The sequence below is a fragment of the Kitasatospora sp. NPDC058965 genome (assembly GCF_042741245.1).
Lineage (GTDB): Bacteria > Actinomycetota > Actinomycetes > Streptomycetales > Streptomycetaceae > Kitasatospora.
Map to the genome: position 1 here is coordinate 1 of NZ_JBHYKG010000023.1, position 47607 is coordinate 47607.

A 47607-nucleotide genomic window follows, 5' to 3' on the forward strand; every position below is an offset into this window, starting at 1 on the left:
GCGCCCGCGCCGGGCTGGCCCGCGCGGCTCACCGCCAGCCGGGCGGCACCGCCTCGCCGTACTCAACGGCCGTCGCCCCGACGAAGGCCGCCAGATCCGCGAGCTCGCCGGTGACCGCGCGGCGCAGCGCGGCCGTCGCCCGGACGTCCGGCTCCAGCCAGAGGCCCGCCACGGCGAGCACCCGGCGGCGGCGGTCGACCCGGGGTTCCACCCGGCCGACCAGGCGGTCGCCGTGCAGGATCGGCAGCAGGTAGTAGCCGTAGGTCCGCCTCGCCTTCGGGACGTACATCTCGTTGCGGAAGTCGAACCCCCACAGCCGTTCGGTGAGCCTGCGGTCGTTGATCATGTTGTCGAAGGGCGACAGCAGCGCCGTGCGGCCCGCCCAGTCGTCGGCCCGGATCGCGTCCAGCTCGGCCAGCGCGTCGGCGTGCACGTACCAGGTCTCGCCCGCCCGGCCGCCCTCGACCCGCACGGGCTGGATGCGGTCCCGGGCGACCAGCGCGTCCAGCACACCCGGCAGGTCGGCGTACTGTCCCGGCACGAAGTACTGCCTGATGTCCAGCGCCCGCGCGATCCCGCGGGCGCGCAGCGTGTGCTCGATGGCCGTGGTCACCACGGCGCGCGGCGGCAGCGGTTCGCGGACGACGTCGGCCGGCAGGCACGCGGTCGGCAGGCCCCAGAGCCGCCGGCCGCCGCTCCGCCCCGCGATCATCACCTCGCCCCGGCGCCAGAGCAGCCCGAGCATCCGCTCCACGTTGCGGCCGTTGGTCCACCCGCTCGACGCCCAGTCGACCACCGAGCGGTCCTCGAACGCGTCCGTGGGCAGCGGTTCACCCTGCGCGAGCCGTTCCAGCACGTGGCGCCGGAGCTCGTCGTTCGCCGTGATCCAGCCCTCGATCCGCTCCCGGCCCCGGTCCGGGTACGCGTCCATCACCGCCCGGTGCAGCGGGTAGTCCTCCGCCAGCACGGTCGCCGCCGCGTGCGTCCAGTACTCGAACAGCCACCGGTCCCGCCAGCACGCCTGCTCGAACTCGCCCACCCCCTGCGCCCCGAGCCGGCTCCACAGCACGAGCTCGTGGCTGCGGGCCAGCACGTTGACGGGGTCCAGCTGCAGGAACCGGAGCGCCCGGCAGACCGTGCGGAGCCCGTCCGCGTCGGCGGACGGACGGGCGGCGGCGAGGTGCTGCCGGGAGACGGCCAGGCGGCGGGCCTGGGATTGGGTGAGGGTCAGGGGGCGCGCCGGCATCCTGGCAGGGGCTCCTTGGTCGTGACTGAGCAATTCGGTTGGCGAGTTCACTGAGGCGAAGGAATTCGAGCGCCCGGCGCTGCGGCTTGATCGGCCACGCCATCGATGTTCTCGGTGACCGCGATCGTCCGACGCAGTAGGCGACGGGCGGCGTCCAGGTCGGCAGCGCGCTGGTCGAGGATGTCCAACTGGTCGCGCAGACTGGCGAGGATGCCGGGGCAGGGGCGCAGCGTCGCCGCGTCGTGGGTGCAGGGCAGGACCTGGCGGATGATGCGGGTGGGCAGGCCAGCGGCGAGCAGGGCGCGGACGCGGCGCACCGTCTCCACCGTCTGGTCGTCGTATTCGCGGTAGCCGTTGGCGCGGCGGTCTGCGCGGATCAGGTTCGTCCGCTCGTAGTAGCGCAGTAGCCGCTCGCTGACTCCGGTCCGGCGTGACAGCTCCCCGATCAGCACTGATCGGCCCCCCTCGAGTTGACCTTCCAATGGTGTCAGGGAGCAACAGTGTCCTGACCGGCCGAATTCCGGACCGGCTGAGACGGAGGGAACGAATCAGTGATCATCGATGCGCACAGCCATGTCCACACCCGGTCGAGGCGCACGTGGGGCTGCTGGACGAAGCCGGGGTGGACCGCGCCGTCCTGTTCGCCACCCGGCCGCACCCGGAGCGGGCTGGCGACCTGGCCGCACTGCACCGGGAGATGGCCGTCCTGGAGAAGGTGCTCGGAGGCCGGGCCGGCAGCGTCGAGGCGTACCGGGGGGCGTGGCGGGAGCTGGATGCCGCACTTGCCGCGCGGCCGGAGCGGTTCATCGGCTTCTTGTCGGTGCCGCTGGGCCTGGGGTCGCGGGAGACCGCTGAGATCGTGGAGCGGGAGGTGGTCGGGCGCGGACTGCGCGGGATCGGCGAGCTGACACCGCCGCCGGGAGAGGCGGGGCTGATCGAACCGGTGCTCCGGGCGGCGAGCGACCAGGGGCAGCTGCCCGTGGTCGTGCACGGATCCGCGCCGACCACCGCGGAGGACCTGGCCACGCTGGCCGCGCTGGCCGGCCGGTACTGCGACGTTCCGCTGGTGGTCAGCCAGTTGGGAGGGCAGCACTGGATCCAGGCCATTGAACTGGTGCGGGACACCCCGAACATGTATCTGGAGCTGTCCACGGCCAACGTCGTCTTCGCGGTCCGGCTGGCCATCAAGGAGATCCCGGACCGGACGCTGTTCGGCTCGGACGCCCCGTACGGCGACCCGGTCCTCGCCCGGGCCCTGGTGGAGCGGGTCACCAGCCCGGGCGAGGTACGCGACCGGGTCCTCGGCGGGACGATCGCCGAACTGGTGGGGCTCGGCTGACACAGAACCGACCTGCCAGACCCGCACACTCGGCTTGCCAACTCAGCCGTTCACCCGCTGACCGAGGCATTCAGTCGGATTGGTGCGCGCAGAAGTGACGGGGAGATCCTGGATCAGGATTTCTCCAGAGGTGTTCTGACGATGTGCCAGTCCTCGGCGGCCCGTCGACGGAGCCGCGACGCCGGGTCCGGTCAGTGCGGCGTGCGGGAGCCGTCGTCCCGGTGGGGCGGGCCGGACGGGCCGGGGGAGTGGCGGTAGGCCGCGGTCGCGGTCTCGACGAAGGAGCGGATCAGCGGGTTGGTGTCGCCTTCGTTCCACACCGCCACCACCCGGCTCGGCGCCATGTCGGTCAGCGGCACCACGGCCAGTTCCGCCGGCAGATCGTGCCCGAGCGGGGCCAGGCCGACGGTGCCGTTCCACAGCACGGCCTGCAGGCACTCCTGGACCGCGCGCACCACCGGGCCCTCGCGCGGCACGCCGCCGTTCCAGTACGCCTGCCAGCGGGGGTCGGTGCCCGGCGGGAACTGGAACCAGCGGCGGTCGCCCAGCTCGGCCAGGCACAGCCGCTCGCGGCGGGCCAGCGGATCGTCGGCGCGCAGCACCACGCCCACCGGGTCCGCCCGCAGCACACGGACCGTCAGGGCGGTCTCGTCGAAAGGCGCCCGGGTCAGCGCGACGTCGACCAGCCCGGCGCGCAGGCCGCAGGTGGGGTCGGTCAGGTCGGTGTCCCGGACGCGGACGTCGATACCGGGGTGGCTGCGGCGGTAGCCGGCCGCCAGCCTCGCCACCCCCGGGTCGGTGCCGTCGCCCAGGATGCCGACGGTCAGGGTCGCGGAGCCGGCCGCCGCGCGCACCCGGACCGCCAGGCGGTCGGCCTGGTCGAGCAGCGCCCGGGCCTCGTCCAGCAGGACCGCGCCCACCGGAGTGAGCGCCACACCACTGGGGGAGCGGCTGAACAGGCGGGCGCCGACCTCGTCCTCCAGCCGCTTGATCGCCCGGCTCAGCGGCGGCTGGCTCATGTGCAGGCGGGTGGCGGCGCGGCCGAAGTGGAGTTCCTCGGCGACCGCCACGAAGTACCGCAAGGTCCGTAGCTCCACGCAGCCACGATACCCAGCAGGTATCGGCAGCGCGGAACAGGTCTTGGACAGCGGCGGGGCGCCGGCGGTGGACTCGTGGGCATGACCGAAGAAGCCAGGAACGAAGAAGCCGAGGCCGACAGCGCGCAGGCCACCGCCGCCGCCGTCTCGGTGGTGGCCCCCGGCGAGGGCGAGACGATCGTGCTGGGCACCACCCGGATGCGCGTCCTGGAGGACGGCAGCCACACCGGGCACCGCCTCGCGATCGCCGAGTCCGTCCTCGCCCCGCACACCGACGGCCCGCCGCAGCACCGCCACGGGCGGCACGACGAGGGGTTCTACATCCTCTCCGGCACCGTGCGGTTCACCGTCGGGGCGGCGGAGTACGACGCCGGCGCGGGGACGCTGGTGATGGTGCCGCCCGGGACCCCGCACACCTTCGCCAACCGGACCGACCAACCCGCCGTCATGCTCAGCACGTTCACCCCCGACCTGTACCTGCAGTACTTCCGGGACCTGCAGCAGGTGCTCGCCGCCGAGCGGCCGCCGACCCCGCAGGCCACCGTCGAGGTGATGCGCCGCTACGCGACGGAGCCGGCCACCGACCTCGCCTGACCCCACCACCGGCACGGCCGGGCCCCGGGAAGCCGTGGCCCAGGAACAGGAATCATGAACACCGCCTACTGGATCGTCGCGGGACTGCTCGCGCTCTTCTACCTCTACGCGGGCACCCTGAAGGTGATCCGCACCCGCGACCGGCTCCGCCCGATGATGGCCTGGGTCGACCGCGTACCGCTGCCCGCCGTCCGGGCCCTGGGGGCCGTCGAACTCCTCGGCGCGGTCGCCCTGGTCCTGCCCCGGCTGACCGGCATCGCCCCCGTGCTGGCGGTGGTTGCGGCGGTCGGCTTCGTCCTCCTGCAGGCGGGTGCGATCGCGGTCCACCTGACCGGCGAGGACCGGCAGATCGGCCTCAACGTCGGCCTGGTGGCCGCAGCGGGTGCGACCGTCTGGCTGGCCAGCGGGTGGTGACCGGGTGCCGTCGTGAGCCGGGGCCGCCACCCGGGCCTGGACCGCGCCCGATCGCGACCGGTGACCGGCGGCCGACAGCGTCAGGACGGCACGCGCACGCCTGGTACGAGCGGTAGGATCGCGGTCCGCGGCAACGGAGGGGACGACTGCCATGGACGAACTCGCCCGCATGGAGGCGCTGATGAGGAGCGGATTCCATGGAGCGCGTTGACATGCCGTCGACCGCCGACTCGGCCGGCGACGTGCACCTCCGGCTCGTCTGGCCCCAGTGGCAGGGTGCCGGTACCTCCAGCGTCACGGCATGTGCCGCCGAGTTCCCGCTCGACGTCGCCCGCCGCGGCTACGCCGTGGGCGCCGCCGTGCTGGAGGCGGTCCTGCCCGAGCACGACGGTCCGACCGTCCGGGTGCCGGTCGCCATGTTCGACGAAGGGCTGGCGGAGCAGGACGGTGTGGAGGCCAAGCAGGCCGTCGTCGAGCAGTTGGCGGACGCGCTGGACGCCATCCGTCGGCATGCGCCCGCCCGCGTCACCACTCTCGGCGGCGACTGTTCGGTGAGTGTGGCCCCCTTCGCGGAACTCGCCCTCCGCTACGGCGACGACCTGGCCGTGATCTGGATCGACTCGCACCCCGATGTCGGCACTCCCGCCAGCAAGTACCCCGGCTACCACGCGATGGCGGTCGCCGCGCTCACCGGCCACGGCGACCCTGACGTCCTCGGGCTCCTGCCGGCCACGGTCTCCCCGGACAGGGTCGCCCTGGTGGGCTTGCACTCGTGGTTCGACGACGACTTCCCCAACGCGGCCGCGTGGGGCCTCCAGACGTTCGCGCCCGACGAACTCCGCACGTCCACGCGGCCGCTGCTCGACTGGCTCGCGGCCACCGGCTGCTCGCGCGTGGCCGTCCACTTCGACGTCGACACCGTGGACGCGAACGAGGTCCTGCTCGGCCTCGTGCCGGAACCGGGCGGCCTCACCAGTGGCGAGGTGCGGCGGATCGTCGGCGACATCGATGCCGCCGCGGACGTCGTCGCGCTGACGATCGCGGAGTTCATCCCCCGACAGGTCATGCAGCTGGGGCAGGTCCTGAACGGATTCCCGCTGCTGTCCCGCACCACGTCCCGCTGACCCGACCCCCGCACCGGGCGACAGAGCGGTGGTCCTCCGGCCGGCCTTCCTGCCGCGATCCGGGCGTGACCACGTTGTTCCTGATGGTCTGCCTGCCGGTGGACGACGAGACCCAACGCGCCCGTATCGCCCATCGTTGGGCGACCACCCCCGGGGAAACGCTGCCCATGTCCGAGGCCGACATCCGGCACGGGCGAGCGCACTTCCAGGAGCCCGACGCGGCGGAGCTGGAGGGCCTCGGGGCGGCCGACCCGCCGCCCGGTTGCGCGGACTGGCGGGAGTGGGCCGCCGACCGGTGGCCGTCGTTCGCGTGACCGGTGCGGCCGACGACCACGCGGCGGTACCGGGTGTGCCCGCGCCGGCCCGGAACGGTCCGCCGGACATGCCCTAGCCTCGGCGGCATGGTGACTGGTCCTGATGTGGCGGTGGCCCTGCAGGGTGGGGCGTGGGGGCCCGGGCGGGCCCGGGAGTTCGTGCGGTGGTTCGCCGCGGAGTGGGCGGGGCGGCCGCTGCGGGAGGGGGACGGGTACGGGGAGGCGGAGTTGGCCGCGGAGGAGGCCCGGCTGGGCTTCGCGCTGCCGGCCGCACTGCGCGAGGGGTACGCGCTGTTCGGGCGCCGGGACGACCTGGTCCGGCGGCAGGACCCGCTGCGCCCGCTGCCCGGTCTCTGGTTCGACGAGGTCTACGGCGGCCTGTTGGGCTTCCGCGACGAGAACCAGGGCTGTACGGGCTGGGCGGTCGCCCTCGGCCACGGGGAGCCGGACGATCCGCCGGTCTGGGTGGACTCGCACGAGGGGTGGGTCCCGTTCCTGCCCCGGGTCTCCCAGGCCTGGGTGGAACTGGTGCTGAGCGAGACCCTGTTCGCGGACCGCGGTGCGTACGACGCCTGCGAGCTGCCGACCGCCGAGGCCGCCGGCCTGGCCGGGTACACCCGGATCGACCTGCCCGACCACCCGATGTGGACGAGCGCCGAGGAGTCCCCCGTCCGCTGGTACGCGGCGCCGGGCCGGCTGCTGCGGCGCGACGGGCAACAGGACCTCTGCTGGATGCACGCGCGCGGACGGACGGGGGCCGACCTGGACCGGATCCGGGCCGACTTCCCCGTCCGCTGGGTGAACTGAGCGTCAGAACAGGCTGCCGGGCACCCGCTCAGCTGTCCGGCACCAGCCCGCAGGCCACCCGCTCAGCTGTCCCGCACCAGCCCGCCGAGCACCCGCTCAGGTGTCCATCGCGTCGATCCAGGTCTTGGTGGCGTAGGCCTCGCCGCCGAGCCCGCCGCCCGCGCCCGGTCCGGCCTTCGGACGGGTCAGCAGCCCGCTGTCCCGGACGAAGGCGGCCAACTGCCCGCGCAGCACGGGTTCGCCGAACAGCGCGACGCCGAGCAGCAGCCGGTCCGGCTGCTGCTCGGTGGCGTGCCGGGTGTCGGCGTTCTCGCGGCGCAGTGCGTCCAGTACGCCGCGGCCGCGCCGGGTCGACCGGGGGAGTACCCACAGGAGGACCGCCAGTGCGTCGGCGGCCAGCGCCAGGGCCAGCGCCGCCGGTGTCTCGTGGCCGCCGATCGCGCCTGCGGGGGCGGCGGTGAACACCGGCAGCAGCAGCACCCGCACCGCCGCCAGCCGTCCGCCGGACAGCCTCAGGCGCTCCCGTTCCAGCGATCCGGTCACCTCCCGGGTGGCCGCCTGCACCTTCTCCTTGCCCTGCAGCAGGCGCGGGTGCGCCTTGGCGTGGAGCACGGTGTACTGGGCCCGGGCCAGTGCGGAGGCGCCGCGCGGCACGGAGTTGACGGCGCGTCGGACGGTGCCGGACCCGGAGGCGGCCACCGCCCCCAGCAAGTGCAGTTCGACCAGGGCCACTTGGGCGGCCCCGCGGTCCCCGTCCCGCAGTGCGCCGATCTCGACCGGGGACAGTGGGCGGTAGGACCGCCCGCGCACCCGCTGCCGCCCCGGCCACAGCCGCAGGCCCGCACCGACGAGCAGCAGCAACCAGGCTGCCCCGGTGGACACTTCCACGATCATCCGACGACCAGCTCCCCCTGAACCCAGCCCGCCGGCCGCTGCCCACGCTACTCGCAGGACCGCGCGGCTACCAGGGTCGCGGGGTACCGGACTGCTCCGGTGCGGGTGAGCTCGGGTGCGGCAGGGGGAACCGGCGAGCCGACGGCGCGCTGATGGTCCGGGCGCCTACGGCTGCGCGTCGTCGACGGCCACCTCGTCCGGGGTGGGCGGGCTGATGATCCACAGCACCTCGGTGCGCTCCGAGGCGGAGTTGACCAGCCGGTGCGGGACGGAGGTGGCGTACTCGATGCTGTCGCCGGTGCGCAGCGTGTGCCGCTCGTCGTCCAGCTCCAGGGTGACCTCGCCGCTGATGACCAGCAGGATCTCCTGCGCGTCGCCGTGCGTGTAGGCGCCGTCCCCGGTCGAGGCCCCGGGCTCGAACTCGGCGCTGTAGACCTCCAGGTGGCGCAGCGGCGGCTGGGCGATCATGTACTTGCGGGAGCCCGCCTGGACGCCCACCTGCGGGCGGTCCTCGCGGCGCAGGACCTGGTGGCGGGCGGGCGTGCCGCTGTCGAACAGGTCGGCGATGGTGAGGCCGAGGGCGACCGAGATCCGGCGCAGCGAGCCGACGCTCGCCTCGGTGCGACCGTTCTCCAGTTGGCTGAGGAAGCTGTGGCTGACACCGGCGGCCTCGCCCAGGGCGCGCAGGGTCATCCGCCGCATCCGCCGGTACTCGCGCACCCGCGCGCCGACGTGCGACTGGCCGTTCTCCCCCGTGGGACCCGTCATTGCCACCATCTCTTTCGCCTGCCCCGGTGTCTCGGTCGAGAGTCTAGTGCCGGACTCTCGGAATCTTGCCCACGCTGAACACCGATGATAGCTTCACTGAACAGCTTGGTCAGTGGAAGCGAACAGATCGAAAGGACGTGCGCCGATGCGAATCCTCCTGGTAGGCGCTGGAGGCGTGGGGTCGGCGGTCACCGCCATCGCGGCCCGCAGGGACTTCTTCGAGCACATGGTGGTCGCCGACTACGACCTCGGGCGGGCCGAGCGGGCCGCCGCCCGCACCGCCGACGCCCGGTTCTCGGCCGCCCGGGTCGACGCCTCCGACCAGGCGGCGGTCCAGGCGCTGCTGGTCGAGCACCGCTGCGACGTGCTGCTGAACGCGACCGACCCGCGCTTCGTCATGCCGCTCTTCGAGGCGGCGCTGGCCGGCGGCGCGCACTATCTCGACATGGCGATGTCGCTCTCCCGCCCGCACCCGGAGCGCCCGTACCAGGACACCGGCGTCAAGCTCGGCGACGCCCAGTTCGCCCGCGCCGACGCCTGGGCGGCGGCCGACCGGCTGGCCCTGGTCGGCATCGGCGTCGAGCCCGGGCTCTCGGACGTGTTCGCCCGCTACGCGGCGGACGAGCTGTTCGACGAGATCGAGGAGATCGGCGTGCGGGACGGCGCCAACCTGACCGTCGACGGCTACGACTTCGCCCCCTCGTTCTCCATCTGGACCACCATCGAGGAGTGTCTGAACCCGCCGGTGGTCTTTGAGAAGGACCGCGGCTGGTACACCACCGAGCCCTTCACCGAGGCCGAGGTCTTCGACTTCCCCGAGGGCATCGGGCCGGTCGAGTGCGTCAACGTCGAGCACGAGGAGGTGCTTCTCGTCCCGCGCTGGGTCGACGCGCAGCGGGTGACCTTCAAGTACGGCCTCGGCGACGAGTTCATCGGCGTGCTCAAGACGCTGCACAAGCTCGGCCTGGACAGCACCGAGCCGGTGACCGTGCCGAGCGAGCACGGACCGGTGAAGGTCTCGCCGCGCGACGTCGTCGCCGCCTGCCTGCCCGACCCCGCGACGCTGGGGGAGCGGATGCACGGCAAGACCTGCGCCGGCACCTGGGTGAAGGGCAGCAAGGACGGCCGCCCGCGCGAGGTGTACCTCTACCACGTCGCCGACAACCAGTGGACGATGCAGGAGTACGGCGCCCAGGCCGTCGTCTGGCAGACTGCCATCAACCCGGTCGTGGCGCTGGAGCTGATGGCCTCCGGCCAGTGGACCGGCAGCGGGGTGCTCGGCCCGGAGGCCCTGCCCCCCAAGCCGTTCCTGGACCTGCTCACCGCGTACGGGTCCCCCTGGGGCATCCGCGAGCAGTCCGCGACCGGCACGGACTGACACGGTCCGCACCCCGCGGGCGCGGCCCGGCGGCCCGCCCCCACCAGTTCCCCCAGTTCCCCGCCCCCACCAGTTCCCCACTGCACCGGTTCCCCGGCGGACCGGTCATCGTTCAGCACCTCGGAAGCAGGTTCACGTGGACGGCCAGCCGACCGCCAACGGCGGTGTCTCCTTCTGGTACTCCCCGATCGGGATCCCCGAGCCGCGCCCGCGGCTCGACGGCTCGACCGACGCCGACGTCTGCGTGGTCGGCGGCGGGTACACCGGCCTGTGGACCGCCTACTACCTGAAGAAGGCCGATCCCGGCCTGCGGGTGACCGTCCTCGAGCAGCGGTTCTGCGGCTACGGGGCGTCGGGGCGCAACGGCGGCTGGCTGTACGGCGGCTTCGCCGGGCGCTCGGTGTTCGCGCGGCAGTACGGCAAGGCCGGCGCGGTGCGGATGCAGCGGGCGATGAACGACTCGGTGGACGAGGTCATCGGCGCGGCGGCCGCGGAGGGAATCGAGGCCGAGGTCGCCAAGGGCGGTGTGCTGGAGGTCGCCCGCACCCCTGCCCAGCTGGCGCGGCTGGAGGCCTTCGTGGCGTCGGAGCGGGACTTCGGCGAGGACGACCGGGAGCTGCTCTCCGCCCGGCAGACCGCGGCGCGGATCGGGATCGACGGCGCGCTGGGCGGCACCTGGAGCCCGCACGGAGCCCGGATCCAGCCCGCGCGGCTGGCCCGGGGGCTGGCCGGGGCGGTCGAGGCGCTCGGCGTGCGGGTCTTCGAGTCGACCCCGGTCACCGAGATCCTGCCCGCTCGCCCGGGCGCCGCCGCGCAGGCGGTGACGCCGTACGGCACGGTGTCGGCCCGGTTCGTGCTCCGCTGCACCGAGGGGTTCACCGCCGCCCTGCGCGGCGAGAAGCGCTCCTGGCTGCCGATGAACTCCTCGATGATCGTCACCGAGCCGCTGCCGACGTCCTTCTGGGACGCGGTGGGCTGGTCGGGCCAGGACCTGCTCGGCGACTTCGCGCACGCCTACATGTACGCGCAGCGCACCGCCGACGACCGGATCGCCCTGGGCGGCCGCGGCGTCCCCTACCGCTTCGGCTCCCGGACCGACCACGACGGCGGCACCCCGCAGCGGACCGTCGACCAGCTGCGGCAGATCCTGGTGACCTTCTTCCCCGGTGCGGCGCAGGCGCGGATCAGCCATGCCTGGTCCGGCGTCCTGGGCGTCCCGCGGGACTGGTGCTCCACCGTCGAACTCGACCCGCACACCGGCCTCGGCTGGGCCGGCGGCTACGTCGGCAGCGGCGTCGCGACCACCAACCTCGCCGCCCGCACCCTGCGCGACCTGGTGCTGCGGGAGAGCGCCGCGGCGGGCGACACCGAGTTGACCGGCCTGCCCTGGGTCGGCCACACGGTGCGCCGCTGGGAGCCGGAGCCGCTGCGCTGGCTCGGGGTGCACGGCCTCTACGCCGCGTACCACGCCGCCGACCGCCAGGAGCGGTCCGGGCGCGCGGCGACCTCCCCCATCGCGCAGGTCGCCGACCTGGTGTCCGGCCGCCACTGACGTCCGGGCCTCGTCCCGCGGCGGGTCGCGCCGGCGGGTTCGTCCGTCGGCAGGTGCTGCCGCCGGGGCCCGTTCCCCGACGGTTCGGCCGCCGGGGCCCGTACCGGTACGGGCCCGTACCGCGGCGGGTCCCGGCGCGGGCTCCGCTCCCGAGCGGCCCGCTCCCTTGTCGGCCCCTAGTGCCGGTGATAACTTCATCGAACAAATCGTTCAGTGGCTCTGAACTCCCCTGGGCTTGCCACTGACCACCGGATCCGAACCCGTTCGCCGCGAGACGGCGGTCGGATCCGGCTGCGCCGACGAAGCCGGCCCCCGCCGGCCAGCTCCCCCTTCCCTGCGTCCCCCACAGGCCCGGAGACTGCCATGTCAACCACAACCCACACGTCCGACGCCTCGCCCGCACGCAGCTCCCATGCCGGCGAGAAGGGCCTCAAGTCCGGATCGCTCGGCCTGGTCTCCAGCGTCGCCATCGGCCTCGCCTCGACCGCCCCCGCCTACAGCCTCGCGGCCACCCTCGGCCTGGTGATCGCCGGCGTCGGGCTCCAGTCGCCGATCGTCATGATCCTGGCCTTCGTGCCGATGCTGCTCATCGCGTACGCCTACCGCGAGCTCAACGCGGTCGACCCGGACTGCGGCACCACCTTCACCTGGGCGTCGCGGGCGTTCGGGCCGCGCACCGGGTGGATGGCGGGCTGGGGCATCATCGTCGCCGACGTGATCGTGCTGGCCAACCTCGCCCAGATCGCCGGGCAGTACGGCTTCGAACTGATCGGTGCGGACGGCCTCGCGGGCAGCACCCTGTGGACCACGGTGGCCGGGGCGGTGTGGATCGTCCTGATGACCTGGCTCTGCTACCTCGGCATCGAGATCTCCGCCGCGCTCCAGAAGATCCTGCTCGGGATCGAGGTGGTGCTGCTGGCGGCCCTGGCGCTCACCGCCCTCGTCCGGGTCTACACCGGCCACGGCGTGGCGGGCTCCAGCCACATCGCGCTCTCCTGGTTCAACCCCCTCGCGATCGACTCGCCCGGCGCGTTCACCAAGGGGATCCTCGCCGCGATCTTCATCTACTGGGGCTGGGACACGGCGGTCTCGGTCAACGAGGAGACCGAGGACGCCAACCGCACCCCGGGCCGGGCCGCGGTCATCTCCACCCTGCTGCTGCTGGCGATCTACGCCGCCGTCACCACCTCGGCCCAGGCCTTCGCCGGCGCCGGGACCACCGGCAGCGGCCTGGCCAACCCCGACCACTCGGGCGACGTGCTCTCCGGTCTCGGCAGCGAGGTCTTCGGCAGCCACGGCATCGGCTGGTTCATGACCAAGCTGCTGATCTTCATGGTGCTCACCTCCTCCGCGGCCTCCACCCAGACCTCGATCCTGCCGACCGCCCGCACCACCCTGTCCATGGCCGCGCACAAGGCGCTGCCCGCGCGCTTCGCCCGGATCCACGCCAAGTACCTGACGCCCACCTGGTCGACCGTGGGCATGGGCGTCGCGTCGCTCGCCTTCTACCTGGTCCTCACCATGGTCAGCACGAACGTGCTCACCGACTCCATCGGGTCGATCGGCCTCGCCATCGCGTTCTACTACGGCCTGACCGGGCTCGCCTGCGTCTGGTACTTCCGCAAGGTCCTCACCCGCAGCGCCCACGACCTCTGGTTCAAGGGCATCCTCCCCGGGATCGGCGCGCTGGTGCTGTTCGGCCTCTTCGTCTACGCGGCCTTCTTCGTCTACGCCGACCCGAGCTACGGCACCGGCAGCATCTCGCTGCCGCTCGTCGGCAGCGTCGGCCGGGTGTCCGTGCTCGGCATCGGGTCGCTGCTGGTCGGCCTGGTGGTGATGGTCGTGTACGCGATCCGCCGCCCGGCCTTCTTCGCCAAGGAGGTCATCCCGGTTTCCGCCGCCGAGGTGGCGACCGCGGAGTAGCCACTCGGCTCCACCTCCGTACGACGGCCTGCCAGGCGACTGGCGGGCCGTCGGCGTTTGGGGCCGGTGTGTGCGTGGACGCGGGCGCTACGCGCGTGCCCGGGCGCGGGCGAGGAGGAGCGCGCCCGGCGAGCTCCCCTCCGGGTCGAGCAGCGTCTCGGTCTCGACCGCGAACCCGGCCTCGCGCAGCCAGGCGCTCATCCGGGCCGGGCGGCGCCGGTGGACGTAGACCTTCATCGGGTGGCCGCCGTAGCCCTCCTCCTTGAGCCGTGACCCGTCGCCCGCGTGGAAACCGACCAGCAGCGGCGCGCCGGGACGCAGGACCCGCCCGAGGCCGGCCAGGATGCCCGGGACGGCGTCGTCGGGCACGTGCACCAGCGACCAGAACGAGAGCGCGCCGGCGAGCGAGGCGTCGGCGAGGTCGAGCGCCGTCATCGAGCCGACCTCGAACCGCACGCCGGGGTGTTCGCGCCGGGCCACCTCGACCATCCCGGGCGAGAGGTCGATGCCGAACGCGTCGACGCCCAGACCGCGCAGGTACGCGGTGACGTGCCCGGGCCCGCACCCCACGTCCGCCACTTGCCCACCGCCCGCAGCCCGCACCGTGTCCGCGAACCCGGCCAGCCCGGTCAGGAGGGCGGGCGCGTTGCCCAGGGCTTCGCGCATCTGGTCGGCGTAGCTGGCCGCGACGGTGTCGTAGGAGGTGCGGGTGTCTGTCAACCAGTCGTCCGGGGTCATGGCTCGACAGGGTAGTCCGACGGTCTGACAGGTGCGGCCGGGAGAGCGCCTGTCAGTGCCGACGGCCACCATGGCGGGCATGAGCAACGGGTACCTGACCACCGGGAGCGTCTGGCGACTGCACCACGGCGCCGACGAGATCGCCCGGTTCACCGTGACCGAGGCCGACTTCCCCTGGGTGCGCGCCGACATCGAGACGCTCCCGGGCTTCGAGGACTTTGCTCCGGTCTTCGCGGAACAGGAGCTGGCCGGCGAGGAGGAGGACTGGGAGCGCGTCGACGCGTGCTACCTGCGGATCCGCAGCGCGCTCACCATGACGTTCCCGGACGGGGAGCCGGTCGTCGAGTTCATGCTGAACATCCACGGCGACGGCACCGCCGGGTGGCGGTGGCACGACGAGCCCTTCGAGGTCGACGGCGCCTGAGGCGGGGCGGATCTGACGGCGCGTTCGTGATCGCGCCCGCCGGGGTGGGACCCCTGCGAGCGGGGGTCCGCGCCTCCGTACGCCGGTTGCCCGGAGGAGCGGGGGAGGGATTGGTCGGGAATGCCCACAACGACCCGATCACCCGAATCCAGAGGGGGTCCGATGACCGACCCGCTTCCCCCGACCGTCCCACCGGCCACACTGCCCGGGCCGACCGTGCCCGGCCAGGCCGCGCCCGCACCGGCTGCGCCCGGCTCGACCGTACCGGGGCCGACCGTGCCAGGCCAGGCCACGCCCGCACCGGCTGCGCCCGGCTCGACCGTGGTGTTCGACGCCCCGTTCTCCGACCGCACGCAGTGGGCGGCCGGTGTCTCCTCCGCCTACCCGCCCAACGGCCTCAACCCCGGCGACAACAAGCTGGACCACCTGGTCCCCGGCTACGGGCCCAACGGGGACCAGTTCACGGCGGTCCGCGAGACCTCGCGCCGCTGGCGCACCCCCCTGGTGACCACCGAGAACACCGAGGGCGGCTTCGAGTTGCTCCCGGGCGACCTGCTGCAGGCGCAGTGCCTGCTCCCGGGCACCCAGGGCGGCTGGCCGGCCCTGTGGACCTGGGGCAGGGACATGGCGTCGGGCCAGTCGCAGCCGGGGCACGGCGAGGTGGACGTCTTCGAGTACCACGACGACCACCCGCAGATGCTGGAGCTGAGCAACCACGTCCGCAACGGCGGACCGGCCTACCTGGACGGTCTGGTGACGCCCGGGCAGTGGTTCACCATCGGCTGCCGGTTCGGCGTCGACTCCGTGACCTGGACGGTGAACGGCACCCAGGTCTTCGCGGACGGCCAGGGCGTCGGCCCCGCCTGGCGCGCCTGGATCATCGTCAACCTGTCGGTGGCCGGCGGCCTCTGGGGCCACCGCAGGCCGCGCCCGGATGCCCGTCAGCTCAGCTGGCACTGCCGGGGGTTGACCGTCCAGCGCGGGTAGCGGGCGACCGTTCGACGGTCCCCGGGCCCACCGCGCCACCGCCGTGGGCCGGTCCCGTCGGCGCGCCGGATGCAGAACCGTTTCTGCATATGCCAACTGCCCGGTCGGCTCAGTCGCCGAAGTCGGTCCGGCGGCGGGAGCAGTGGTGGGTCTGGCCGGCGGGCAGGCCGGTCTCGTCCGGGAAGGAGACGGTGAGGGTGAGTGCGTACTCCCAGATGTCCTCGCGGTGGCCGGGGATCCGGGCCAGACTGCTGGCGTGCACCTCCGCGGTGGACGCCTCGTGGCACCAGCGGGCCGCCTCCAGTAACGCGTCGCGGGGCGTGGCGCCGGTGCAGACCACGGCCGTGTAGGCGGAGACGGTGACGTCGCCCGCGCCGGGCGCCATCGCCCGGGCAGCGGCGGCGGCGCCGGTGAGGTCGCGCGCCAAGTCGTTGACGATGCGGGGCGGGGCGGGGAAGGCCCGTGGGTCCGCCGGGGCGGGGAGGGTGGCGGCTGCCTCCGGTGGCGCGGTCTGAGTCTTGGTCACGGGCCCAGCATGCCCGAGCGCCCAACCTGGCATGCGCATCTTCACCGGATCGAGGGGATTGGCAGCGCGGGGGTGGCGAGTTGCTTTATTGTCCGTCAGATTGGGGAGGCCATTTGCGCCTGCCGGGGTGGTGCGTACGCGTTCGCGGCGCCCGCGCCCGATTCCCGCCGCGACCTTTCGCCCGGTCGGTACGCCGGAAGTCAGGCCGGGGGCGCGGCATCACGACTCGCGCCGAACGTGCTCCGAATGCTGCCGAAGGCCCGTTCCTGTGCCCATGCTAGGAGGCAACAAGCTCCTTCCACATGGGGGATGACGATGAGTCAGGAAATCGGAGAAGGTGCGGAGAGGCACGGCACTCCGCGAACGAACAACGGCGCACCGCGGGCAACGAACGGCGCTCCGTACGCCACGGACGTTGCCCCGTACGCCACGGACGGCGCGGCCCAGCTGAACCGCCGCCGACTGCTCGCCGCCGCGGGCAGCGGGTTGGCCGCGAGCCTGGTCGGTGCCACGGCGGGCGCCGGTCCCGCGGCGGCGGCCGCACCGACCGCGGGCCCCGCCGCACCCACCGCAGGCCCGGCCGCAGACCCCGCCGCGCCGGCCGCGCCGACCCACGCGCCCGCCCCGTTCGGCCCCGTCCGGGTGCACCCCGACGACCCGCGCTACGGCAGCCTGCTGCTCGGCAACAACGAACGGTTCGTCGGCAGCCCGGACGAGATCCGGGTGGTCGGCACCACCGCGCAGGTGGTGCAGGCGGTCCAGGACGCGGTGCGCAGCGGTCGGCGGATCGGTGTGCGCAGCGGCGGGCACTGCTTCGAGAACTTCACCGCCGACCCGGCGATCCGGCTGCTGCTGGACCTCTCGCCGCTCGACGCGGTGCGCTACGACCCCGAGCGGCGCGCCTTCGAGGTCCAGCCGGGCGCGACCCTCGGGCGGGTGTACCGCGCGCTGTTCACCGGCTGGGGCGTCACCGTTCCGGCCGGCGGCTGCCCCGAGGTGGGTGCGGGCGGCCACCTGGTCGGCGGCGGGTACGGGCCGCTGTCGCGGCGCGACGGCTCGGTGGTGGACCACTTGTACGGCGTCGAGGTGGTGGTCGTGGACCGGGACGGCACCGCCCGCGCGGTGGTCGCCACCCGCGAGCCGGACGACCCGCACCGCGACCTCTGGTGGGCGCACACGGGCGGGGGCGGCGGCAACTTCGGCGTGGTGACCAAGTACTGGCTGCGCTCGCCGTCCGCCGACGCCGAGGCCCGGACCGCCGCCCCCGATCCCGGACGCCTGCTGCCGCGCGCCCCCGCGGCGGTGCTGGAGTACCTGATCTCCTGGCCGTGGGACCGGACGGTGGTGTCCGAGCAGGCCTTGACCGCACTGATGCGGAACTTCAGCACCTGGCACGAGCGGAACAGCGCCCCGGACTCCCCGGCCGCCGACCTGTACGCGATCCTCGAACTGACCCACGTCACCGCGCCCGGCTTCCAGATGGTGATGCAGATCGACGCCGGCGTCCCGGACGCCGCCACCCTCGTGCAGGACTTCGTGGACACCGTGACCGCCGGCACCGGACTGTCGAACAAGGGGGCGAGCCTGACGATGCCCTGGCTGCACGCGATGACCTGGCCCGGCAAGGGCGAGTCGGGGGACCTGGTCACCCGCCGCTACAAGGGCAAGGCGGCGTATCTCAGGCGCTCCTTCGCGGACGCCCAACTGGCCACCGTCTACCGCCACCTGACCAACGACACCGGGAACGACGCCTGCGGCATGCTGCTGGTCGGCTACGGCGGTGCGGTCCGTGCCGTGGACCCGGGCGCCACCGCCGTCGCCCAGCGGGACGTGGTGATGAAGGCGGTGTACCACAGCGTCTGGTTCGCCGCGGCCGACGACGCCGCCAATCTGGCCTGGGTCCGCGCGCTGTACCGCGAGGTCTACGGCGACACCGGCGGTGTCCCGGTCCCCGGCACGGTGAGCGACGGCTCCTACATCAACTACCCCGACGTCGACCTCGCCGACCCGGCCTGGAACACCTCCGGCGTCCCCTGGCACACGCTGTACTACAAGGACAACTACCCCCGCCTGCAACAGGTGAAGGCGCAGTGGGACCCGTGCGACGTCTTCCGCCACGCGCTGTCGGTGGAACTGCCGTCGTAGCGCCCGAACCGTGCCCCGCGCGCGCTGACGTGGCGCCGCCTGCCGGGCCGGTGCTGCGTCGGCGCGCGGGGCACGACTGATCGCCGATGGTGGGCTCTGATCCCCGGCAGCTCTGCCGCGCTGCGGCTGCCGGTCGGCCCGCGTCGTCCTCGGTGGCGCTCCGCGCAGAAAGCAGGAAGGCTCGGCCTCATGGTCTCGGTACTGCAGAACGTGGCAATCGACTGTGCGGACGCTTTCGAGCTGGCCCGGTTCTGGAGCAGGGTGACCGGACGCCCCCTGCACCCGGACGCCAGGCCGGGGGATCCGGAGGTCGAGGTGCTGCTGGCCGAGGGGCCGGTGCTGTACTTCAACCAGGTGCCCGAGCCGAAGGCGGTCAAGAACCGGATCCACCTCTGCCTGCGCCCGGAGACCTCGCGCGACCAGGAGGTGGAACGGCTGCTGGCGATCGGCGCCACCGTCGTCGCCGATCGCCGGAATCCCGACGGCACCGGGTGGGCGGTTCTCGCCGATCCCGAGGGCAACGAGTTCTGCGTCCTGCGCAGCGACTCCGACCGGGCTGCCGTGACGTCCTGACGTCCTGACGCACCCTGCGGCTGCCGGCTGGTCAGGTCCGCCGCCGGCGCTTCTCCGCTGCTCGGGCCAGTCTCAGGCTCGGTCTCGGTCTAGTCTCAGGCTCAGGCTCGGTCACAGTCGCGGAGCAGGACTGCGGCGACCGCCTCCGGGTCCTCGTGCATGGCGTCGTGTCCGGTGGGGAGGTCGTGCACCACCCAGGCCGGGTCGGCCCCGAGCCGCGTGCGGAGGTCGGCGAACGGCGTCCGGTCCTCCCAGCCCGAGCAGTAGACGAACTCCCGGCGGGGGACCAGGGCGTGCGCACCGGTGAGCCGGACCCGCTGCAGGAACGCGGCGAGCGGATGCGGCCGACGGCGCGGGTCGCCGCCGCGCGGTGGCTGCACGCCGTAGCCGGTCGCCGCCGCGCCGGCGGCGAACACTCCCCGGAAGTGGTCGTTGGTCGACGACCAGCACGACTCGCCGTCGACCGGCACGTAGGCGTCCAGGTGCACCAGGCGCGCGATCCGGCCGCCGGCGCGGTCGGCGGCCGCGGCCACCACCATGCCGGCGTAGCTGTGGCCGACCAGCGTCGCGCCGGTGATGCGGTGGCGGTCGAGGTGCCGCAGGACGTCCGCGGCGTGCGTGTCGAGGTTGGCACTCGCGACCGTCGCGGTGTCGTCGTCCGGTCGCAGGCCGGTCAGGGTCAGGGCGTGCACGGTGTGACCGGCGCGCTCCAGCAGCGGCACCACCGCCTCGAACGACCAGGAACCCTTCCACGCGCCGGGCACGAGGACGAACGTCGCCATGAGCTTCTCCTTCTCCTGCGGACTGTGGAGTGCGGGCTGCGGGCTGCGGGCTGCGGCACTTCGGTCGGGCGCCGTTGTGCGCCTGACAGCCACTCCGTACAGGGGGAAGTCTCACCGGCTCGACGCATGGCGGACCACCGATACGATGCCAACCGATGCCCGTTCACCGCCAACCTCTCCGGACCGCCGGCGCCACCCGTGTCACCCGTGTGACCTCGCACGTGTGGCCGTCCGGCGGGCGCCACCTCTGGCCGTCCGGCGAGACGAGCGCCACGCAGTCCCACCCTCGCGGCCACCTGACCTATGCGGCGAGCGGTGTCCTGGGAATCCACACGGAGCGCGGCACGTCGATCGTCCCCGCCAACCGAGTCGCCTGGACCCCGGCCGAGTTCACGCACCAGCACCGCGCCCACGGCGACACCGACATGCGGATCGTCTTCCTCGCGCCGTCCCTGGCCCGGCTGGTACCGAACCGTCCCGCCGTGTTCCTGGCCTCCGACCTGGCCCGCGAGGTGCTGCTCGCGCTGACCGGGCCCCGCAACTACGAGGACACCGCCACTGGTTACAGCCGGCCTGCGCGTGCTCGCCTGCTCCGCGTCCTCGTCGACGAACTCTGCGAGGCGGACGAGCAGCCCCTGCACCTGCCGGAGCCGCAGGACGACCGACTGCGGGCCGTCGCCCACCTGTTGCGCGGGAACCCGGCGGACAACGCCACGTTGGCCGACCTCGGGCGGACGGTCGGAGCCGGCAGCCGCACCCTGAGCAGATTGCTCCGCAACGAGCTCGGCATGACCTTCTACGAGTGGCGGACGCAACTGCGCATCCACCACGCGCTCGTGCTCCTCGCCGAGGGCCACGACACCGTCCGCACGGCGCACGCCTGCGGGTGGGCCAACCCCAGCGGCTTCATCGCCGCCTTCACCGCCCTCATCGGCACCACCCCGGGCCGCTACCGAGCCGGTCGCGGCGCCACCGGTCGGGGCGGCACCGGGCGACCGTGACCCCGCGGCCCGCGTCAACCGCCCTACGACGTGTCGACGGCGGGGTCGCTCGGGCCGGCCCGGAACCATGCGTACCGGTACGGCAGTCGAAGCCGCTGAGTGTCTTCCCACCGGAAGCCGACGCACGGAGGCAACGTGACGCACGAGTTGAGGTACGAGCAGGACCTGGTCCGGGCGCTGCTGCGGGACCAGCACCACGACCTCGCCGACCTCGAACTGCGCGACGTCAACGGCGGTTGGGACAACCAGATGTGGCGGCTCGGCGAGGACCTGGCCGTCCGGCTGCCGCGCACCGAACGGGCCCCGGCCCTGCTGGAGAGGGAGCGGACGTGGCTGCCCGCCCTGGCCGGGCGCCTGCCGCTGCCCACGCCCGTCCCGCTGCGCGTCGGCCGGCCGTCGAGCCTGTTCGACCGCACCTGGACGGTGGCGCGCTGGGTCGAGGGCGACCCCGCCGATCACACCCCGATCACTTGGAACCAGGCGGCCGACACGCTCGCCGAGTTCCTGCGGGCGCTGCACCACCCGGCGCCCGCCGACGCCCCCGCCAACCCGTTGCGCGGTGTCCCGCTCGCCGACATGCCGTTGAACGAAGACCAATTCGGCCTCGTCGCCGGCCACCCGGGTGCGGACGGGGCGAGGGAGCTGTGGGAGCGTGCCGTCGCGGCGCCCGCCTGGCAGGGGCCGCCCACCTGGCTGCACGGAGACCTGCACCCGGCGAACGTCGTCGTCCGCGACGGGACGCTCGCCGGGGTGGTCGACTTCGGCGAGCTGTGCGCGGGCGACCCCGCGACCGATCTCTCGGCCGCCTGGATCCTGCTGCCGGCCGGCACGGCGGGCCGGTTCTTCGACGCCTACGGGGATACCGACGAGGCCACCCGGCTCCGCGCCCGCGGCTGGGCCGTCCTGCGCGCCCTGGGTCTGATCGGCATCGGCCGGGCCGGCCGGCTCGGCCTCCCCGGCGGCAAACCCACATGGGAGCCGGCGGGTTACGCGGCCCTGGAGCGCGTCCTCGCTGCTGACTGACGGTACGTCAACTTGTCTCGGGCGATGACGGCTCGCCCCTGAGGGGAGTCGTTCGGTGTCTCCGGGACCGCCCAGGGTCGCGCTGCGGGTTCGGGTCGGGTTCGGCTCCGCCGCTGTGACGACGTCGGGGGAGGGGCCGGGTTCCTAGCCTCGTCGGTATGACTCGCATCCGTCGTACCGCCGTCGCCGTCGCCCTTGCCGTCGTCCTGCCGCTGCCGATCGTCGGCGCGGCTCCGGCGTTCGCCACTGCGGGACCGGCAGCCGCCCCCGCCCCCGCCTCCGTCCCCGCCGCCTCCGTTCCGCTCCCGGCCGACCAGGGCGTTCAGTTGGCGCTCCCGCGTCCGACCGGCCCGCACGCGGTCGGCGTCGACACGCTGCACCTGGTCGACCGGGACCGCCCGGACCCGTGGGTCCCGAGCGCGGGGCCCCGGCAGTTGATGGTGTCGATGTACTACCCCGCCCGCTCCGGCACCGGCCGACCCGCTCCCTACATGACCACCGAGGAGGCCCGGCTCTTCCTCGACATGGAGCAGATCGGCAGCGCGTTCCCGGCCCAGGCGCTCGCCGACACCCGTACCTACGCGTTCACCGACGCCCGCCCCGAGCACGGCAGGTACCCGTTGGTGGTCCTCTCGCCCGGCTTCGGTCTGCCGCGGCAGACCCTCACCGGCCTCGCCGTGGACTTGGCCAGCCGCGGCTACGTCGTCGCGCTGGTCGACCACACGTACGAGGACTCGGGGACGACCTTCCCCGACGGGCAGACGCTGGGTTGCGCGCTCTGCGACCTGTCCGGCGTCTCGGACGCCGAGTCCCTGCGGAGCCGGGCCCAGGACCTCTCGTTCGTGCTGGACCAGCTGGTGGGGAGCCACCCGGCCTGGCAGCGCGCGCAGTTGATCGACCACCGGCGGATCGGCATGGCCGGCCACTCGCTCGGCGGCGCCGCCGTCGTCCCGACCATGGCGGCCGACCGGCGGGTGCAGGCCGGTGCCGACCTGGACGGGAGGTTCTTCGTGCCGGTCCCGGCCGGCGGTCTCGGCGGCCGTCCCGTGCTGCTGCTCGGCAACCCGGCGAACCACGCCGTGAACGGCGACGAGCCGAGCTGGGCCGCCAACTGGCCTGCCCTCGACGGCTGGAAGCGGTGGCTCACCCTCACCGGGTCCACCCACGTCAGCTTCACCGACGTGCCGGTGCTCGCCGACGAGGCGGGCATCACCGGCGTGGACGGCGCGATCCCCTCCGTGCGCGCCGCGCAGCTCACCCGCAACCTCGTCGCGGCCTTCTTCGACGAGCAGCTGAAGGGCCTCCACCAGCCGCTGCTGGACGGCCCGACGGCGGCCGATCCGGAGGTCGTCTTCCAGCAGCGGCCCTGAGGTTGGGTGTGCCGGCGCCGCGCACCGCCGCCGAGGCGTGTGCGGCCCGGCACAAACCCAGGTGCCGAAACCGGGGCGCATCCCTACCCTCGGCTCCATGAGCCACGCATCCGCCCTGCTGAACGTCATCGACCTGGAAGCCACCTGCTGGGACGGACAACCGCCGCCGGGCTCGGTGAACGAGATCATCGAGATCGGCCTCACCGTGGTGGACCTGTCGGCACGGCGCCGGGTGTCCCGACACTGCGTCCTGGTCCGCCCCGCCCGCTCGGCGGTGAGCGCCTTCTGCACCGAACTGACCGGCCTCACCCAGGCCGAGGTGGACCGCGGCGTCACCTTCGCCGAGGCGTGCCGGATCCTGGTCGAGGAGCACGGCGCCGCGGAGCGCCCCTGGGCCAGCTGGGGCGAGTACGACCGTCGGCAGTTCGCCCGGCAGAGCCGGGCCGACGGCGTGGCCTACCCGTTCGGCCTCCCGACGGAACGCACCCACACCAACGCCAAGGCCGTCTTCGCCGAGGCCTACGGCCTGCCCAAGCAGCCCGGCATGGACCAGGCCCTGAAGATCGCCGGCCTCCCCCTGGAGGGCCGCCACCACCGCGGCGAGGACGACGCCTGGAACATCGCCGCCCTCGTCCTCGACCTGGCGGCCCGCAGCGCATGGCCGGGCACGAACACGGCCGCCCAAGCCCCCAGCCGGAGACCGTGATCCGCCCGTTCGAACCCAAGCTGCGGGCCGCACCCGGCAAGCTCTCTGCCAAGTACGGCACGCACCGCCCTTGTCGTCCCGACTCCGCCGGAGCTGTGCCCCTGACGGTTGCCCGGGACCCGGGGCTGCCGCGTCGCGGAGCTGGAGATGAGCGGCCTTCGACGGTGCCCTCGTCGGCGGGGCGACCCGCATCACGAGTTGCGCGGTCGGATGAGGCTGTTGGCGGGTGCAACCGGCTGCCTGTTGAGGCCGACTCAGCCGGCCTTGCGGATCGCGGCGAACCGGCGTTCCACCTCCGGCATGAACCAGGTGGGCAGCTCGCGGGTGGCCCGCAGCTCCCTGCGTTCCTCCGCGCTGAGCCGCTCCGCCGTATCGTCAACGGCCAGCGCGTAGTCCGCCATCCGCTGCGACGTGCGCTCCTGTCGTATGGCGCGCCCACTCTCCTGCGTTCCGGTGCGATTGCCGAACCGGTAGAGGGCGGAGAGCCAGCCCAGCACGACGGTGAACCACCCGAACGCACCCGGCTGACGTGCCTGCCGCCCCAACTGCTCCCTCGCGATCAGCCAGCAGAGCCGCTCGTCGCTGACGTTCTCGGTCTGCTCGGGATGGGTCACAACACTCCTCAAGATCGTGATCGACGGCGTTACCGTACCGGGTGGGCGGTCGGCGCGGCACCAGGAATAGCCCGGCGTGGGCCTCGCCGGTGAGGCCCGCTACGCCGAAGCAATAGATGCCACGCTCCATCACCACGTCCTTGGCGGACCACATGGAGGCATCCCCACAAGGACGAACTCACCACCCGAATCCCCCCACCAGCCCCGGTCCGGCTTGAACGGGTCATGTCCCTTGACGTGGCGTAAAAGTCGTGAGCCGCCGGTCATAGGGCGGGCTACGATCAACTGCTCGGTGGTGATCGCTGGCAGAGGGGGTGGGGATGAGTCGCTTCTCCCTCGACGTGTGTCTTCCGCCGACTTCTCCGCGGGCACTGCGGACGGCACTGGATGCCGTGATGGCGCCGTTCGACTTCAACCTCTTCGGCGGGAACGCGAACGGGCAGTGGGACTGGTGGGACATTGACGCCGGTGACGAGGACCGCTTCGCCGTCCGGCCGGAGCACGACGGCGATCCGCGGCTGATATTCGCGACCCATCCGAATGGCGAGCCGCGTGAACGGCAGCCTCTGCGCTGTGACGGCGGGCCGCGAGGTCTGCTGGACTTCGACGCCACCCGGGCAGCCGCCGTCAGCCAGGCCCGCGCCCGATGGCAGGCCGAGCAAGAGGACTTCGCCCGCCTGGTCGCGGACCATCCCCCGGCTGAACCGCTGACCACGTTCCTTCGGCGGCACCGCGCGGACACTCGCGGCTATCCTCGCGGGCAGGCCGTCGTCGATCACCACGCCCAGCCATTGGTGCGAGCGCTGAACCACGGCTCCGCATGGGACCGGTACCCGAATCTGGGTCTCTGGGTGTTGGGGCCCGACAGCGATCCGATCTCGCACTTCACCCGGGACCCCCAGACTGATCTGGACGAAGCGGCGGCTTGGGCCCTCGCCAGTTTCGCCCTCCTCACGCTGGACGGGCAGTGGATCGACGCCGAGTGCCCGAGCGCATGCGTGGACGTGGTGCCCGGCGAGGACCCCCGCGCCGCCTACGCTCGGTGGGCCGCGGCCTATCTGGATGATCTCGACGATGACTGCGTCATCGTTCGCCTGAGCTGCCACGGCTGATCATGATGGTGCTCCTGTCGTGCTCCTGCTCTGCCGGGTAGATGTCGTCCACGCTGCCTCTGCGGGGATCGATCCCCGAGTTTGTGCCGATCACGGCGACACCTCATGGCTCATGGGCGTCATCGCCTCGTGAAGGTGCTTCTCTACCGGACCCAGGTGCTGGTCATGGGCCAGGACGATCTCGTCAGCGAGGTTGAGGATGCGGATGGTGCCACCGGGAAACTGAACGGTCATGCCGACGGCGAAGTCGTGATCGCCATGCTGATAGCGGATCTGCCGGACGGAGCAGATCCGTTGGCCGATGAACCGGGTCATCGGGAAGTCGGGCAGGTCGTCCTCGACCGTGGTGTGGCCGTATTCATCCATGTCGTAGGGGCCGTGGGGCTGGTCGATCTCCAGGGACAACCCGTCGCCCGGTGTGTGGAATCGGACGGGGCCGAGGCCGTCCAGGTGCAGCCACATGTGCAGGAGAGATGGCCGGGTCTCCTGGTAGTGGTGCCAGGACGTCGTCACCTTCAGAATGTGCCTGCCGACCAGGTCCTCAGCGTTGATCATCCATTGATACTGTCACGACGTTCCACGATTCGGCACTGGATTCCAGGGAGGCACTGGGCCGAGTCCGCGTAACGCATGGCGGGCTTTTCGTCGAACCCGAAGACCTCGGCGAGGTGGAGCGGGCCGGGCCGTGGACCATGGCCTTTTCGAGCTGCCGGTCGACTCGGAGCAGTTCCAACGTTGTGGCCAGCACCGGTGCTCCAATCAGTTCAGCAGCAGCTTCAGGGTCAGGCTGCGAGGGGGCGCGGGAGGCTCCACTCGCTGTCGGAGTCGCTGATTTATTCAAACGACTCGAAGGCGTGAGTGTCGAAGAACATCGCTATCGAGAAGGGCTGCTGGGGATCCGTCAGGATCCGGTATATGAACTCGCTGGTGGAGCCGTCGAAGCGCTCCCAGCCGTCGACGTCATCATGTGCTTGGGCGAGAATCGGCCACTCGTCAGGGTCGGCGGATTCGGTCAACCAGTAGAACTGGTCAGCCTGAACGGAGTCGCCCCACTTGAGCAGGCCACCAGCGGTAGGGAAGACCAGGTAGGGACGATAGAGCTCGCTGATCCCGGGGTCGACGAGGGCCTGATCGCCAAGCCATTTGGCGTCTTCGATCAGATCATGATGGGGGCTCGGCGAGTCGGGCGTCGAGAACCACAGATACTCGGTGAACTCGCCGGAGCCGAAGCGCTCCGCCAACAGCTTGTAGTCGGTCGGTAGAGGAGTGCCGAGTCGCGACTCCACCGAGGGCCAGTTGATCGTCCTGGCCCTCGTGGTCTCCCAGCCCGCGATGGCTGCGAGCTTCTCGATCCACGTTTCCGGTGTCTCCACGGCGATGAGTAAACCGCAGCATTCCGACAGCAGCCCTGTCGGGGTTCAGCTGGCGCCGAACACCGGACGGGTGCCTCGTTACGTTCGACTTGGCCCCAGATCGGTCGGACGAGCTGATAAGGCATCGGGAATCCCGAAGGTACGGCACAGTCCGGTAGGCACCCGGCCGAGAGACGCTCCTGGTCACGGCCTCGGCGGCTCAGCGAGGCTCAGGAACCTCGCGAGGTGTCGCCCGACCGTGCCCGGCTGCCGTTTGCCGGCCGTCGTCGGGTCGTGCACTGCCAGAAGCGGCACCGTGGGGCAAGCTGCTGGTATGAGATCTCGCACGGGCGGCATGTGGTGGGGAACGGCGATCGAGGCGCCGGACCCTGGTGGCCTGGCCAGGTTCTACGCCGAGCTCCTCGGGTGGCACGTCGGACACGAGGAGCCGGGGACGGCCGTCGTTGCCGCCTCCCCACAAGGCCCGTTCCTCGTGTTCCAGCAGGCGGACGGCTACCGGGCGCCGGTCTGGCCTCCGGTCGACGGGGAACAGCGCGCGATGATGCACTTCGATTTCCAGGTCGGGGACCTGGACTCGGCCGTCGCCGAGGCGGTCGGGCTGGGAGCCACCGTGGCGGAGCACCAGCCGCAGGAGAACGTCCGGGTGATGTTCGACCCCGCCGGGCACCCCTTCTGCCTCTGCTTCGACCAAGGGTGACGGGCGCCGCCCGACCGGGACCGGGAGACCGGCCGGCCCTGGACCTGCCCTCATCCGCGAGGAGGTTCACCGGCCGTGGCCCGCCGCACCCGGTAGCTCCAGTGGCTGAGCGAGCGGACCACGTTCTCCGCGCCGATCGGGTTGGCGCTGTGGACGTAGACGGTGCCGATGCGAAACGGCCGCCCGTGGAAGGCGGCCTCCTCCAGGACGGTCACCACGGGCATGATGGTGTCGTCGCCACCGAGGTCGTGGTCGAGCCAGAGTTCGTCGATGTACCCGTCCCGGTGCTCGTGCAGGAGCTCGATGCCGTCCCGGCTGGTGCGAGCGATCCGGGTGGCCCTGGGCAGCGGGCGGAGATCGTCGATGCCGAGGATGACGGGTGACGGTGCGTCCGGGCGCCCATCATCGCAGGTGGCGCGGGTCGTGGAGGTGGCCACGGAGGCGGCACGGAGGACGGACCGAACGGCGGCCGGGGTGTCATCCCTAGGGATGACGCCGCTGATTCCGAGGGATGATCGCGGCCTGACTTTGCATCAGTTCGGCTGATTCGAGGGCTCGGACCACGAACCTAGTCTCAGAGCCATGAACCGATCGCGCCGTATCGCCGCCGCAGCAGCCCTTGTTCTCGCCTTCTCCGCCCCGATGGCCGGGGCCGCCTGGGCCTCGTCCACGCCCTCGCCGTCCACCAGCGTGACCGCCGCGTCGGCCACCTCGTCGACCCCCGCCGCCTTCCACGGTGAACTGCCCCGTCCGACCGGGCAGTACGCGGCCGGTGAGGAGGTGCTGCACCTGACCGACCGGGACCGCACCGATCCATGGGTGCCCTCGGCCGGACCGCGGCAGCTGACGGTGTCGATGTTCTACCCGGCCCGGCACGACACCGGCGAGGCGGCTCCCTACATGACCCTCGGCGAGGCACAGGGGTTCCTGGCGACCCGCGTTCCGGCGGGCACGGGACTGCAGCCGCAGGACGTGGTGGACATCAAGACCTACGCCTACACCGACGCGAAGGCGGCAACCGGCAAGTTCCCGCTGGTGGTTCTCTCGCCCGGCTTCGAGAACCCCCGCGCCACGCTGACCGGCCTGGCCACGGACCTGGCCAGCCACGGGTACGTCGTGGCGCTGGTCGGTCACACCTACGAGGACTCCGGCGAGACGCTCGCCGACGGCAGCACCCCGGGGTGCGCGCTGTGCGAGAGCGGGGCACCGGACACGCTCGCCGACAGCCGCGCGAAGGACGTGTCGTTCGTCCTGGACCGGCTGACGGGGCACCACCCGGCCTGGCGGCTGGCACACGTGATCGACCGCGACCGCATCGGCATGGCCGGCCACTCGATCGGCGGCGCCTCGACACTGACGGCGATGGCCGAGGACCGGCGGATCCTGGCCGGGGTGAACATGGACGGGCAGTTCTCCCCGCCCGTCCCGGTCGACCAGCTCTCGGGTCGCTCCTTCCTCCTGTTCGGGAAGGAGAGCGACCACGCCGCGGGCGGCGGGGAGCCGTCGTGGGGGCAGGCCTGGGCGGGGTGGACCGGCTACAAGCCCTGGTTGGCCGTCGCGGGCACTGCGCACTCCAGCTTCACCGACGTCCCGATCCTGGCCGCCGAGATCGGCCTGCCGACGCCTCCGGACATGACCACCTCGCCGGCACGGGGGATGCAGCTCACCCGGGAGTACGTCGGGGCCTTCTTCGACCAGACCCTGAAGGGGATCCACCAGCCGCTGCTCGACGGCCCGTCGGCGGCGAACCCGGAGGTGCTGTTCCAGCACCCGTGACGGACCGCGGTGGCGCGGCACGGGGGTGGGGGACGGTCCTACGGAACGTCGTCCTCCGAACGTAGCCAGTCCACCTGCTCGTCGCTCAGCGCCGGGGTGAACCCTGCCGGCAGCATCACCATGAGCTGATCCGGCCACATGCTCTCAAGCCCGTGCTCCCCGCAGTCCAGGGCGATGCGATGTGACGGCCCGCCCTGGCAGGCGGCACTCCGGTACGGGCCGTCATGGGACTGGCAGAAGAACCCGAAGCTTGTGCAGTTGTCCTCATCGGTGGGCTCGTAGAAGCCCGGGTCGCGGACAACGATCGTTACCGGTTCCTGCAGGTTGAACTTGGGGATGGGGCGAGGGTCGCACCACAGCAGTCGGGGAGGGAGCACGCATGCATCATGCCTCCGGGCGATCGTCTCGGGCGACGGGATTTGTCGGTCAGCCGACGTCCAACACCCTGGTGTCTATGGGTCACTGAATAGGCGATACCGCCGAACCATGCGAGCGGTCCGTGTGATCCGTCAACCGTGGCCTCTTCGGGGCAGCGATCACCGGTTCGGTTCGATCACCGTCGGGCGGGCGGGCTGACGGAGTCCGACGGCTACGCCTGGCCCGCTGACGGTGGCAGGATCGGCCCCCACCTGAAGCGGGTGCGGCGGAACTCCGCGTGCGCGAAGCGTGGTGGGTCGCCCGCCAACGTCGCGTCGGCGAAGCTGACGGATCCGTCGCTGAACGTCGCGTGGTCGAAGGTGACGCGCCCGCCGTCGAAGTGCGCGCCGCTGAAAGCGATCCTGCCACCGTCGAAGGTGGCCCAGTCGAAGTCGACCGTGCCGGCGAGGAAGCGGGCGCCCGCGAAATTGACCACGCCGTCGTCGAAGCGGGCGCTGAGGAAGCCGGCCCGGTCTCCGCCGAAAGTGGCGCCGGTGAAGTCGACCGTGCCGCCGCCGAAGGTCGCGCCGGTGAAGTCGACTGTTCCGCCGACGAAGTGGCTGCCGGAGAAGTCGCCGCCGTCGAAGTGCGCGCCGGTGAAGTACAGGCCGACGCCGCACCAGGTCGTGGTGGCGCCCGGATCCTGGAGGTGGGCGCGGATGACACGGATGACGGTGTGGCGGACCTCGCGCTCGCCCTCCCTGTACCCGGGGTGATCCGGGTCGGTGCGGTACGGCATGCGCAGGTAGGCGCACAGCACGTCGATGCAGACCTGCCGCTGCTCGGCCCAGTCGTCGGCGAGGCGGGCGAGGGCGTAGACGCCGGCGAGCCGAACGGCGGCCCGGTCGTGGCCGAGTTGTTCAGCCGCGGCGGCGTAGCGGTTGGCGAGCTGAGCGGCGTCGGCCCGGTGCGCGTCGCCCTCGGCCAGGAGTTGCTTGCGGTAGGCGTACAGGCCCGCGAGGACCGCCCCGATCAGGGTGAGGATCGTGACGGTGGCCTTGATGACGTCGCCGGCCTGGACCGGAGTGCCCGGCGCCTGTCCGGCGGCGATCAGGTGGTGCGCCAGGTAATAGAAGCCGACAGCCAGGACGGCCACCGCCGCCAAGGCCGCGGCAGCCATGAGCCACACCGGCGCCAGCGTGGGGGCGTAACGGCCGCGGAGGTCCTCACGGCGCCGGCGAGAGAAGGTCATGCGGGCATCCTTGTGGACCGCCACCGGCCCGGCAGCCACTTGCCGGGAAATAGGAGAAGCCGCTCCGCTTCCGGGGCCTGCCCTCACCTGCTTGCGGCCACTGATCCTCCCAACCGCCCGTACGGCGTACGGCAACCAAGATCCGGTCGAAGTCCGTGGAGTTCAACCGCTTCCTGCGATTGCTGCACCCGGCGGAAGCGCCGCTCACGATTGGTTGCGACGCCCACTCCCCGCAGCTGACCATCAGGCGATGCTGGCCGGGCCTAGCCAGACTCGCGCTCCACCTGCTCCGAGACCTCGACGCCGCGACGGCAGGACCTACTTTCAAGTGGAGCTCCGGCAGCATCGAGGGCGCCGTCAACCGCATCATTCCGTGGACTCCAAAATGTCAGGTGCCGCCGAGGATCCTGCCGCTTCGAAATATGTCCTGGCCGGTTGGGCCGCAGGCCGGAAGGCTCTGCTGCTGTGAACATGGGGATCTCTGGTTTCAAGCCGTCCTTCCTGGTGGGGATCGAGGCGGTTCGGCAGGCTCACGGAGCACGTCTGGCGACGCTCGTCGGTAGGCGGCTGACGGGGTTCGCCCTGGTGCGCTTCGTCGAGGACGGAGACTGGTTCGCCGACTGCCCGGTGGTGATGGACTTTGACGGCCTTCAGTTGGAGGTCTGCCATTCGAAGCTCGACGAACTCTCGATCGGCTGGAACACGATCGACACCGCAGCGACCATCACCGGATGGGAGTGGTTCGAGCTCACGCCCCAGTGGTCGCACAGCGATGAACGCCTGGAGCCGTTCGTCGGCCAGGAACTCCGCGAGGTCGCGCTGCTTGAGTGGCGGCCAGTAGACCATGACCTGGCAGCCGGAACGGTGGCGGTCGAGTTCGCCTTCCCCGAGGGCTGTCTGCGAATCATCAACGGCCTCGACGAGAACCGCATCGAGATCGGCGCGGCCCAGCCGGACTACGTTCGCCACCGGTTGGGCCGTTGAGCACTACTGCTCGGTCGGCTTCTGGTTGATCTCGATGACGGGCGGCAGGGTGGCCTGCGCTGGAATTCCGATCTGCCGGGGAGTCGGCCCGGCCGGCGTAGGGGACGCCAGAGCGCCGCTTCAGTAGCCGGCCAAGGGTGGATTGTCAGCGCGTTCGACGTCCGTCTGCGGGATGGCCACGAGCATCTTCTGCAGGTTCTCGGCCGGTGCATGCAGGTTCCCAGTCGTGGCAGGATGACCTCATGTTGATGCGAAAGGGCGATGCCGCGTAGGCGTCCCGGGGCCGTCCGTGCAGAGCGGTGGCGGCCACGATGGCAGTATCCGGTCCTGAGGGTCCCTGGTGTCTCCGCGCGGACTCGTGCAGCGATCCGCCGGATCGAGGACCAGAAGATGCGGCCCAACGCGGTTGCGAAGGCAGTCGCGTCGTTCGAGTGGGCTCTCAAGCAGCCCGGACGTTACCTGGACGCCTCTGCGTTTGATTCGCCGGGGGTGGGAGACGCCCGTGATGACCTGGAGTGGGCGATGCTGTCCCTTCCGCCCGGAGCCAGAAGGGACTTGGGCCGCTTGATCACGCGTATCGACACGGAATTCGAGCGCCGCACCTTGCCGGAACCCAATTACAGCGAGTGGGCGACGACGTGCTGGTGGTGGGCCAGAGTGCGCGAACGCTGACGGGCTCTGGGGTCATGTCCCTCCCGGCAATCGAAAGAACCTGCCACCCTCTGCGACCGCTCCCCAAGATCTGTGCCAGAACCGAGAAGTGAGCGCACCTTCGGGTGTGTCGGTACCGTCCGGAATGATGCCCTTGTTTGATCTTGAGCGAGAGGACTGTGATGGACCACGAACTGGACGATCTGATCCACCTGGCCGACCCGCCTGGGACGAGCGGTCACGTCGTCGCGCTGCGGGTGCTGCAGCATCCGGATCCAGGTGGTGAGTTCCTGGACTGTGAGTTCGTCGTGTCGACGGAGACCGTCACCGGCAGCTTCCGGGTGGGGATCTCGGCCTTCGACCTGGACATGTGGGAAGAGGCTCTCGACAGTCTCGCCGGGAACAGGTTCGTCTCGTGGCTGAACTCCGGCCGAACGGTCCAGCTGAAGATCAAGCCGCTCAGCTCCGCGGCGATCGGGGTCTCGATCAGCGACGACCCGTCCTCGCAGGTGACGGTCAGTCTGCCCATGTCCCCGCCGACGGGCTGGATCGAGGACCACCGGGCGCGTCTGGTGAAGGCCCGACGGATCCTTTCAGGCTGACAGCGGTCTCCGGGGCGACCGTCGGCGGGTAGCGGCCTGCTGGTCGGCTCAGGCCCAGGCAGTAGACACCTCACGGTGCGAAGGCGTCACGTGGATCCCTGGTAGCGCCCGCGGCCGTCGAACGGAACGGCTCCTCGTGCGCCAGAATCGGTGCATGGTCATGGCTCGGCACTGGTACTCCTCGGCTCCCGTTGTGGATGGCCTCCCATTGCTGGACGAGCCTGGCTTCTGGGCCGCGCACCTGGTCGACCTGGGCGAGGAGGTGCCCCCGGAGGCCTTCGGGGTGGACGCCGCCGATGCCGGCGCGATGTTGGAGCGGCTGCACGACAAGTCGGCCTGGCCGACGTTCACGGTCCCATTGGAGGGCGGGTTCTCGATCGTCGTGCACTACAACAGCGGCGAGGAGTACACGAGTACGGACTACTTCCTGCTCAGCCCGGGAAGCGCCGATGCTGTCCTGGCCAGCACTGACCAAGACCGCATTGGCCCGGGCCCGTGCTGGCCGGAGCTCGCTGCGGTCCGCCACGCTCCCGACGGAGCGGAGGGCGTCGCCGATCCCCATGCCCGGTTGCTGCTGCTCCTGCCGGTGTTGGGCGACTCGGTGATCCCCGCGGAGGCCGTGGACCTCGTCTCCGCGGCGCTGCTCGCCTATGGCGCCCCCAAGGACTGCGAGGCGCTGGCTCGACGCCTGCTCGTAGGTCACCCGATGTGGGGCGCCCAGCCGTGGTCGTTCGACGAGGACGGGCGGAGCTGGATCTGCGACGGCAACCACAGCTGCCGGCAGACGCCGATCGGGGACCATCTACCGCTTCGATGTGGCCTGGGTGGAGGGCGGGGCGGCCTGTTCGCCACACCCCACTGGCGCAGGCATCACGGCCTACGGGCCGAAGCTGCCCAGCGTCTAGCCGTCGCGGCCCAGGACCTGCCGCTCGCGCTCACTGCAGGTTGGCGTCGCCAGCAGGCGGAAAGGGCTGGATCTCGGCCGCCCAATCGGCCGCCGCCGTCAACACCGACGCGGCCGTCAGCCAGCACGTGACCACGAACGGCTCGCCCGAGCGGGCCGGGCGTCGCCAAGGAGGCGAGAACTCCAAGTCCAAGCTGACGCGCAGTTCGAGCAGACCCGCATCAGTCCAGCTGAACGCGAAGGCCAAGTTGGGCTCGGTGAAGACCAACCGGTCACCGCTGTCCTCTCCGATACCGGAGGGTTGGACCGCTGCCTGACCGAGCCATCGCGCCAACTCGACGGCGTCGTCAGCGGTCAACGCCTGCCAGCGGAAAGACCACGTCCCCTGCGGACAGTGGGCAGACCCTTCGACGACCAACCAGCTCTGCCGCTGGCGTGGGTCAACCGCATCGGGGAACTGGTAGCCCACAACACCCAGCTCAACGCCATGCCCGTCGCTACCTATCAACCTCATCGACCCAGCATTCCACGCGGCGGAGCCGCCAGGCACCGAGGACGCCCCCAGGAAGCAGCCAGGTCCAGCGAGAATCGCCTCCTCGGTGTCTCAGCCAAGCTGACGAGCCACAGCTCAGCACCCGGGCATCAGCCATGATCGGTGAGACTGCCGACGTCGCCCGAGAAGCGTTCCGCCTCCCGGCACGTCATCCAGGGGACGAGGTCTCAGTCAGATCTGTCAACACCCAGCTCACAGAGCATCGTCATGACGTGATGAATGAGGCGGGACAACCGTCTGGTGGACAGGGACGTCCAATAGAGTTCTGGTGACGGCCCCATGGGAGGGATAACTGATGCACCCGAGCGTTGCCCGACTGGCTGCGATCGTGCCACCGCACCCCGGAGCCGGCGACGCCATCGACTGGGCTGAGGCGCGCTGCAAATGGGGTACCCACTTCCCAGCGGACTACCGTGACTTCGTCTCTGTCTACGGCGGCGGGTCGATCAATAACTCGTTCTTCATCGGACTGCCATTGGAGGTCGCGCAAGGCCCACGGAGTCCCCTGACATTCGAGGAGTTGAACGATGACGGATACGGTCTGCTCGACCTGGCGCCAGAGGAGGACCCCGCCCTGCGAGGGTGGATCTCGTGGGCCGCGGACTGCAGCGCCAGCCACGCCTTCTGGGACACTTCGGATCCGGACCCAGACAAGTGGAGCACTCTCGTGCTCGAACGAGGCGGTGACTGGGTCGACTACGACTGCGGCATGGTCGACTTCCTCATTGGCTTCCTCACGAAGGAGATCAGCCCACAGCCCATGGGTATGTTTTCGCCGGAGCGGCCGACCTTCCTGAACTGGCGGGAAGTACGTCGTCTCAAGGCAGAGGGCATCGACCCTTGGCCCTACATCTGACGCACCTGGCATCAGGTTGGGGTGTGGGAAACGGACGGCATGCCTGCTGTCGCCGTGCTTGCCTCCTCGGACGGGATCCGTCGCTACATCGTCGGCATCAAGCAGTTGATGGGCTACCTCCACTTCGTCCAGCAACGACGTGAGGCATGGACTGAGGAGCAGCAGGCTCTGGAGAAACGAGGTAATTGGCCCAATGTCGGGGATCAAGGAGGTCCTTGACTCCTTGACCCATTGGGACCACGAGTATGGCATGGCTTCGGTCCATGCCGGGATCACGCGCCGCCGAGGCTGGCTCGGGGCCGACCGAATGCTCGGAGCCAACGAATGCGGAATGGGTCAAGACCTGTGGATCGGCAGGTCTGTCGCGAGTGCTCCGGGTCCCGAATCCTGGTCAAATTCGTCAAGCATTCCTCGGCTGTCGGGGCCCTACCTTTCGAACAGGTCCGCTGGTCGTCGGGTTTGTGGTCTCGGGGGTGCCGGCCACCTGGGCGTCGTCCCTCGTGGATGACGCCCAGGTGCGCTCACCAGGTCTTGCCGGCCTGTTCCCGGATCGTGTGGTTGATCCGGTTGAAGAAGTTGGTCATGGCGATCTCCAGGACGATCGCGTTCAGATGCTCCCCGGTGAAGTGGTGGGCGGCGGCATCCCAGATCTCGTCGGTCACACCGGGGGCGCCGTCCTGGATGCGGGTGGCGGCTTCGGTCAGCGCGAGTGCCGCCCGCTCCTCGTCGGTGAAGAACGGCGTCTCGCGCCACGCGACGACATGGTGCAGTCGCTCGTCCGTCTCACCGGCCTTCTTCGCACCCGACACGGAAGCGAAGATGCACGGCGCACAGCCGTTGATCTGACTGGCGCGCAGGTGGACCAGCGACAGTAGGCGTCGGTCGACACCTCCGGCGGCTATCGCCTTGTGGAGGTGCTGGATCGCGGTCATCAGATCGGGGTTCATCGCACCCTTGAGGCGTGGTTCCATCAGTCCTGCTCCTTCAGCGGTTACCTGGGCCCGTTCTGGCCCGTCATCACCCATGACGGAGCGGATTCGGGGAAGGTAACAACATGTTCGAGACCGGTTCGACGGACCCGGTGGCGCAGGCGTTCGAGTCCCAGCGCGACCGGCTGCGCGCGGTCGCCCACCGCGTGCTCGGCTCGCACGCCGACGCCGAGGACGTGGTCCAGGAGGCCTGGCTGCGACTCTCCCGCCAAGAGGCGGCGGTCATCGAGAACCTCCCCGGCTGGCTGACCACCGTGGTCGGCCGGATCAGCCTCGATGTCCTGCGGTCGCGCCGGACCCGCCCCGAGGCGTCCTACGACGACCGGCTGCCCGAACTCGTGGTGACGCTCGACGACGCCCCCACACCCGACGACGATGCGGTGCTCGCCGACTCGGTCGGGCTCGCGCTCCTCGTCGTCCTCGATTCGCTCCGGCCCGGCGAGCGGCTGGCGTTCGTGCTCCACGACCTGTTCGCGGTGCCGTTCGACGAGATCGGACGCATCCTCGGCAAGTCCACCGACGCCACCAAGATGCTCGCCAGCCGCGCCCGCCGAAAGGTCCGGGCGACCGAGCGGCCGACCCGCGCGGGCCGGGAACAGCGCGAGGTGGTCGACGCCTTCCTGGCGGCGGCCCGCGGTGGCGACTTCGAAGGTCTGCTTCGCGTGCTCGACCCCGAGGTGAGGCTCACCGTCGACACCCCCGGCGGCGTGGTCGTCACCCTCGGCGCCACCAAGGTCGCCGCCGGCGCGCAACTGGCCGCCAGCGCAGCCACCCTGGGCCGTGCAGTGCTCGTGGACGGCCGTCCCGGTGTCCTCTCCTGGCGCGCGGACGGCACCCCGCTGTCGGTCCTCGCCTTCACCGTTGCCGACGGCCGGATCACCGCCGTCACGGCAGTGGTCGACCCGGCCAAGCTCGCACGGATGAACCTGCCTGCCCCCGCGTGAGCGGCTTCGTCACGCCGCCTGCCCGTGATGCTCGACCAGGACGCCGTTCTCGGACCGGGCTCCGGCGCGGACCGGCGGGACGAGGTGGCCCGGAGCAACCCACGACCTCGCTCGGTACGTTGCGCCAACCCACTCCCTTACGGACATCAGCTCTTTCGGGTGGTGGATCTGCCGGTTGCAGACCGGACGGTCATCTGCCGCTGTAGGCCGTTCGACAGGCGAGAGGCGGCTGGGGGCGGGCTGAGCGCCAAGGCACGACAGCGCCGTGAGGCCGTGCGCCTGGAGGCCGACGCGTAGTTCGGCGAGGGGGCCCAAGCCTCCGGAGGTCGGCCGACAGCTGCGGGTGAGCTGTAAGTCGGCCTACCAGTGGGACGATGCTGGAGCCCGGGTGGTGCTGCGGCGCTGGGCCCGCGCGGGCCGCACGGGGCGCCAGGGTCAGTAACGGTTCGACAACTCCGGTGCCTCGTTGGCCTGTCGAGCGGTCAGACTGAAAAGGTGGCCGAGGCAGCGGAGTCATCGCGGACGCCGGAACCGGGGGGCCGGGCGGTGGGCACCGTCATGGACGTCCTGCTCGGTCTGGGCCTCCTGGGGCTGTTGGGGAGCGTCGCGGAGGTGGGGATCCTGCTCCATCCCAAGTCGGTCTGGGGCGAAGCCCAGAGGCCGCTGTGGGGCGGTCAGGACGGAATGGAGACAACGGCTGCCGACGCCCACCTCGCGTGGTGGCTCCTCGGCGTGCTGGCCGGCGCTGTGGCGATTGCCGTCCTGGCCGGCCGGAAGGGGGCCCGTTGGACCGTGCTCATCCACTTCTGGGCCTCAGCCGTCCTCGCTCTGATGCTGCTGATCACAGCGGGGAGCGCGACGCGGCCGCCAGTGCATGCCTTGCCCGGGTCGCCACCTGCGGTTCCGGGTCGGCATGCCCCTGACGGGGGTCCGCGGCTGCTGACGGCCAGGGCAGCAGAAGGGTAGCGGGCCGCATGCTCCTCCGTCCCCCTCCACAAGTCATCTGTCAGGTGTTCTGGTGCAGGTGACTGTCCGTCAGCGAACGCCGGATCGATCACCCCGAAGAGCTGATGTCAGCACGCAGGACGCAGACGGTGCCGGCCGGCGCGACCGTGTCGGGCACCCGGGGGAGGTGCTCGGGGTGGCGAGGCCGTCGCACGGGCCCGTGCTGGCACGAGCGGGACCGGCCGATCCCACGGCTCGTCGGGGACAGTGTTCGCGAGCATGACGCCGAAGCATGAGGGAACCCGGTTGAGTCCTCCCGGCCGGCTCGACATACTCCCCGAATGGCCAACACTGGGAGCGCAGCCGCTGAGGGGAGATGGGACGGACCCTGGTACCGCGTCCATACCGATCAGTTCGTGGCGTCGTTCCTGCCCAGCAGTGGTGAGCCTCTGGACAGCGTCTGCAACGTCGACGTCGAGGTCCGGCTGACGGCGGACGGCTCACGCTGGAGCGCGACCGTGTTCACGCTTGCCGAGGTCGAACGCGCCATGGACAAGTGGCGCCGAACGGGCGAGGCACTGGGCGGTCGCTACTTCTGGTGCTCCGACGGCCTCATCGTCCGGGATCCCGGCATCGATTCCATGACGGCGGTGTTGGCCGGCCTGCTCGACAACGGCGAGTTCGCACAGGTTCTCCAGCGGCTCGACGACGACTGACGGTTCGACGTCGACGCCCGGTCGGGCGACGAGGCCGGCTGCGTCGCGTACCCACACCAGCCAGTACTGCGCGCGGAACCTGCCTGCCTATCCCTCTCCCTCGTCGACCTCCCTGTCGACGGCTTGGTTGGCGCGGTCGATCTCGGCCATGTGCTCCTCCGCCCAGCTCCGAACCCCCGCAAGCGCGGCTTCCAGGGACAGCCCGAGGCCGGTGAGTCGGTAGAAGACCCGTGGCGGCACGGTCGGTTCGACTCGACGCGACACCAGACCGTCGCGGGTCAGGCTTCGCAGTGTCACGGACAGCATCTTCTGCGAGACGCCGGGCATCCGGCGTCTCAGCTCCGCAAAACGCACCTCGTCCGGTGCGGCATCGGCGAGCGTCTTGACGGCCATGGATGTCCACTTCGTACCGATGCGGTCCAGCAACTGCCGCGTCGGGCACTGGGGATCGAACAGATCGCCGCGTACCCCACGACCGGCGGTCCGGCCTCCTCGGGTGGTCACCTGTGACTCACCACCTTCCCTGAAAGTGCCGTCTAGGAAGCGGCCGGACAGTTACCTATCGTTTGGTGGTCACCAATGGTAACCAGTCGGAGGAGCCATCATGCCTGTCCCCACCGCGCACCGACTGCACCGCATCAGGACGAACGGCGTCCACCTCAACGTCGCCATCGCCGGGGACGGCCCCGCAGTTCTCCTGCTGCACGGCTTCCCGCACACCTGGCGGCTCTGGAGCGGCATCATGGGCCGACTGGCCGGGCGGTACCGGGTCATCGCCCCGGACCTGCGGGGCTTCGGTGCCAGTGAACGTGCCGTCGAGGGTTACGACGCAGGCACCCTGGCCGCCGACGCCGAAGGACTGCTCGACGCACTCGGCGAGCCCTCGGCAGCGGTGGTCGGCATCGACGCGGGCACCGCCCCCGCCGTCCTGCTCGCGCTGCGCCGGCCCGGCCTCGTCCGGCGCCTGGTCGTGATGGAGGCACTGCTCGGCCGCCTGCCAGGAGCCGAGCACGTCGTCGCGGGCGGCGCCCCGTGGTGGTTCGGCTTCCACGCCGTCCCCGGCCTCGCCGAGACCGTCCTGGCCGGCAACGAGGCCCCGTACATCGACTGGTTCCTCGACTCGGGGACGCTCGGGCGAGGAGTACCCGACGACGTCCGCGCAGCCTTCGTTCACGCGTACACCGGGAGCGAGGCCCTTCGGTGCGCGTTCTCCTACTACCGGGCCCTGCCCACCAGCGCGCAGCAGATCCAGGAGGCCGTCGCGACGGCTCGGCTTACCGTGCCCACCATGGCCGTCGGTTCCCACCCCGTCGGCACCGGGCTCGAACGTCAACTCCGGCCCATCGCCGATGACCTGGTCGGACACCATCTCCAGGACTGCGGCCACATCATCCCCCTCGACCGCCCCGACGCCTTGTTCGCGCTCCTTGCTCCCTTCCTCTCCGCCGATCTGCCGAACTGACCGGAGCAGGACCGGAGGGGCGGAGGGCTGATGGATCACGGTCGCGGTTCGGGCGTCCGTCCCGGCGATGAGTTGTCCAGGAGTGCCGGATCAGGCTGCGCACGGTGCTGAGTGTGTCGGCGAGCGCTGTGGATCCGACCGTCGGAGAACTGGATGGACGAGCACCACGACCGGCTGGAACGGATCCGTCAGGCCTGGCTCGGCGATGCCGAGTAGGCGGCCGGAAGCACGAGTTCACGTTCAGCACCCGGCGGGAGAGCGTCTCGCAGCAGCGCTCATTCGATCGGCAGGGTGACCCGAAGGAAGCGGGCCGGCCCGGCCGGCGCCCGCCGGATGACCGGGCGTGTAGGGCGCGCCCTTCCACGGAGCAGGCTCGCGTGTGGGAGAGGCGGGAGAACCGGGAGGTGCGGTGTGCCCAGGGCCGGGGCGGGGTCAGCCCCTGCCACTCAGTGGAACGGCACGGCCCGTGCGCCCAGGGGGTCGATCTTCGCGCCGCGGCGGTGCTGGACGGCCTGGTGGCTCAGTGCCCGGGCGGTGGCGGTGGCTATCGCGGCGGGGACGGTGGCGGCCCGTACGGCGAAGGTCTGGGTGCCGACCCCGCTGCTGCCCAGCCGGGTCGGCATGGTGACCAGCCACAGGGGGAGGCGGGGGTCGCCGGCCCGGCAGGTGGGGCGGGCGTAGCTCGTGGGGGTGGCGGTCCGTGGAGCCGGGACGGTACAGCACTCGGGGTTTTGGTCGGCCGGTGTGGGGGACACGGCAAGAGCCATGGCGCGCTCCTGGGGCAGTGGTGGGCAGGCTCGGCGGGGTGGGGGTCCGAGGCCTGGAAACCCGCAGGAGGCGGGTTGTGCGCCGGTTGGTCTTGACACCCATGACCCGACCAACCGGCGGCCCTGGAGGCACCCTAGCCGCTGCTATTGGTCTAGTCCAGGATTCTCCGAGGCGTGGTCGAGGACTGCATCGGGTGGATTGGCGGACTGTACGAGGTGGGCGTACGGACCGCATTGACCGCAGTGCGCTGAGTGGACAGTGCGACCTGGATCGGGTGGACCGGGCACAGCGGGTGATCACCTCTTGACGGGCTCGGTCCGCGCCAGGAGTCCATCAACGGTAGACGCTCGGACATCAAGCATGGATCCTCGGCCATTCAGAGTCTCAACATGGATCAATAACGTTGATCTCGTTGGAACGGCGGGCGATCAACCCACCGACATTGATCATCAACGTATTGACGTTGATCAACCCAGGAGAGATCCATGCGTACTGTTGTGCAGCAGTCCTTCGGCGGTCCCGAGGTGCTGGAGCTGGTCGAGGCCGAGCGGCCGCAGCCGGGCGACGGCGAGGTGCTGGTCCGGGTGCACGCCTCCGCGATCAACCCCGTCGACACGGCCGTCCGGTCCGGCGCCTTCCCGCTGCTGGGCGAGCCGCCGTTCGCGCTCGGCTGGGACATCTCCGGCGTCGTCGAGGAGGTCGGTGCCGGTGCCGGGTTCGCCGTCGGCGACGAGGTCTACGGCATGCCGTCCTTCCCGGCCCAGGCCGCCGGCTACAGCGAGTACGTGGTCGCCCGCGCCGACCAGCTGGCCGCCAAGCCGGCCGCCGTGGACCACGTGCACGCCGCCGCCGTCCCGCTCGCCGCACTCACCGCCTGGCAGGGCCTGGTCGAGGGCGCCGGGATCAAGGCGGGCGACCGCGTGGTGGTCCACCGCGCCGCCGGCGGCGTGGGCCACTTCGCGGTGCAGATCGCCAAGGCCCGCGGCGCGCACGTGATTGCCCTGGCGAGCGAGGCCCGCCACGCGTTCCTGCGCGAGCTGGGTGCGGACGAGCTGGTCGACTCCCGCGCCGTCGACTTCGCCACCGTACTGAGCGACGTCGACGTGATCCTGGACTCCAACGCCGAGGGCGAGCGCTCGCTCAGCGTGCTGCGCCTGGGCGGTGTCCTGGTGACCATCCTGGAGCACCGTGACCAGGAGCTGGCGGCCAAGGTCGAGGCGGCCGGGCGCCGGTTCGTCGGCATCTCGGTCGAGCCGGACGGCGCCGCGCTGGCGGAGATCGCCGCGCTGATCGAGCAGGGGAAGATCCGCCCGCACGTCTCCGAGGTGCTGCCGCTGGCGGAGGTCGGCAAGGCGCACCAGCTGGTCGAGGCGGGACACGCCCAGGGCAAGATCGTCCTGAGCGTCTGATCGGCCGTGAGACTCCCGACGGCGCGGTCGGCCGGGCTGTTAGGCTCGGCCGACCCGCACCGCCGGCGGGCGAGGGAGGGGAAAACGGTGGACGTCCTGACCGAGGCGCTGAGTTCGATGCGGACCGGCCGCCCGTCCTCGGTGCGCACCGAGGGCCGCGCACCGTGGGGCCTGCGGCTGCCGCCGATCGCCGGCTCCGGATTCCACGTGGTCCTCCAAGGCACCTGCTGGCTGGTCCCGTTGGCGGGCACCCCGTGCGCTCCGGCGCCCATCGCGCTCGGCCCCGGTGACGTGGTCTTCCTGCGCGCCGGCCACGGCCACGTCCTCACCGACCAACCCGGCTCACCCGTGGTGGACATGACTGGCGACGCGGTGCCGCCGGACTCGCCGATCGGCTCCGTGACCCTGGGTGGCGACGGCGCCCTGACCCGCCTGCTCTGCGGCGCCTACCACCTCGACCAGAACCGCCCGCACCCCCTGCTCAGCCATCTGCCCGCCCTGGTCCACCTGCCGGCCAGCCGCGGCCGTCACCCCGAACTCGCCGCCGCCGTCCAGCTGCTGGGCAGTGAGCTGGAGAACCCGCGGACCGGGTCGGCCGGCATCGTGCCCTCGCTGATCGACGCGCTCCTCCTCTACATCCTGCGCGCCTGGCTGGACGAGCAGGACGCGAGCACCGGCAGCGGTTGGGCCGCCGCGCTGCGGGACCCGGCCATCGCCGCCGCCCTGACCGCGATCCACGCCGACCCGGCCGCACCCTGGACGGTGGCCGGCCTCGCTGCCCGGGTGGGCCTGTCCCGGGCCGGCTTCGCGCGCCGGTTCGCCGCCCTGATCGGCGAGCCCCCGCTCGCGTACCTGACCCGCTGGCGGATGACCACCGCGGCGCGCCTGCTGCGCGAGGGCGACACCCCGCTCAGCACGGTCGCCACCCGGACCGGTTACGGCTCCGAGTACGCGCTCGGCAAGGCGTTCAAGCGCGAGTACGGCCTCGCCCCGGGCAGCTACCGCCGCCAGGTCCGCGCCGCCTGACAAGGCCCGCGCCGTCAGACAAGGTGACGCTGCGTCAGGTGGTGAGGGTGGCGACCGGTTCGAGGGCGTAGCTGCGCGCATAGCCGTTCTCGGTGCCGACGAGGATCTCGACGACCTCGAAGTAGCGGTCCCAGAAAGGCGTTTCGCGAAGCGCGTCGATGAGGAGGCGGTAGCCGCAGTGGTCCTCGGCCTCCCACACCCAGACGTCGGTGACGCGCGCCGAATAGAACTCGGTGTCGTAGAAGCGTGACCGGACACCGCTGGTCCTGGCTTCGATGGCCGGCAGTACCTGGGTGGTGAACGCGTCCACGCGCTCCTGGACGGTCAGCGCCAGCCACTCGGGCGTGGTCTTGACCAGGAGGAACGCCGTCACCGGCGGCTCGCTCTGTTCGGTGAGCATCAGGGGGTCTCCAAGTCGACAGGGTGCACCGGTTGGCCGAGAGGTCGGTGTTCCGGCTTGGGTAGCAGGGGAGTTCACGCGCGGACGGCGGGCAGGAGCGTGTCGGCGCACCACTGCGCGAAGCCGGTGGCGCAGGTGGTGTCCGGAGTGCGCAGGACGCCGGCGTCGAGGCCCTCGTCCTTGGCCCGCTTCATGTCGACGATGCCTTGGACGAACTCCTCGTTGAGGCCGTGGCCGACGAGGGTGGTGTGCAACTCGTCGAGCGACTGGCGTTCGTAGCGGACGGGGCGGCCGAGTTGCTCGGTCATGATGTGGGCGAGGTCGCAGGGGGACAGGTCCTGCGGTCCGAGCAGCGGGACGCTCCCGGTCCCGGCCCAGGAACGGTCCAGCAGCAGGCGCTCGGCGGCGGCCGCGATGTCGGCGGCCGCGACGAAGGGGGCCTTGCGGTCGGGGTCGACGGTGTCGGTGAAGACGCCCCGGTCGCGGATCGCGTCGCACTCCTCCAGCAGGTTCTCGAAGAAGGACGCGCCGGCCAGGGCCCGGTGGGCGACACCGGTGCCGGCGATCAGGTCGTCCATCGCGAGGGTCGCGGTGACCAGGCCGGCCCGGTCGGCGAGCGGGGTGCCGCGGCCGAGCGCGGAGACGCAGACGACGTGGCCGACGCCGTGGGTGACGAGTGCCTCGACGGCGGGGCGGGTGAAACCGCTGTAGGTCTCGTGCGGCGGCAGCGAGGCGTCCGGCGGAACGAGCCAGAAGACGGCGTCCGCACCCTCGAAGGCCCGGTCCAGGACCTCGGCGTCCGCGTGCGAGCCGGCGACCACCTCGACGCGTCCGCCGTGCGCCGCGTCCGGCAGTCGGGCGGGATCGCGCACGATCACGCGCAGGCGTTCGCCCGCGGCGGGGGCGGACTCCAGGAGCCGGGCGAGCAGGTGGCGCCCGATGTTCCCGGTGGGGGCAGTTATGACGATCACGAGGACCTCGCAGGTCGGTGCCGGTTCGGTATGCCCCTCATCCTGCGGACGAGCTCCGTGGTGCCACAATGGGAACTTCGGCACGGAATCATTGCTCGAAATGGAATGATGCTGGTGAACAGCCCTGATCCGGTCATCGACGCCAATCTCGCCATCGCCCTGGACGCGTTGCTGGCCGAGCACAGCGTCACCCGCGCCGCCGCGCGCCTGCACACCTCGCCCGCCGCCATGAGCCGCACCCTCGCCCGGCTGCGCCGGATCCTCCAGGACCCGCTGCTGGTCCGGGCCGGTCAGACGATGGTGCCCACCCCGCGCGCCCAGGCCCTGCGGGAGGAGGCCGCCGCGGTGGTCCGCAGCCTCGGGGCGTTGCTCGGCCCGGGCACGAGCGTGGATCTCGCGGGCCTGCGCAGCACCTTCACCCTCCAGGCCGCCGACCTGGTCGGCGCGGCACTGGCCCCCGGACTGCTGCAGTTGGCCCGGAACGAGGCGCCGGGCGTGGCGTTCCGGATCCGGGCGGAGGAGTGGGAGGCCGGGCCGGCGCTGCGCGACGGCCGGATCGACCTGGAGGTCGGCTCGATCGACCACGTGGACCCCGAGACCCGGGTCGAGGAGCTGGTCGGCCTCAGGATGGTGGCGGCCGTCCGGCCCGGCCACCCGCTCGCCGAGGGGCCGCTGACCCCGGACCGGCTCGCCGCCGCGGAGCACGTGGCGGTCAGTCGGCGCGGCCGGTTCACCGGCCCGCTCGACACGGCCCTGGCGGAGCACGACCTGCACCGACGGGTCAGCGTGGTCCTTCCCAGCCACCTGGCCGCGATGACCCTCGCCGCCCGCAGCGACGTCGTCTGCCTCGTGCCCGCCGCCCTGCCGGGCGCCGCCCCCTCACCCCTGAGCCACGACGCAGACGCCCTCGGGCTGCAGCTCCTCGACATCCCCCTGGCACTGCCGCCGCTGACCATCGGCATGGCCTGGCACCCGCGGCACACGGCCGACGGCGCGCACCGCTGGCTCCGCAGCGCCGTCCGCCGGACCCTGTGCGCACCGACAGGAATGCCGGAACCCGTCGGGGCAGCCCCGAACGACCGCGAGCAGGACGACAGTCCGGCGGAGCGACCTCAGACCCGCTCGGCGACCTGACGCAGCAGCACCGTCGACGACACATTGACGGCGTACCAGGTGTTCGCGGTCTCGTCCGCCGCCGGGGCCCAGGCGGCGACGACCGGGAGGTGGCAGCTGTCGCCGGCGTGCAGCGGGGGCAGGGTCCAGGACATGCCGTGGTCCTGGCCGAAGTCCACGCCCCAGGTGCTGCCCGTACGGCGGTACACCTCGTCGAGCAGGGCCGCCCATCGCCGGGGCGCCTCGCCCGCGTCGGCCGCCCAGCAGATCGCCTCCTCGTCGTAGCCGCCGACGGTGAGCCGGGTGTCCTCGTCGTCCACGGTGATCGCCGCCAGGGCCTGCCCGCCGTCCCACCCGGCGTCGGCGCCCTGCGGGAGCCGGGCCGGCAGCCCCGCCGAGAACCGCACCCGCCCGAGCGGCGCCCGGGCGTCGATCCGCCAAACCGCCGCACGGCAGTCGGTCAGCGGTCCCCAGGTGTCGGGGTCGAGTGCGGCGTCGTACGGGGTCAGCAGCAGCTCGACGCGGGCCGCCGCCCGGGTCCAGCGGGCGACCGTGCGGCCGCCGGGCAGCGCGAACAGTTCATCGGGGAGGTCCGGGAGGGCGGTGGGTCCGACGGTCGTGGCGAAGGTCAACGGGCCGAACGGCGTGTCGATGCGCGGCCGTTCGACAGGCCGCAGCCGGGTGCGGCGGACGGTGGGGAGGAGCACCGGGCCAGCGTAACGAGGCCTCCCCGCAGGGCCGGGGCGCCGCCGGGGGGGGAAACCCACCGCGGCCAAGGAAACTCACCGCGGCAGTGGGGCGGCTGCCGCCGTCGTGGCCGACGGGCCCGGGGCGGCGGCGACCCGGGCCAGCTCGTCGGCGGACTCGGGAGTCAGGCGGTAGAACCCCTGCAGACCGATGGAGCGTTCGAGGCGGCCGTCCACGACGTGCTTCAGGCCGCGGGTCCGGCCGCGGAGGTTGCGCCAGGTGAGCTGCGCGAGCAGGTCGCCCGGGACCGGGCGGTCGAAGCGCACCGGCGTGGCGTCCACGTGCACCACGGTCGAACCGCACCCGTCGGCACCGAGCATCCACCAGTCGCCGTGCCCCGGGAACGACGGGTCGCGCCAGGTCGCGGGGGCGGCGCCGCAGCAGTCGCGGCGTTCCATCCCCTGATCTTCGCAGGGAATCCCGGCTTTTAGGCCGGGCGGGAATGTGATCCTTGCCCCGGAGCCGCGAAGCGGCGGAGTTCCCTGCGGCTCCGGGGTGACGGTCAGACAGGCCGCTTCTGGTTCTCGATGTACTCCTTCACGATGCTGAGCGGTGCTCCGCCGCAGGACCCCGCGAAGTACGAGGGCGCCCAGAACACCGACCCCATCCCGATCCGGTTGATCCGGCCGGTGTACTCGGCGCGCAGGTAGCGCGAGCTGAC

51 protein-coding genes and 1 pseudogene are annotated in these 47607 nt (G+C 71.6%); 30 read left to right on the top strand and 22 right to left on the bottom strand.

Annotation, left to right across the window (positions count from 1 at the left end):
* Positions 1 to 28: 28 nt before the first annotated feature.
* Both ACFW1A_RS06465 and ACFW1A_RS06470 read right to left on the bottom strand, forming a co-directional pair.
* The gene (locus tag ACFW1A_RS06465; RefSeq protein ID WP_380405144.1) at positions 29 to 1246 is read right to left on the bottom strand and encodes a winged helix-turn-helix domain-containing protein; all 1218 of its coding nucleotides are present in this window, start codon (positions 1244 to 1246) and stop codon (positions 29 to 31) included.
* 47 nt (positions 1247 to 1293) lie between these two features.
* Positions 1294 to 1698, bottom strand: coding sequence for a MerR family transcriptional regulator (locus ACFW1A_RS06470; RefSeq protein WP_380405147.1), 405 nt, complete (start codon positions 1696 to 1698; stop codon positions 1294 to 1296).
* Positions 1699 to 1844: 146 nt separating this feature from the next.
* On the opposite strand from ACFW1A_RS06470, the gene ACFW1A_RS06475 reads away from it, so the two are divergent.
* Positions 1845 to 2585, top strand: coding sequence for an amidohydrolase family protein (locus ACFW1A_RS06475; RefSeq protein ID WP_380405150.1), 741 nt, complete (start codon positions 1845 to 1847; stop codon positions 2583 to 2585).
* Positions 2586 to 2776: 191 nt separating this feature from the next.
* On the opposite strand, the gene ACFW1A_RS06480 is transcribed toward ACFW1A_RS06475, so the two are convergent.
* Positions 2777 to 3682, bottom strand: a complete 906-nt coding sequence (locus tag ACFW1A_RS06480; RefSeq protein WP_380405155.1) for a LysR family transcriptional regulator — start codon at positions 3680 to 3682, stop codon at positions 2777 to 2779.
* Positions 3683 to 3763: 81 nt separating this feature from the next.
* On the opposite strand from ACFW1A_RS06480, the gene ACFW1A_RS06485 reads away from it, so the two are divergent.
* The 5 genes and pseudogenes from ACFW1A_RS06485 (at position 3764) to ACFW1A_RS06505 (ending at position 6935) form a co-directional block, all read left to right on the top strand.
* Positions 3764 to 4276 (top strand): cupin domain-containing protein, encoded by a 513-nt coding sequence (locus ACFW1A_RS06485; RefSeq protein ID WP_380405159.1) that lies wholly within the window; start codon positions 3764 to 3766, stop codon positions 4274 to 4276.
* Positions 4277 to 4330: 54 nt separating this feature from the next.
* Positions 4331 to 4690, top strand: coding sequence for a DoxX family protein (locus ACFW1A_RS06490; protein WP_380405162.1), 360 nt, complete (start codon positions 4331 to 4333; stop codon positions 4688 to 4690).
* A 197-nt stretch (positions 4691 to 4887) separates the two neighbouring features.
* Positions 4888 to 5814, top strand: coding sequence for an arginase family protein (locus ACFW1A_RS06495; protein WP_380405165.1), 927 nt, complete (start codon positions 4888 to 4890; stop codon positions 5812 to 5814).
* A 77-nt stretch (positions 5815 to 5891) separates the two neighbouring features.
* Positions 5892 to 6128: pseudogene (locus ACFW1A_RS06500) on the top strand (ATP-binding protein); the annotation flags it as partial.
* An 87-nt stretch (positions 6129 to 6215) separates the two neighbouring features.
* Entirely contained in the window at positions 6216 to 6935 is a 720-nt protein-coding gene (locus ACFW1A_RS06505) for an SMI1/KNR4 family protein (protein WP_380405167.1), read from the top strand.
* A 96-nt stretch (positions 6936 to 7031) separates the two neighbouring features.
* Here ACFW1A_RS06505 and ACFW1A_RS06510 read toward each other — a convergent pair whose 3' ends face one another.
* Together ACFW1A_RS06510 and ACFW1A_RS06515 are read right to left on the bottom strand one after the other, a co-directional pair.
* Positions 7032 to 7829, bottom strand: coding sequence for a TIGR04222 domain-containing membrane protein (locus ACFW1A_RS06510; protein WP_380405170.1), 798 nt, complete (start codon positions 7827 to 7829; stop codon positions 7032 to 7034).
* Positions 7830 to 7994: 165 nt separating this feature from the next.
* Positions 7995 to 8597: a cupin domain-containing protein gene (locus ACFW1A_RS06515; protein WP_380405173.1), complete on the bottom strand. Its 603-nt coding sequence runs from the start codon at positions 8595 to 8597 to the stop codon at positions 7995 to 7997.
* 145 nt (positions 8598 to 8742) lie between these two features.
* On the opposite strand from ACFW1A_RS06515, the gene ACFW1A_RS06520 reads away from it, so the two are divergent.
* The 3 genes from ACFW1A_RS06520 to ACFW1A_RS06530 all read left to right on the top strand — a co-directional run bounded on the left by ACFW1A_RS06520 (position 8743) and on the right by ACFW1A_RS06530 (position 13450).
* Positions 8743 to 9975 (top strand): saccharopine dehydrogenase family protein, encoded by a 1233-nt coding sequence (locus ACFW1A_RS06520; RefSeq protein WP_380405176.1) that lies wholly within the window; start codon positions 8743 to 8745, stop codon positions 9973 to 9975.
* Between the two features lie 136 nt (positions 9976 to 10111).
* Positions 10112 to 11527 (top strand): NAD(P)/FAD-dependent oxidoreductase, encoded by a 1416-nt coding sequence (locus ACFW1A_RS06525; RefSeq protein WP_380405179.1) that lies wholly within the window; start codon positions 10112 to 10114, stop codon positions 11525 to 11527.
* A 363-nt stretch (positions 11528 to 11890) separates the two neighbouring features.
* The gene (locus tag ACFW1A_RS06530; protein ID WP_380405182.1) at positions 11891 to 13450 is read left to right on the top strand and encodes an APC family permease; all 1560 of its coding nucleotides are present in this window, start codon (positions 11891 to 11893) and stop codon (positions 13448 to 13450) included.
* Positions 13451 to 13537: 87 nt separating this feature from the next.
* Here the strand turns inward: ACFW1A_RS06530 and ACFW1A_RS06535 are convergent, their stop codons facing one another.
* Positions 13538 to 14188, bottom strand: coding sequence for a class I SAM-dependent DNA methyltransferase (locus tag ACFW1A_RS06535; protein WP_380405188.1), 651 nt, complete (start codon positions 14186 to 14188; stop codon positions 13538 to 13540).
* 79 nt (positions 14189 to 14267) lie between these two features.
* On the opposite strand from ACFW1A_RS06535, the gene ACFW1A_RS06540 reads away from it, so the two are divergent.
* Together ACFW1A_RS06540 and ACFW1A_RS06545 are read left to right on the top strand one after the other, a co-directional pair.
* Entirely contained in the window at positions 14268 to 14612 is a 345-nt protein-coding gene (locus tag ACFW1A_RS06540; RefSeq protein WP_380405192.1) for a hypothetical protein, read from the top strand.
* Between the two features lie 162 nt (positions 14613 to 14774).
* Positions 14775 to 15599: a beta-glucanase gene (locus ACFW1A_RS06545; RefSeq protein WP_380405195.1), complete on the top strand. Its 825-nt coding sequence runs from the start codon at positions 14775 to 14777 to the stop codon at positions 15597 to 15599.
* A gap of 109 nt (positions 15600 to 15708) precedes the next feature.
* Here ACFW1A_RS06545 and ACFW1A_RS06550 read toward each other — a convergent pair whose 3' ends face one another.
* Complete coding sequence (locus ACFW1A_RS06550) at positions 15709 to 16125, bottom strand: hypothetical protein (RefSeq protein WP_380405198.1); 417 nt, start codon at positions 16123 to 16125, stop codon at positions 15709 to 15711.
* Positions 16126 to 16440: 315 nt separating this feature from the next.
* Here ACFW1A_RS06550 and ACFW1A_RS06555 point away from each other — a divergent pair, with 315 nt between their 5' ends.
* Together ACFW1A_RS06555 and ACFW1A_RS06560 are read left to right on the top strand one after the other, a co-directional pair.
* Positions 16441 to 18270 (top strand): FAD-dependent oxidoreductase, encoded by a 1830-nt coding sequence (locus ACFW1A_RS06555; RefSeq protein ID WP_380405201.1) that lies wholly within the window; start codon positions 16441 to 16443, stop codon positions 18268 to 18270.
* Positions 18271 to 18459: 189 nt separating this feature from the next.
* Positions 18460 to 18843 (top strand): VOC family protein, encoded by a 384-nt coding sequence (locus tag ACFW1A_RS06560; protein WP_380405204.1) that lies wholly within the window; start codon positions 18460 to 18462, stop codon positions 18841 to 18843.
* A gap of 101 nt (positions 18844 to 18944) precedes the next feature.
* Here ACFW1A_RS06560 and ACFW1A_RS06565 read toward each other — a convergent pair whose 3' ends face one another.
* Positions 18945 to 19625, bottom strand: coding sequence for an alpha/beta fold hydrolase (locus tag ACFW1A_RS06565; RefSeq protein WP_380405207.1), 681 nt, complete (start codon positions 19623 to 19625; stop codon positions 18945 to 18947).
* A gap of 209 nt (positions 19626 to 19834) precedes the next feature.
* On the opposite strand from ACFW1A_RS06565, the gene ACFW1A_RS06570 reads away from it, so the two are divergent.
* From ACFW1A_RS06570 to ACFW1A_RS06585, 4 genes are all read left to right on the top strand, one after another.
* Positions 19835 to 20626, top strand: coding sequence for an AraC family transcriptional regulator (locus ACFW1A_RS06570; RefSeq protein ID WP_380405210.1), 792 nt, complete (start codon positions 19835 to 19837; stop codon positions 20624 to 20626).
* Between the two features lie 135 nt (positions 20627 to 20761).
* Entirely contained in the window at positions 20762 to 21649 is an 888-nt protein-coding gene (locus tag ACFW1A_RS06575; protein ID WP_380405213.1) for an aminoglycoside phosphotransferase family protein, read from the top strand.
* Positions 21650 to 21807: 158 nt separating this feature from the next.
* The gene (locus ACFW1A_RS06580) at positions 21808 to 23019 is read left to right on the top strand and encodes an alpha/beta hydrolase family protein (RefSeq protein ID WP_380405216.1); all 1212 of its coding nucleotides are present in this window, start codon (positions 21808 to 21810) and stop codon (positions 23017 to 23019) included.
* 97 nt (positions 23020 to 23116) lie between these two features.
* Positions 23117 to 23725 carry an exonuclease domain-containing protein gene (locus ACFW1A_RS06585; RefSeq protein ID WP_380405219.1) on the top strand — a complete coding sequence of 203 codons (609 nt, stop codon included), beginning with the start codon at positions 23117 to 23119 and terminating at the stop codon, positions 23723 to 23725.
* A 254-nt stretch (positions 23726 to 23979) separates the two neighbouring features.
* Here the strand turns inward: ACFW1A_RS06585 and ACFW1A_RS06590 are convergent, their stop codons facing one another.
* Entirely contained in the window at positions 23980 to 24339 is a 360-nt protein-coding gene (locus ACFW1A_RS06590; protein ID WP_380405222.1) for a hypothetical protein, read from the bottom strand.
* Between the two features lie 395 nt (positions 24340 to 24734).
* On the opposite strand from ACFW1A_RS06590, the gene ACFW1A_RS06595 reads away from it, so the two are divergent.
* A complete protein-coding gene (locus tag ACFW1A_RS06595) occupies positions 24735 to 25451 on the top strand; it encodes a hypothetical protein (protein WP_380405225.1) in 717 nt (238 codons plus the stop codon).
* Between the two features lie 90 nt (positions 25452 to 25541).
* On the opposite strand, the gene ACFW1A_RS06600 is transcribed toward ACFW1A_RS06595, so the two are convergent.
* Positions 25542 to 26006, bottom strand: a complete 465-nt coding sequence (locus ACFW1A_RS06600) for a hypothetical protein (RefSeq protein WP_380405228.1) — start codon at positions 26004 to 26006, stop codon at positions 25542 to 25544.
* Between the two features lie 278 nt (positions 26007 to 26284).
* Entirely contained in the window at positions 26285 to 26824 is a 540-nt protein-coding gene (locus tag ACFW1A_RS06605; RefSeq protein WP_380405230.1) for an SMI1/KNR4 family protein, read from the bottom strand.
* 313 nt (positions 26825 to 27137) lie between these two features.
* On the opposite strand from ACFW1A_RS06605, the gene ACFW1A_RS06610 reads away from it, so the two are divergent.
* The gene (locus ACFW1A_RS06610; protein ID WP_380405233.1) at positions 27138 to 27521 is read left to right on the top strand and encodes a VOC family protein; all 384 of its coding nucleotides are present in this window, start codon (positions 27138 to 27140) and stop codon (positions 27519 to 27521) included.
* 50 nt (positions 27522 to 27571) lie between these two features.
* Here ACFW1A_RS06610 and ACFW1A_RS06615 read toward each other — a convergent pair whose 3' ends face one another.
* Positions 27572 to 27958 (bottom strand): cyclic-phosphate processing receiver domain-containing protein, encoded by a 387-nt coding sequence (locus ACFW1A_RS06615; protein WP_380405236.1) that lies wholly within the window; start codon positions 27956 to 27958, stop codon positions 27572 to 27574.
* A 145-nt stretch (positions 27959 to 28103) separates the two neighbouring features.
* On the opposite strand from ACFW1A_RS06615, the gene ACFW1A_RS06620 reads away from it, so the two are divergent.
* Positions 28104 to 29297 (top strand): alpha/beta hydrolase family protein, encoded by a 1194-nt coding sequence (locus ACFW1A_RS06620; protein WP_380405239.1) that lies wholly within the window; start codon positions 28104 to 28106, stop codon positions 29295 to 29297.
* A gap of 38 nt (positions 29298 to 29335) precedes the next feature.
* On the opposite strand, the gene ACFW1A_RS06625 is transcribed toward ACFW1A_RS06620, so the two are convergent.
* Positions 29336 to 29674 carry a hypothetical protein gene (locus tag ACFW1A_RS06625; protein WP_380405242.1) on the bottom strand — a complete coding sequence of 113 codons (339 nt, stop codon included), beginning with the start codon at positions 29672 to 29674 and terminating at the stop codon, positions 29336 to 29338.
* A gap of 212 nt (positions 29675 to 29886) precedes the next feature.
* Positions 29887 to 30906: a pentapeptide repeat-containing protein gene (locus tag ACFW1A_RS06630; RefSeq protein WP_380405245.1), complete on the bottom strand. Its 1020-nt coding sequence runs from the start codon at positions 30904 to 30906 to the stop codon at positions 29887 to 29889.
* Between the two features lie 471 nt (positions 30907 to 31377).
* Here ACFW1A_RS06630 and ACFW1A_RS06635 point away from each other — a divergent pair, with 471 nt between their 5' ends.
* The 4 genes from ACFW1A_RS06635 (at position 31378) to ACFW1A_RS06650 (ending at position 35456) form a co-directional block, all read left to right on the top strand.
* Positions 31378 to 31890 (top strand): hypothetical protein, encoded by a 513-nt coding sequence (locus ACFW1A_RS06635; protein ID WP_380405293.1) that lies wholly within the window; start codon positions 31378 to 31380, stop codon positions 31888 to 31890.
* Between the two features lie 833 nt (positions 31891 to 32723).
* Positions 32724 to 33143: a DUF5959 family protein gene (locus ACFW1A_RS06640; protein WP_380405247.1), complete on the top strand. Its 420-nt coding sequence runs from the start codon at positions 32724 to 32726 to the stop codon at positions 33141 to 33143.
* A 154-nt stretch (positions 33144 to 33297) separates the two neighbouring features.
* Complete coding sequence (locus ACFW1A_RS06645) at positions 33298 to 34179, top strand: hypothetical protein (protein WP_380405250.1); 882 nt, start codon at positions 33298 to 33300, stop codon at positions 34177 to 34179.
* Positions 34180 to 34895: 716 nt separating this feature from the next.
* A complete protein-coding gene (locus ACFW1A_RS06650; protein WP_380405253.1) occupies positions 34896 to 35456 on the top strand; it encodes an SMI1/KNR4 family protein in 561 nt (186 codons plus the stop codon).
* 521 nt (positions 35457 to 35977) lie between these two features.
* Here the strand turns inward: ACFW1A_RS06650 and ACFW1A_RS06655 are convergent.
* A complete protein-coding gene (locus ACFW1A_RS06655; RefSeq protein ID WP_380405256.1) occupies positions 35978 to 36427 on the bottom strand; it encodes a carboxymuconolactone decarboxylase family protein in 450 nt (149 codons plus the stop codon).
* Between the two features lie 83 nt (positions 36428 to 36510).
* Between ACFW1A_RS06655 and ACFW1A_RS06660 the strand changes: the two genes are divergently transcribed.
* Together ACFW1A_RS06660 and ACFW1A_RS06665 are read left to right on the top strand one after the other, a co-directional pair.
* The gene (locus ACFW1A_RS06660; protein WP_380405259.1) at positions 36511 to 37389 is read left to right on the top strand and encodes a sigma-70 family RNA polymerase sigma factor; all 879 of its coding nucleotides are present in this window, start codon (positions 36511 to 36513) and stop codon (positions 37387 to 37389) included.
* A gap of 1286 nt (positions 37390 to 38675) precedes the next feature.
* Positions 38676 to 39050: a hypothetical protein gene (locus tag ACFW1A_RS06665; protein WP_380405261.1), complete on the top strand. Its 375-nt coding sequence runs from the start codon at positions 38676 to 38678 to the stop codon at positions 39048 to 39050.
* Positions 39051 to 39137: 87 nt separating this feature from the next.
* On the opposite strand, the gene ACFW1A_RS06670 is transcribed toward ACFW1A_RS06665, so the two are convergent.
* Complete coding sequence (locus tag ACFW1A_RS06670; RefSeq protein ID WP_380405264.1) at positions 39138 to 39554, bottom strand: winged helix-turn-helix transcriptional regulator; 417 nt, start codon at positions 39552 to 39554, stop codon at positions 39138 to 39140.
* Positions 39555 to 39654: 100 nt separating this feature from the next.
* Between ACFW1A_RS06670 and ACFW1A_RS06675 the strand changes: the two genes are divergently transcribed.
* Positions 39655 to 40512, top strand: coding sequence for an alpha/beta fold hydrolase (locus ACFW1A_RS06675; RefSeq protein ID WP_380405267.1), 858 nt, complete (start codon positions 39655 to 39657; stop codon positions 40510 to 40512).
* A gap of 446 nt (positions 40513 to 40958) precedes the next feature.
* Here ACFW1A_RS06675 and ACFW1A_RS06680 read toward each other — a convergent pair whose 3' ends face one another.
* On the bottom strand, positions 40959 to 41279 hold the full coding sequence (locus ACFW1A_RS06680) for a hypothetical protein (protein WP_380405270.1): 321 nt from the start codon (positions 41277 to 41279) through the stop codon (positions 40959 to 40961).
* Positions 41280 to 41765: 486 nt separating this feature from the next.
* On the opposite strand from ACFW1A_RS06680, the gene ACFW1A_RS06685 reads away from it, so the two are divergent.
* Positions 41766 to 42689 (top strand): NADP-dependent oxidoreductase, encoded by a 924-nt coding sequence (locus tag ACFW1A_RS06685; RefSeq protein WP_380405273.1) that lies wholly within the window; start codon positions 41766 to 41768, stop codon positions 42687 to 42689.
* An 87-nt stretch (positions 42690 to 42776) separates the two neighbouring features.
* Positions 42777 to 43715 carry a cupin domain-containing protein gene (locus tag ACFW1A_RS06690; RefSeq protein WP_380405276.1) on the top strand — a complete coding sequence of 313 codons (939 nt, stop codon included), beginning with the start codon at positions 42777 to 42779 and terminating at the stop codon, positions 43713 to 43715.
* 34 nt (positions 43716 to 43749) lie between these two features.
* Here the strand turns inward: ACFW1A_RS06690 and ACFW1A_RS06695 are convergent, their stop codons facing one another.
* Positions 43750 to 44115 carry a darcynin family protein gene (locus ACFW1A_RS06695; protein WP_380405279.1) on the bottom strand — a complete coding sequence of 122 codons (366 nt, stop codon included), beginning with the start codon at positions 44113 to 44115 and terminating at the stop codon, positions 43750 to 43752.
* Positions 44116 to 44189: 74 nt separating this feature from the next.
* The gene (locus ACFW1A_RS06700) at positions 44190 to 45086 is read right to left on the bottom strand and encodes an NAD(P)H-binding protein (RefSeq protein ID WP_380405282.1); all 897 of its coding nucleotides are present in this window, start codon (positions 45084 to 45086) and stop codon (positions 44190 to 44192) included.
* 105 nt (positions 45087 to 45191) lie between these two features.
* On the opposite strand from ACFW1A_RS06700, the gene ACFW1A_RS06705 reads away from it, so the two are divergent.
* Positions 45192 to 46220 carry a LysR family transcriptional regulator gene (locus tag ACFW1A_RS06705; RefSeq protein WP_380405284.1) on the top strand — a complete coding sequence of 343 codons (1029 nt, stop codon included), beginning with the start codon at positions 45192 to 45194 and terminating at the stop codon, positions 46218 to 46220.
* Here ACFW1A_RS06705 and ACFW1A_RS06710 read toward each other — a convergent pair.
* The 3 genes from ACFW1A_RS06710 to ACFW1A_RS06720 form a co-directional block, all read right to left on the bottom strand.
* On the bottom strand, positions 46199 to 46906 hold the full coding sequence (locus ACFW1A_RS06710) for a hypothetical protein (RefSeq protein WP_380405287.1): 708 nt from the start codon (positions 46904 to 46906) through the stop codon (positions 46199 to 46201). The genes ACFW1A_RS06705 and ACFW1A_RS06710 overlap by 22 nt on opposite strands.
* Positions 46907 to 46981: 75 nt before the next feature.
* Positions 46982 to 47344: a hypothetical protein gene (locus ACFW1A_RS06715; RefSeq protein ID WP_380405290.1), complete on the bottom strand. Its 363-nt coding sequence runs from the start codon at positions 47342 to 47344 to the stop codon at positions 46982 to 46984.
* A 104-nt stretch (positions 47345 to 47448) separates the two neighbouring features.
* Positions 47449 to 47607: transposase (locus ACFW1A_RS06720; RefSeq protein WP_380405296.1), on the bottom strand; the 159-nt coding region annotated here is incomplete at its 5' end.

Excerpts from the sequence above, each read along its gene's own strand:
- ACFW1A_RS06705 (WP_380405284.1), top strand. The coding sequence starts at position 45,192 with ATGATGCTGGTGAACAGCCCTGATCCGGTCATCGACGCCAATCTCGCC.
- ACFW1A_RS06675 (WP_380405267.1), top strand. The coding sequence starts at position 39,655 with ATGCCTGTCCCCACCGCGCACCGACTGCACCGCATCAGGACGAACGGC.
- ACFW1A_RS06600 (WP_380405228.1), bottom strand. The coding sequence starts at position 26,006 with ATGATCAACGCTGAGGACCTGGTCGGCAGGCACATTCTGAAGGTGACG.
- ACFW1A_RS06580 (WP_380405216.1), top strand. The coding sequence starts at position 21,808 with ATGACTCGCATCCGTCGTACCGCCGTCGCCGTCGCCCTTGCCGTCGTC.
- ACFW1A_RS06595 (WP_380405225.1), top strand. The coding sequence starts at position 24,735 with ATGGCGCCGTTCGACTTCAACCTCTTCGGCGGGAACGCGAACGGGCAG.
- ACFW1A_RS06515 (WP_380405173.1), bottom strand. The coding sequence starts at position 8,597 with ATGACGGGTCCCACGGGGGAGAACGGCCAGTCGCACGTCGGCGCGCGG.
- ACFW1A_RS06560 (WP_380405204.1), top strand. The coding sequence starts at position 18,460 with ATGGTCTCGGTACTGCAGAACGTGGCAATCGACTGTGCGGACGCTTTC.
- ACFW1A_RS06495 (WP_380405165.1), top strand. The coding sequence starts at position 4,888 with ATGGAGCGCGTTGACATGCCGTCGACCGCCGACTCGGCCGGCGACGTG.
- ACFW1A_RS06535 (WP_380405188.1), bottom strand. The coding sequence starts at position 14,188 with ATGACCCCGGACGACTGGTTGACAGACACCCGCACCTCCTACGACACC.
- ACFW1A_RS06505 (WP_380405167.1), top strand. The coding sequence starts at position 6,216 with ATGGTGACTGGTCCTGATGTGGCGGTGGCCCTGCAGGGTGGGGCGTGG.
- ACFW1A_RS06530 (WP_380405182.1), top strand. The coding sequence starts at position 11,891 with ATGTCAACCACAACCCACACGTCCGACGCCTCGCCCGCACGCAGCTCC.
- ACFW1A_RS06695 (WP_380405279.1), bottom strand. The coding sequence starts at position 44,115 with ATGCTCACCGAACAGAGCGAGCCGCCGGTGACGGCGTTCCTCCTGGTC.
- ACFW1A_RS06545 (WP_380405195.1), top strand. The coding sequence starts at position 14,775 with ATGACCGACCCGCTTCCCCCGACCGTCCCACCGGCCACACTGCCCGGG.
- ACFW1A_RS06680 (WP_380405270.1), bottom strand. The coding sequence starts at position 41,279 with ATGGCTCTTGCCGTGTCCCCCACACCGGCCGACCAAAACCCCGAGTGC.
- ACFW1A_RS06510 (WP_380405170.1), bottom strand. The coding sequence starts at position 7,829 with ATGATCGTGGAAGTGTCCACCGGGGCAGCCTGGTTGCTGCTGCTCGTC.
- ACFW1A_RS06485 (WP_380405159.1), top strand. The coding sequence starts at position 3,764 with ATGACCGAAGAAGCCAGGAACGAAGAAGCCGAGGCCGACAGCGCGCAG.
- ACFW1A_RS06645 (WP_380405250.1), top strand. The coding sequence starts at position 33,298 with ATGGTCATGGCTCGGCACTGGTACTCCTCGGCTCCCGTTGTGGATGGC.
- ACFW1A_RS06555 (WP_380405201.1), top strand. The coding sequence starts at position 16,441 with ATGAGTCAGGAAATCGGAGAAGGTGCGGAGAGGCACGGCACTCCGCGA.
- ACFW1A_RS06520 (WP_380405176.1), top strand. The coding sequence starts at position 8,743 with ATGCGAATCCTCCTGGTAGGCGCTGGAGGCGTGGGGTCGGCGGTCACC.
- ACFW1A_RS06665 (WP_380405261.1), top strand. The coding sequence starts at position 38,676 with ATGGCCAACACTGGGAGCGCAGCCGCTGAGGGGAGATGGGACGGACCC.
- ACFW1A_RS06490 (WP_380405162.1), top strand. The coding sequence starts at position 4,331 with ATGAACACCGCCTACTGGATCGTCGCGGGACTGCTCGCGCTCTTCTAC.
- ACFW1A_RS06465 (WP_380405144.1), bottom strand. The coding sequence starts at position 1,246 with ATGCCGGCGCGCCCCCTGACCCTCACCCAATCCCAGGCCCGCCGCCTG.
- ACFW1A_RS06685 (WP_380405273.1), top strand. The coding sequence starts at position 41,766 with ATGCGTACTGTTGTGCAGCAGTCCTTCGGCGGTCCCGAGGTGCTGGAG.
- ACFW1A_RS06635 (WP_380405293.1), top strand. The coding sequence starts at position 31,378 with ATGGGGATCTCTGGTTTCAAGCCGTCCTTCCTGGTGGGGATCGAGGCG.
- ACFW1A_RS06610 (WP_380405233.1), top strand. The coding sequence starts at position 27,138 with ATGAGATCTCGCACGGGCGGCATGTGGTGGGGAACGGCGATCGAGGCG.
- ACFW1A_RS06660 (WP_380405259.1), top strand. The coding sequence starts at position 36,511 with ATGTTCGAGACCGGTTCGACGGACCCGGTGGCGCAGGCGTTCGAGTCC.
- ACFW1A_RS06640 (WP_380405247.1), top strand. The coding sequence starts at position 32,724 with ATGGACCACGAACTGGACGATCTGATCCACCTGGCCGACCCGCCTGGG.
- ACFW1A_RS06620 (WP_380405239.1), top strand. The coding sequence starts at position 28,104 with ATGAACCGATCGCGCCGTATCGCCGCCGCAGCAGCCCTTGTTCTCGCC.
- ACFW1A_RS06715 (WP_380405290.1), bottom strand. The coding sequence starts at position 47,344 with ATGGAACGCCGCGACTGCTGCGGCGCCGCCCCCGCGACCTGGCGCGAC.
- ACFW1A_RS06540 (WP_380405192.1), top strand. The coding sequence starts at position 14,268 with ATGAGCAACGGGTACCTGACCACCGGGAGCGTCTGGCGACTGCACCAC.
- ACFW1A_RS06585 (WP_380405219.1), top strand. The coding sequence starts at position 23,117 with ATGAGCCACGCATCCGCCCTGCTGAACGTCATCGACCTGGAAGCCACC.
- ACFW1A_RS06630 (WP_380405245.1), bottom strand. The coding sequence starts at position 30,906 with ATGACCTTCTCTCGCCGGCGCCGTGAGGACCTCCGCGGCCGTTACGCC.
- ACFW1A_RS06565 (WP_380405207.1), bottom strand. The coding sequence starts at position 19,625 with ATGGCGACGTTCGTCCTCGTGCCCGGCGCGTGGAAGGGTTCCTGGTCG.
- ACFW1A_RS06650 (WP_380405253.1), top strand. The coding sequence starts at position 34,896 with ATGCACCCGAGCGTTGCCCGACTGGCTGCGATCGTGCCACCGCACCCC.
- ACFW1A_RS06655 (WP_380405256.1), bottom strand. The coding sequence starts at position 36,427 with ATGGAACCACGCCTCAAGGGTGCGATGAACCCCGATCTGATGACCGCG.